The 57,671-nt window shown below is 71.2% G+C and carries 47 protein-coding genes and 2 tRNA genes (1 of these 49 running past the window's edge); 18 read left to right on the top strand and 31 right to left on the bottom strand.

Features of this window, described 5'->3' with window-relative positions; genetic code table 11:
• From ACFWV8_RS14790 to ACFWV8_RS14775, 4 genes are all read left to right on the top strand, one after another.
• On the top strand, positions 1-657 hold the 3' portion of the coding sequence (locus ACFWV8_RS14790; protein WP_384201060.1) for a M50 family metallopeptidase. Its footprint begins 81 nt before the window's first position; only the last 657 of its 738 coding nucleotides appear in the window; its start codon lies beyond the left edge, outside the window; it ends in the stop codon at positions 655-657.
• Positions 658-777: 120 nt separating this feature from the next.
• Positions 778-2,154 carry a 3-phosphoshikimate 1-carboxyvinyltransferase gene (gene aroA / locus ACFWV8_RS14785; RefSeq protein ID WP_384201058.1) on the top strand — a complete coding sequence of 459 codons (1,377 nt, stop codon included), beginning with the start codon at positions 778-780 and terminating at the stop codon, positions 2,152-2,154.
• Between the two features lie 4 nt (positions 2,155-2,158).
• Entirely contained in the window at positions 2,159-3,169 is a 1,011-nt protein-coding gene (gene rsgA / locus ACFWV8_RS14780) for a ribosome small subunit-dependent GTPase A (protein ID WP_384201056.1), read from the top strand.
• Positions 3,170-3,303: 134 nt separating this feature from the next.
• Entirely contained in the window at positions 3,304-3,630 is a 327-nt protein-coding gene (locus ACFWV8_RS14775) for a multidrug efflux SMR transporter (protein WP_189105567.1), read from the top strand.
• Here the strand turns inward: ACFWV8_RS14775 and ACFWV8_RS14770 are convergent.
• The gene (locus ACFWV8_RS14770; protein WP_384201054.1) at positions 3,593-4,417 is read right to left on the bottom strand and encodes a TetR/AcrR family transcriptional regulator; all 825 of its coding nucleotides are present in this window, start codon (positions 4,415-4,417) and stop codon (positions 3,593-3,595) included. The two genes, ACFWV8_RS14775 and ACFWV8_RS14770, sit on opposite strands and share 38 nt — an antisense overlap.
• Positions 4,418-4,550: 133 nt before the next feature.
• Between ACFWV8_RS14770 and hisN the strand changes: the two genes are divergently transcribed.
• Both hisN and ACFWV8_RS14760 read left to right on the top strand, forming a co-directional pair.
• Positions 4,551-5,351, top strand: a complete 801-nt coding sequence (gene hisN / locus ACFWV8_RS14765) for a histidinol-phosphatase (protein WP_329381866.1) — start codon at positions 4,551-4,553, stop codon at positions 5,349-5,351.
• A 272-nt stretch (positions 5,352-5,623) separates the two neighbouring features.
• Positions 5,624-6,025 (top strand): cyclic nucleotide-binding/CBS domain-containing protein, encoded by a 402-nt coding sequence (locus tag ACFWV8_RS14760; protein ID WP_384201051.1) that lies wholly within the window; start codon positions 5,624-5,626, stop codon positions 6,023-6,025.
• An 89-nt stretch (positions 6,026-6,114) separates the two neighbouring features.
• Here ACFWV8_RS14760 and ACFWV8_RS14755 read toward each other — a convergent pair whose 3' ends face one another.
• Positions 6,115-7,566: a catalase gene (locus tag ACFWV8_RS14755; protein ID WP_384201049.1), complete on the bottom strand. Its 1,452-nt coding sequence runs from the start codon at positions 7,564-7,566 to the stop codon at positions 6,115-6,117.
• 144 nt (positions 7,567-7,710) lie between these two features.
• Between ACFWV8_RS14755 and ACFWV8_RS14750 the strand changes: the two genes are divergently transcribed.
• The gene (locus ACFWV8_RS14750) at positions 7,711-8,127 is read left to right on the top strand and encodes a Fur family transcriptional regulator (protein WP_384201047.1); all 417 of its coding nucleotides are present in this window, start codon (positions 7,711-7,713) and stop codon (positions 8,125-8,127) included.
• A gap of 103 nt (positions 8,128-8,230) precedes the next feature.
• Here the strand turns inward: ACFWV8_RS14750 and ACFWV8_RS14745 are convergent.
• The 4 genes from ACFWV8_RS14745 to ACFWV8_RS14730 form a co-directional block, all read right to left on the bottom strand.
• Positions 8,231-8,304, bottom strand: a tRNA-Met gene (locus tag ACFWV8_RS14745).
• Positions 8,305-8,417: 113 nt separating this feature from the next.
• Positions 8,418-10,397, bottom strand: a complete 1,980-nt coding sequence (locus ACFWV8_RS14740; protein ID WP_384201045.1) for a tetratricopeptide repeat protein — start codon at positions 10,395-10,397, stop codon at positions 8,418-8,420.
• 238 nt (positions 10,398-10,635) lie between these two features.
• Positions 10,636-10,709 (bottom strand) — tRNA-Met (locus ACFWV8_RS14735).
• Positions 10,710-10,751: 42 nt separating this feature from the next.
• Complete coding sequence (locus tag ACFWV8_RS14730; protein WP_384201197.1) at positions 10,752-13,664, bottom strand: UPF0182 family protein; 2,913 nt, start codon at positions 13,662-13,664, stop codon at positions 10,752-10,754.
• Positions 13,665-13,822: 158 nt separating this feature from the next.
• Between ACFWV8_RS14730 and ACFWV8_RS14725 the strand changes: the two genes are divergently transcribed.
• Complete coding sequence (locus tag ACFWV8_RS14725) at positions 13,823-14,419, top strand: PPA1309 family protein (RefSeq protein WP_384201043.1); 597 nt, start codon at positions 13,823-13,825, stop codon at positions 14,417-14,419.
• Positions 14,420-14,526: 107 nt separating this feature from the next.
• Here ACFWV8_RS14725 and ACFWV8_RS14720 read toward each other — a convergent pair whose 3' ends face one another.
• From ACFWV8_RS14720 to ACFWV8_RS14705, 4 genes are all read right to left on the bottom strand, one after another.
• Entirely contained in the window at positions 14,527-15,618 is a 1,092-nt protein-coding gene (locus tag ACFWV8_RS14720; RefSeq protein ID WP_384201041.1) for a PDZ domain-containing protein, read from the bottom strand.
• A gap of 59 nt (positions 15,619-15,677) precedes the next feature.
• On the bottom strand, positions 15,678-15,851 hold the full coding sequence (locus ACFWV8_RS14715; RefSeq protein WP_384201039.1) for a hypothetical protein: 174 nt from the start codon (positions 15,849-15,851) through the stop codon (positions 15,678-15,680).
• Positions 15,852-16,041: 190 nt separating this feature from the next.
• Complete coding sequence (locus ACFWV8_RS14710; RefSeq protein WP_329381893.1) at positions 16,042-16,503, bottom strand: molybdenum cofactor biosynthesis protein MoaE; 462 nt, start codon at positions 16,501-16,503, stop codon at positions 16,042-16,044.
• Positions 16,504-16,630: 127 nt separating this feature from the next.
• The gene (locus tag ACFWV8_RS14705) at positions 16,631-17,743 is read right to left on the bottom strand and encodes an SDR family oxidoreductase (RefSeq protein ID WP_329381895.1); all 1,113 of its coding nucleotides are present in this window, start codon (positions 17,741-17,743) and stop codon (positions 16,631-16,633) included.
• 190 nt (positions 17,744-17,933) lie between these two features.
• Between ACFWV8_RS14705 and ACFWV8_RS14700 the strand changes: the two genes are divergently transcribed.
• Both ACFWV8_RS14700 and ACFWV8_RS14695 read left to right on the top strand, forming a co-directional pair.
• A complete protein-coding gene (locus tag ACFWV8_RS14700) occupies positions 17,934-19,427 on the top strand; it encodes a zinc-dependent metalloprotease (protein ID WP_384201037.1) in 1,494 nt (497 codons plus the stop codon).
• Positions 19,424-19,963 (top strand): NUDIX hydrolase, encoded by a 540-nt coding sequence (locus ACFWV8_RS14695; RefSeq protein ID WP_384201035.1) that lies wholly within the window; start codon positions 19,424-19,426, stop codon positions 19,961-19,963. Before ACFWV8_RS14700 ends, ACFWV8_RS14695 begins: the two co-directional genes overlap by 4 nt.
• A 58-nt stretch (positions 19,964-20,021) precedes the next feature.
• On the opposite strand, the gene ACFWV8_RS14690 is transcribed toward ACFWV8_RS14695, so the two are convergent.
• The 4 genes from ACFWV8_RS14690 to ACFWV8_RS14675 all read right to left on the bottom strand — a co-directional run bounded on the left by ACFWV8_RS14690 (position 20,022) and on the right by ACFWV8_RS14675 (position 23,870).
• Positions 20,022-20,786 (bottom strand): AIM24 family protein, encoded by a 765-nt coding sequence (locus ACFWV8_RS14690; protein WP_329381904.1) that lies wholly within the window; start codon positions 20,784-20,786, stop codon positions 20,022-20,024.
• Positions 20,787-20,801: 15 nt separating this feature from the next.
• Positions 20,802-21,482, bottom strand: a complete 681-nt coding sequence (locus ACFWV8_RS14685) for an AIM24 family protein (protein ID WP_329381907.1) — start codon at positions 21,480-21,482, stop codon at positions 20,802-20,804.
• Between the two features lie 13 nt (positions 21,483-21,495).
• Entirely contained in the window at positions 21,496-23,133 is a 1,638-nt protein-coding gene (locus ACFWV8_RS14680; RefSeq protein WP_384201033.1) for a TerD family protein, read from the bottom strand.
• Between the two features lie 113 nt (positions 23,134-23,246).
• Positions 23,247-23,870, bottom strand: coding sequence for a M48 family metallopeptidase (locus ACFWV8_RS14675; protein ID WP_384201031.1), 624 nt, complete (start codon positions 23,868-23,870; stop codon positions 23,247-23,249).
• 186 nt (positions 23,871-24,056) lie between these two features.
• Between ACFWV8_RS14675 and ACFWV8_RS14670 the strand changes: the two genes are divergently transcribed.
• Entirely contained in the window at positions 24,057-25,334 is a 1,278-nt protein-coding gene (locus tag ACFWV8_RS14670) for a TOMM precursor leader peptide-binding protein (RefSeq protein WP_384201029.1), read from the top strand.
• 41 nt (positions 25,335-25,375) lie between these two features.
• Positions 25,376-26,761, top strand: a complete 1,386-nt coding sequence (locus ACFWV8_RS14665; RefSeq protein WP_384201027.1) for an ABC1 kinase family protein — start codon at positions 25,376-25,378, stop codon at positions 26,759-26,761.
• Positions 26,762-26,882: 121 nt separating this feature from the next.
• On the opposite strand, the gene ACFWV8_RS14660 is transcribed toward ACFWV8_RS14665, so the two are convergent.
• The 4 genes from ACFWV8_RS14660 to ACFWV8_RS14645 form a co-directional block, all read right to left on the bottom strand.
• A complete protein-coding gene (locus ACFWV8_RS14660; protein ID WP_329381923.1) occupies positions 26,883-27,206 on the bottom strand; it encodes a hypothetical protein in 324 nt (107 codons plus the stop codon).
• On the bottom strand, positions 27,203-27,571 hold the full coding sequence (locus tag ACFWV8_RS14655) for a WhiB family transcriptional regulator (protein WP_384201025.1): 369 nt from the start codon (positions 27,569-27,571) through the stop codon (positions 27,203-27,205). Before ACFWV8_RS14655 ends, ACFWV8_RS14660 begins: the two co-directional genes overlap by 4 nt.
• Positions 27,572-27,743: 172 nt before the next feature.
• Positions 27,744-28,052 (bottom strand): hypothetical protein, encoded by a 309-nt coding sequence (locus tag ACFWV8_RS14650; RefSeq protein WP_384201194.1) that lies wholly within the window; start codon positions 28,050-28,052, stop codon positions 27,744-27,746.
• A 192-nt stretch (positions 28,053-28,244) separates the two neighbouring features.
• Positions 28,245-30,446: an ATP-dependent DNA helicase UvrD2 gene (locus ACFWV8_RS14645; protein WP_384201024.1), complete on the bottom strand. Its 2,202-nt coding sequence runs from the start codon at positions 30,444-30,446 to the stop codon at positions 28,245-28,247.
• A gap of 150 nt (positions 30,447-30,596) precedes the next feature.
• Between ACFWV8_RS14645 and ACFWV8_RS14640 the strand changes: the two genes are divergently transcribed.
• The gene (locus ACFWV8_RS14640; protein WP_023538817.1) at positions 30,597-30,839 is read left to right on the top strand and encodes a mycoredoxin; all 243 of its coding nucleotides are present in this window, start codon (positions 30,597-30,599) and stop codon (positions 30,837-30,839) included.
• A gap of 71 nt (positions 30,840-30,910) precedes the next feature.
• Here the strand turns inward: ACFWV8_RS14640 and nudC are convergent, their stop codons facing one another.
• The 6 genes from nudC to ACFWV8_RS14610 all read right to left on the bottom strand — a co-directional run bounded on the left by nudC (position 30,911) and on the right by ACFWV8_RS14610 (position 42,037).
• Complete coding sequence (nudC, locus tag ACFWV8_RS14635) at positions 30,911-31,861, bottom strand: NAD(+) diphosphatase (protein ID WP_384201022.1); 951 nt, start codon at positions 31,859-31,861, stop codon at positions 30,911-30,913.
• Between the two features lie 37 nt (positions 31,862-31,898).
• A complete protein-coding gene (locus ACFWV8_RS14630) occupies positions 31,899-33,305 on the bottom strand; it encodes a dipeptidase (RefSeq protein WP_384201020.1) in 1,407 nt (468 codons plus the stop codon).
• A gap of 9 nt (positions 33,306-33,314) precedes the next feature.
• On the bottom strand, positions 33,315-36,917 hold the full coding sequence (locus tag ACFWV8_RS14625; RefSeq protein WP_384201018.1) for a UvrD-helicase domain-containing protein: 3,603 nt from the start codon (positions 36,915-36,917) through the stop codon (positions 33,315-33,317).
• A gap of 76 nt (positions 36,918-36,993) precedes the next feature.
• The gene (locus tag ACFWV8_RS14620) at positions 36,994-37,869 is read right to left on the bottom strand and encodes a hypothetical protein (protein WP_384201016.1); all 876 of its coding nucleotides are present in this window, start codon (positions 37,867-37,869) and stop codon (positions 36,994-36,996) included.
• A gap of 122 nt (positions 37,870-37,991) precedes the next feature.
• Positions 37,992-41,405, bottom strand: coding sequence for an ATP-dependent helicase (locus ACFWV8_RS14615; RefSeq protein ID WP_384201014.1), 3,414 nt, complete (start codon positions 41,403-41,405; stop codon positions 37,992-37,994).
• Positions 41,406-41,626: 221 nt separating this feature from the next.
• Entirely contained in the window at positions 41,627-42,037 is a 411-nt protein-coding gene (locus tag ACFWV8_RS14610) for an MGMT family protein (RefSeq protein WP_384201012.1), read from the bottom strand.
• Between the two features lie 206 nt (positions 42,038-42,243).
• Here ACFWV8_RS14610 and ACFWV8_RS14605 point away from each other — a divergent pair, with 206 nt between their 5' ends.
• Positions 42,244-45,069 (top strand): lysylphosphatidylglycerol synthase domain-containing protein, encoded by a 2,826-nt coding sequence (locus tag ACFWV8_RS14605; protein ID WP_384201010.1) that lies wholly within the window; start codon positions 42,244-42,246, stop codon positions 45,067-45,069.
• Positions 45,070-45,188: 119 nt separating this feature from the next.
• Positions 45,189-46,847 carry an alpha/beta hydrolase gene (locus ACFWV8_RS14600; protein WP_384201192.1) on the top strand — a complete coding sequence of 553 codons (1,659 nt, stop codon included), beginning with the start codon at positions 45,189-45,191 and terminating at the stop codon, positions 46,845-46,847.
• A gap of 123 nt (positions 46,848-46,970) precedes the next feature.
• Here the strand turns inward: ACFWV8_RS14600 and moeZ are convergent, their stop codons facing one another.
• From moeZ to ACFWV8_RS14565, 7 genes are all read right to left on the bottom strand, one after another.
• A complete protein-coding gene (moeZ, locus tag ACFWV8_RS14595) occupies positions 46,971-48,149 on the bottom strand; it encodes an adenylyltransferase/sulfurtransferase MoeZ (protein WP_329381955.1) in 1,179 nt (392 codons plus the stop codon).
• A gap of 71 nt (positions 48,150-48,220) precedes the next feature.
• The gene (locus ACFWV8_RS14590) at positions 48,221-48,982 is read right to left on the bottom strand and encodes a spherulation-specific family 4 protein (protein WP_384201007.1); all 762 of its coding nucleotides are present in this window, start codon (positions 48,980-48,982) and stop codon (positions 48,221-48,223) included.
• Positions 48,970-49,950, bottom strand: coding sequence for an NAD-dependent epimerase/dehydratase family protein (locus tag ACFWV8_RS14585; RefSeq protein WP_384201005.1), 981 nt, complete (start codon positions 49,948-49,950; stop codon positions 48,970-48,972). The genes ACFWV8_RS14590 and ACFWV8_RS14585 overlap by 13 nt, the downstream gene beginning before the upstream one ends.
• A gap of 180 nt (positions 49,951-50,130) precedes the next feature.
• Entirely contained in the window at positions 50,131-51,306 is a 1,176-nt protein-coding gene (locus ACFWV8_RS14580) for a hypothetical protein (RefSeq protein WP_384201003.1), read from the bottom strand.
• Positions 51,299-53,161, bottom strand: coding sequence for a glycosyltransferase (locus tag ACFWV8_RS14575; protein WP_384201001.1), 1,863 nt, complete (start codon positions 53,159-53,161; stop codon positions 51,299-51,301). Before ACFWV8_RS14575 ends, ACFWV8_RS14580 begins: the two co-directional genes overlap by 8 nt.
• A gap of 262 nt (positions 53,162-53,423) precedes the next feature.
• Positions 53,424-54,806 (bottom strand): DUF3152 domain-containing protein, encoded by a 1,383-nt coding sequence (locus tag ACFWV8_RS14570; RefSeq protein ID WP_384200999.1) that lies wholly within the window; start codon positions 54,804-54,806, stop codon positions 53,424-53,426.
• 8 nt (positions 54,807-54,814) lie between these two features.
• Positions 54,815-55,891: an alpha/beta fold hydrolase gene (locus ACFWV8_RS14565; protein ID WP_384200997.1), complete on the bottom strand. Its 1,077-nt coding sequence runs from the start codon at positions 55,889-55,891 to the stop codon at positions 54,815-54,817.
• Between the two features lie 163 nt (positions 55,892-56,054).
• On the opposite strand from ACFWV8_RS14565, the gene ACFWV8_RS14560 reads away from it, so the two are divergent.
• From ACFWV8_RS14560 to ACFWV8_RS14550, 3 genes are all read left to right on the top strand, one after another.
• Positions 56,055-56,321 (top strand): hypothetical protein, encoded by a 267-nt coding sequence (locus ACFWV8_RS14560; RefSeq protein WP_384200995.1) that lies wholly within the window; start codon positions 56,055-56,057, stop codon positions 56,319-56,321.
• 200 nt (positions 56,322-56,521) lie between these two features.
• Complete coding sequence (locus ACFWV8_RS14555) at positions 56,522-57,172, top strand: TetR/AcrR family transcriptional regulator (RefSeq protein ID WP_189111548.1); 651 nt, start codon at positions 56,522-56,524, stop codon at positions 57,170-57,172.
• Between the two features lie 183 nt (positions 57,173-57,355).
• Entirely contained in the window at positions 57,356-57,583 is a 228-nt protein-coding gene (locus ACFWV8_RS14550; protein WP_329381979.1) for a DUF3107 domain-containing protein, read from the top strand.
• Positions 57,584-57,671 lie beyond the last annotated feature (88 nt).

The raw sequence follows: 57,671 nt of genomic DNA, 5'->3' as shown, positions 1-57,671 counted from the left end.
CCGGAGGACTGGCTGGTGATCGCGACCGCCGCCGTCGCGCTCATCGCCGTCGGCCCGCGGCCCCTCTGGCGCCTGTCCCGCAACGCCGTCACCATCGCCCACGAGGGCGGGCACGGCCTCGTCGCCCTCCTCACCGGCCGCAAGCTCGACGGCATCCGCCTGCACTCCGACACCTCGGGCCTCACCGTCAGCCGCGGCAAGCCCACCGGCATCGGCATGATCCTCACCGCGGCGGCCGGCTACACGGCGCCGTCCCTGCTGGGCCTCGGCGGCGCCTGGCTGCTCACCGCGCACCACATCACGCTGCTGCTCTGGCTGGCGACGGCCCTGCTGCTGGTGATGCTGGTCATGATCCGCAACGCGTACGGGGCGCTCACCGTCATCGTGACGGGTGCCGCCTTCCTGCTGATCTCCTGGTTGACGAGCCCCACCGTGCAGGCCGCGTTCGCGTACGCCGCCGTGTGGTTCCTGCTCCTCGGCGGCGTACGGCCGGCCTTCGAGCTCCAGTCCAAGCGGCGGCACGGCGGCGCCCCCGACTCCGACGCCGACCAGCTCGCACGGCTGACGCACGTGCCGCCGGTGATGTGGCTGCTCCTCTTCCACGCCGTCTCGCTGTGCTCACTGATCGGCGGAGGGACCTGGCTGCTGGGGTTGTAGGGCGGGCGCGTGAGGCGTCGCGAGCCGCCCGGAGGCTCCCATACCACCTTCGCATTACGCCCCGATTTCAACGTATTTGATCGGGATCGCGGCCGTTGTGCAGCCATTAAAGTAAAGACCATGACCGAAAGCGCCGTGCACCCTGCCCTCTGGCCCGCCCCTCACGCGAGCGGGGCCGTCGAAGCGACGGTCACCGTGCCCGGTTCGAAATCGGTCACGAACCGTGGCCTCGTCCTCGCCGCGCTCGCCGCCGAACCGGGCTGGCTGCGCCGGCCCCTTCGCTCCCGCGACACCCTCCTGATGGCGGACGCCCTGCGCGCGATGGGCGTCGGCATCGAGGAGACGGTCTCCTCCAGCTCGGTCGCCGCCGGCTCCATGACCCCCGTACGCGGCGCGGGCAGCCCCTCGTTCACCGGCGAGGCCTGGCGGATCTTCCCCAACGGTCTGCACGGCCCGGCCACGGTCGACGTCGGCAACGCCGGAACGGTCATGCGCTTCCTGCCGCCCGTCGCGACCCTCGCCGACGGTCCCATCCACTTCGACGGCGACCCCCGCTCCTACGTACGCCCGCTCCACGGCGTCATCGACGCCCTGCGCGCCCTCGGCGCCCGCATCGAGGACGAGGGACGCGGATCGCTCCCGCTGACCGTGCACGGCGGCGGCGCGCTCGACGGCGGCACCGTCGAGATCGACGCCTCCGCGTCGTCCCAGTTCGTCTCCGCGCTGCTGCTCTCCGCCCCGCGCTTCAACCAGGGCGTCGAGGTACGGCACGTGGGCGCCACCTTGCCGTCGCTGCCGCACATCCGCATGACCGTCGACATGCTGCGCGGCGTCGGCGCCCAGGTCGACGAGCCGGAGACGGGCGGTGAGCCGAACGTCTGGCGGGTCTCCCCCAGCGCGGTGCTCGGCCGGGACCTGACCGTCGAGCCGGACCTCTCCAACGCCCAGCCGTTCCTCGCCGCCGCCCTCGTGACCGGCGGCCGGGTGACCGTACGAGACTGGCCCACCCGCACCACCCAGCCCGGTGACGCACTGCGCCGGATCTTCACCGAAATGGGCGGTTCCTGCGAACTGACCCCGCAGGGGCTCCACTTCACCGGCTCCGGCCGGATCCACGGCATCGACATCGACCTGGGCGAGGTCGGCGAACTGACCCCCGGCATCGCCGCCGTCGCGGCGCTCGCCGACGGCCCGTCCACCCTGCGCGGCGTCGCCCATCTGCGGCTCCACGAGACGGACCGGCTGGCCGCCCTCACCAAGGAGATCAACGAGCTCGGCGGCGACGTCACCGAGACCGCCGACGGCCTCCACATCCGCCCGCGCCCCCTGCACAGCGGTGTCTTCCACACCTACGACGACCACCGCATGGCCACGGCCGGCTCGATCATCGGCCTCGTCGTCACCGGTGTGGAGATCGAGAACGTCGCGACGACCTCCAAGACCCTGCCCGATTTCCCGCGGATGTGGACCGAGATGCTCGCGGGAGCGGGAGCCTGACGCGATGCGGCGCTACGGCAAGAACCCCGACGAGGACGACATCCGCTCCCGCCCCAACCCCAAGGGCAACCGACCGCGCACCAACATCCGTCCCAAGCACGAGGACGCGGCCGAGGGAATGGTGCTGACCGTTGACCGGGGCCGGCTGACCTGTCTGGTGGGCGACACCGTCGTCCTGGCGATGAAGGCGCGGGAACTGGGCCGCAAGGCCGCCGTGGTCGGCGACCAGGTGTGGCTCGTCGGGGACCTCAGCGGCAAGAAGGACACGCTGGCGCGCATCGTACGGATCGAGAAGCGCCGCTCCGTACTGAGGCGCACGGCGGACGACGACGACCCGTACGAGCGCGTGATCGTCGCCAACGCCGACCAGCTCGCCGTGGTGACCGCCCTCGCCGACCCCGAGCCACGGCCCCGTCTGATCGACCGCTGTCTGGTCGCCGCCTTCGACGCGGGCCTCGAACCGCTGCTGATCCTGACGAAGTCGGACCTCGCGCCGGCGGACGAACTCCTGGAGACCTACCGGCCGTTGGGCATCCGATACGTCGTCACGCGACGGGACGAACTGGAAACGGGCGAGGCCGCCGACCGCGTACGCGAATACCTCTCGGGCCGTACGACCGCGTTCGTCGGGCACTCCGGCGTCGGCAAGACGACCCTGGTCAACGCGCTCGTCCCGGACGAGCGGCGCCGGACGACCGGCCAGGTCAACGCCGTCACCGGGCGCGGCAGACACACCACCACGTCCGCGCTGGCGCTGCCGCTGGAGAAGGCGGAGGGCTGGGTCATCGACACTCCCGGCATCCGTTCCTTCGGTCTGAACCACGTCGATCCCTCGCGCGTCATCCTGGCCTTCCCGGATCTCGTACCGGGGACGGAGAACTGCCCGCGCGCGTGCAGCCACGACGAGCCGGACTGCGCGCTCGACGCGTGGGTGGCCGAGGGGCACGCGGACCCGTCGAGGCTCGACTCGCTGCGCCGGCTGCTCTCGACCCGGGAGCGGCGCGAGGGCGACTGATCCCCCACCGGTCCCGCCATGTTTGCCCTCTGCAAGCCTTGATGAGTGCATAAACTCACCAAGTCTTGGCAAGGTCTAGCAAGGGTTTCCAAGGCGCGGGAACGACGCGGTCACCGATGCGGGAGGCACTAACGATGGCGTGGCTGCTGGTCGTGGTCGCAGGGCTGCTGGAGACGGGCTTCGCCGTCTGTCTCAAGCTCTCCCACGGATTCACCCGGCTCTGGCCGACGATCGCCTTCGCGGTTTTCGCACTCGCCAGCTTCGGTCTGCTGACCCTCTCCCTCAAGAAGCTCGACGTAGGACCGGCGTACGCGGTGTGGACGGGCATCGGCGCCGCCGGTACGGCGATCTACGGGATGGTCTTCCTCGACGACCTGGTCTCCACGCTGAAGATTGTCTCGATCTCGCTGGTCATCATCGGCGTCATCGGCCTCCAGCTCTCGGGCTCGTCCCAGCACTGACCCCCGTGACCGGGCCGGCCACGGCCGCGCGCACCAGATGTCCTACGGGCTCGCCGTCGGGCGCGACGACATGTGCGAGGGCGAGCCGTACGGCCAGTTCGCAGCGGAAGGCCAGCTCCGCGGACTCGGGCTGGTCGGGCCGCGCGCGCTCGGGTCTGCGGTGCTGGGGTGTACGCCCCCGCTCGGCCCGAGCCTGCTCGGCACGCGCCTGATCCGCCCGCGCCTGCTCGACGCGCGCCCGCTGCACCCGGCCCGCCTGCACCCGCAGAGGTTCGGTACGCGGCGGCCCACCCGCCTCCGTACGGCTCCGGCGGTCCGGCCGCGCCGGGTCCAGGGCGGCGACGGCCCGGTTCCGTACCGCCGCGACCAGGTCCGCGGGCGCGGGCGCCCCGGCGTCCGCGCGGCGCTGCGCGGGCGCGCCGCCCGGAGGGGCCGCGGGGCGTACGGGACGGGGTGCCGGATGGCGATCGGTCCAGCAGTCGGTGAGCAGGGCACGCAGCAGGGGTCTGGAGCGCGCCTCGGCCACCGTCCACTCGGCGACCGACACCAGCCGGTCCACCGGGTCGGCGGGCTCGGTCAGCAGTCGCTCGACGCCGTGCAGATAGAGGTCTGCCTCCCGCCGTACCAGGGCGCGGGCCAGACCGTCCTTGCTGCCGAACTCGTTGTAGAGGGTCTGCCGCGAGACCCCGGCGGCCGACGCGACATCGACCATCCTGACGGCGGACCAGGACTGGTCCGTGAGCGCCGAAAGAGCGGCATTGAGTAGGGCTTCACGCGCTGTAGGCATCGGTGCCTCCCGGGCCGTTCGGCTCCGCACTCAGAGTTGACGCAGCCTCGCGCGCTGTCAAGAGGACCCGGAGCCGGTCCGGCTGCCCATGGGCCGTAGCCCGATCTTGGGCGCTGTCGATACTGTGACGACCATGCCCGATTACCACGATGATCTGCGACTCGCCCATGTCCTCGCGGACGCCGCCGACGCCGCGACGATGGACCGGTTCAAGGCCCTCGACCTGAAGGTCGAGACCAAACCGGACATGACCCCGGTGAGTGAGGCCGACAAGTCGGCCGAGGAGCTGATCCGCGGCAATCTCCAGCGCGCCCGCCCCCGTGACGCCGTCCTGGGCGAGGAGTACGGGATCGAGGGCACGGGCCCGCGCCGCTGGGTGATCGACCCGATCGACGGCACCAAGAACTACGTACGCGGCGTGCCCGTCTGGGCGACGCTGATCTCTCTGATGGTGGCGGGCGAGGGCGGCTACGAGCCGGTGGTCGGCGTGGTGTCGGCGCCCGCGCTGGCGCGCCGCTGGTGGGCGGCGAAGGGCGGCGGCGCGTACTCGGGCCGGAGCCTCTCGTCGGCGACCCGGCTGCGGGTCTCGAAGGTCTCGCGGGTGGGGGACGCCTCGTTCGCCCACTCCTCACTGAAGGGCTGGGAGGAGCAGGGCCGCCTCGACGGGTTCCTGGATCTGACCCGGGCCTGCTGGCGTACGCGCGGGTACGGCGACTTCTGGCCGTACATGATGGTCGCCGAGGGTTCCGTGGACATGTGCGCGGAGCCGGAGCTCTCGCTGTGGGACATGGCGGCGCCGGCGATCATCGTGCAGGAGGCGGGCGGGCGGTTCACGGGCCTGGACGGGCGTTCCGGCCCGCACAGCGGGAACGCGGCGGCGTCGAACGGGGTGCTGCACGAGGAACTGCTCGGCTATCTGAACCAGCGCTACTGACGACGGCGCTGCTGACAGGTACCCCTCACCCGGGCGCCGCCGAGGGCGTCCGGGAAATTAATCCATGGGGCGATGGGCCATTCGGGGGACCTGGAGCCCCTGGGGCGCCCGGGGCGTACGGCTCTGATCGTCGCGCGCCGGGTGGACAGCTTCGCCCGCCCCCTTGTTGACGGACCGTGCCGGTGTCACTCTGAAAGTCCCCCCACTTGTGCGCTTGTGAATCCGTTCTCCAGCAGAGGGGCCGGTTCACCACCTAGGAGGTGGCTCCGTCCATGCTCGTCCGTGACGCCATGAGCACGGTGGTTCTTACCATCGGGCCCACCCATACACTCCGCCAGTCCGCGCAGCTGATGGCGGCACGCCGGGTCGGCGCCGCAGTGGTGCTGGACACCGAAACCAGCGGGCTCGGGATCATCACCGAGCGTGACATCCTGATCTCGATCGGCGCCGGGCAGGATCCCGAGGTCGAACTCGCCGGCACACACACGACCACGGAGGTCGTGTACGCCTCTCCGGTCTGGACCCTGGAGGAGGCGGCCGAGGCGATGACCCACGGCGGCTTCCGTCATCTGATCGTCTGCGACGACAGGGAACCGGTCGGCATCGTGTCCGTACGCGACATCATCCGCTGCTGGGCACCGGCCAGGCGCCGCCCTACGGCGCTGACCGGCTGACGGGCTGAGCCGGAGAGGGATCCCGGAGCAACGGTGGAGGCCGGGTCCGTCCCGGAACCCGGCCTCCACCCCTTCATCGGCGAGGGCCGTCAGCCGCGCAGGGCCTGGACCGCGGTGTCGAGCCGCTTGCCGAAGTCTCCGTCCGCCTGACGGAAGTTGTTGATCGCGCGCTCGGCGATGTCGTCGCGCGACACCTTCGAGATGAACCCGGCGAGGTTGTCGATCAGCCGCGCCTTCTCGTCCTCCGACATCAGCCGGTAGAGGTTCCCGGCCTGCACGAAGTCGTTGTCCTCGGCGTGGCTGGGGGCCTCGGTGCTGCCGGTGGCGCCGGTGACCTGGGTGGGCTGCCAGAGCGGCCGGTCCGTCTGGAAGGGGCCGCCGAAGCTGTTCGGCTCGTAGTTCTTGGCGCCCTTGTGCCGGCCGTCGTACAGGAAGCCGTCACGGCTGTTCGTACGCGCCTCGGTGGCGTGCGGACGGTTCACCGGCAGGTGGTCGGCGTTGATGCCGACGCGGTAGCGGTGGGCGTCGCCGTACGCGAAGAGACGCCCCTGGAGCATCTTGTCGGGCGAGGGGCCGATACCGGGCACGAAGTGCGCCGGGCTGAAGATCGACTGCTCGACCTCCGCGAAGATGTTCTCCGGGTTGCGGTTGAGCTCCAGCTTGCCGATCTCGACCGGCGGGTAGTCCTCGTGCGGCCAGACCTTGGTCAGGTCGAAGGGGTTGAAGCGGTAGTTGGCCGCCTCCGCCGCCGGCATGACCTGGATCTGCACGGTCCAGGACGGGAACTCACCGCGCTCGATGGACTCGCGCAGATCGCGCTGGTGGCTGTCCGGGTCCGTGCCGGCCAGCACGTTCGCCTCGTCGGCGGTGAGGTTCTTGATGCCCTGGTCGGTCTTGAAGTGGTACTTGACCCAGAAGACCTCGCCGGCCTCGTTGTTCCACTGGTACGTGTGCGAGCCGTACCCGTTCATGTGGCGCAGCGTGGCGGGGATGCCGCGGTCGCCGAACAGCCAGGTCACCTGGTGCGTCGACTCGGGGCTCAGACCCCAGAAGTCCCATACGTTGTCAGCCTCCTGGCTGCCCGTGTACGGGTCGCGCTTCTGGGTGTGGATGAAGTCGGGGAACTTGATGGCGTCCTTGATGAAGAACACCGGGGTGTTGTTGCCGACGAGGTCGTAATTGCCCTCCTCGGTATAGAACTTGAGGGCGAAGCCGCGCGGGTCGCGTACGGCGTCGGCCGAGCCGAGGTTGCCGGCGACGGTGGAGAAGCGCAGGAACGTCTCGGTCTGCTTGCCGACCTCGGAGAGGAACTTCGCGCGCGTCCACCGCGAGACGTCGCGGGTGAGCGTGAACGTGCCGTACGCGCCGGCGCCGCGCGCGTGGACGATCCGCTCCGGGATGCGCTCGCGGTTGAAGTGGGCGAGCTTCTCCAGAAGAGCCTGGTCCTGGACCAGAACGGGACCGCCGGAGCCCGCCGTCTCGCTGTTCTGGTTGTCGGCCACCGGCGCGCCGGCCTCCGTGGTGAGCGGTCCCTGCGTCACGTGCGCCTCCTGCGTCGTACGAGCCGAACCTGTCGCTCGGCGATTGCCTGTAGCGATCCTACGATGGACATTGTCTAAGTCAAGTAGGGGTCCAACTTCACACTCGTTCAGGATCTGGGCGCCGTCACTGTTAAGCTGATCCTCATGAGTGACCTGTTGGAACGACTTCGCGAACGCGGCTGGCGGATGACCGCCCAGCGACGCGTGGTGGCCGAGGTCCTCGACGGGGACCACGTACACCTCACGGCGGACGAGGTGCACGCACGCGCCGTCGCCAGGCTCCCCGAGATCTCCAGGGCCACCGTGTACAACACGCTGGGCGAGATGGTGACGCTCGGCGAGGTCCTGGAGGTATCAACGGACCGCCGCGCGAAAAGATACGACCCGAACGCCCACCGGCCGCACCACCACCTGGTCTGCGCGCACTGCGGCACGATCCGCGACGTCCACCCGACGGGCGATCTGCTGGCCGACCTGCCGGCGACGGAGCGCTTCGGTTTCGCGATCTCGGACGTGGAAGTGACCTACCGGGGCACCTGTCCGAACTGCGCCCAGGCCTGAGCCCTCCGACGAGCGACCGCACCCACGGGGCCCGGCGCCCGGTGAACAGTGAACATGACGAAGGCCCGGATCCTGATCGGATCCGGGCCTTCGTCCTACTGAGTAGCGGGGACAGGATTTGAACCTGCGACCTCTGGGTTATGAGCCCAGCGAGCTACCGAGCTGCTCCACCCCGCGTCGGTGAACTCGACATTACGTCACCCCGTCGACCAGCGCAAATCCCTGTTTCGGCGCCGGACCGCCGGTAGGACGGTCGGCAGCGCCATGGCCGCCTCTGCCGCGACCACGGCTCACGCCGTCAGCTCCTGGTGCAGCGCCTCGCGCAGCCGCGCCGCCCGCTCGGTGACCTCGGACGGTCCCAGCTCCACCGCGCGGGCGCACCAGTGCTGCCCCTCGGCCAGCTCCCCGCGCCGGGCCGCGAGCAGCGCGAGCCGCAGCGCCGCGCGCCCGTGTCCGGCCTGCGCGGCACGCGACCACCAGAGCGCCGCCTCCCGCTCGCTGCCCTCGCGAGCCAGCAGCAGCCCCAGGTTGAAGGCGCCGTTACGGCTGCCCGCCTCGGCCGCCTCCCGGTACCAGCGCGCCGCGTCCGTCATGTCGCCGCGGCCCGCGGCGAGCATCCCGACCCGCACCTGGGCACGCCGGTGACCGTGCTCGGCCGCGCGCTCGTACCACTGCTCGCACTCGGTCTTCTCCGGCTGCGCCTCGCCGAGCGCCGGCGCGCGCGGTGGCGGCTGCCGTGCGTCCAGCAGCGTCGCCAGCCGGAAGGCCGCCTCCGTGCTGCCGCCACCCGCGGCGCACCGCAGATGCCGCTCCGCCGCCTGCTCGTCACCATCCCTGAGGCACGCGATGCCCACCTGGAGGGCCGCTTCCGTGTGCCCGGCAGCCGCGGCCCGCTCGTACCAGACGAGGGCCGCACGGTCATCGTCACGGCCCGCGTACAGGATGCCCAGGTTGAACGCGGCGTCGACGCTGCCCGCCTCGGCCGCCTTGGAGAACCACGGCTCGGCGCCCGTCGGGTCCCCGGCCTGGAGGAGCAGTACGGCGAGGGCGTTGGCCGCCTCGCGGTGGCCCGCGTACGCGGCGCGCCGGTACCACTGCTCGGCCTGGGTCGTACGGTCCTGAGCGGTGCAGAGCAGCCCGAGGTTGTAGGCGCCGTTGACGTCGCCGGCGTCCATCGCGGCCCGGTACCAGCGCTCGGCGGTCTGCTGCTCGCCGCGCGCGGCATGGAGCGCGCCGAGCGCGTTGGCGGCGTTGCCGTCGCCCTCCTGCGCGGCGCGCAGCCACCAGACGGCGGCGCTCTCCTCGTCACCGGCGTCGCGCAGCAGGAAGCCGAGGGCGCAGGCGGCCCGCGCCTCGCCGTCCTGGGCGGCCGTCAGATACCAGCGCCCGGCCTCCTTCAGCTCACCGCGGCCCTCCAGGATCGCGCCGAGGTGCAGCGCGGCACGGCGGTGCCCGCGCGTGGCCGCCTGCCGGTACCACTGGGCGGCCTCGGTCAGGAGGGACTGCCCGGCGTCGGTGTCGAGGACGCCGGGGCCCGTACCGGGGCCGATGCCGACGGCGCCGACGGCGGCCTTGCGCACACCGGAGTCCGTACGGTCGCGCTCGCCCCTGCCGGTGATGAGGGCGCGGACGCTGCTGCCGGTACGGGCCGCCTGGCGCGCCTGCCGCTCCAGCGCACGCGCGAGGCGGTACGAGGCCTCCCGGTGCCCCTGTTCGGCGGCTGCCCGCAGCCACCGTTCCGAACCGACGTCGCTGCGGTGCTCCAGCAGGTCGGCGAGCGCGTAGGCGCCCAGCGCGTGCCCCTGCTCGGCGGACTGACGCAGCCAGTACTCGGCGGCGGGCTCGTCGCCCTGCTCGCGGTAGTGCCTGCCGAGCGCGTGCGCGGCGGCGGCCGAACCGGCGACGGCGGCGACCCGCCACCAGCCCGACGCCTCTTCGGTGTAACCGCGCTGATGGAGAAGGACACCCAGGTTGTTGGCGGCGGCACGGTCGCCCTCGGCGGTCGCGGCACGCAGGTAGTTCTCGGCGGCGTCGAGGTCACCGCGGCGCAGCAGCAGCGCGCCGAGCACGCTCATCGACGCGACGTCGCCGCCTTCGGCGGCACGCCGGTGGCGCGCCTCCGTCTCGGCGTCGGCGCTCTCCGTGGGGCCGCCGGCCGGTGTGACACCGGCCGCGCCCGCGGAATTATCGGTCTCGGCGGAGCTTTCTACCTGTCGCTGTACAAACCGCCCTGTCTCCAACAGAGTTGCCCTGTCCCCCATAAAATCCATCGTTGCACCACCTGTTACCCGCGTACACCTGGTATATCGCGGCCACCAAGGTCACTTCAGCGTTTTGTCGACATGCCCACAGAGAGACAACTCAAACACCTCTGCGGCCAACTCCCCGTCATCGCCACGCACTTCACCGGACAGGCTGTCACGGACCGGGCACGAACAGGCACGGCGGCGCCACAACACAGAGCGAAGGCCCGGATCCTGATCGGATCCGGGCCTTCGTCCTACTGAGTAGCGGGGACAGGATTTGAACCTGCGACCTCTGGGTTATGAGCCCAGCGAGCTACCGAGCTGCTCCACCCCGCGTCGTTGTGTCCCAACCGTACCACGACGCGGGGTAGTTACTGATCAGCTACTGTCGCCGCTCCCGCCCGCCGGGGGCTTGGCCGGAGTGTCCGTGGACGTCTCCGCCTCCGCCGCGCGCGCCAGGGCGTCCTGGAGGGCCTCCTGGGCCTTCCCGTACGCCACCCAGTCCTGCTTCGCCAGGGCGGCCTCACCGTCGGTGTACGCCTTCTGGGCGTCGGCGATGGCCTTCTTGAGCGCGGCATCACCGGTGGCCGGCGGTGTCGTCGTGTCGCCCGGTGGCTGCGTCTCCGGTGGCGGCTCGGCCCCGTCGACACCGAACACCGCGTTCAGCGCCTCGGACAGACTGTCCTTGAAGACCGGCTTGCCTCCGTAGGAGACGGCGATCTTCTTCAGCAGCGGATAGTTGGCGCTGCCACCCCGGGCGTACACCGGCTCGATGTAGAGGAACCCTCCGCCGAGCGGCACCGTCAGCAGGTTGCCGTACTCGATGTCCGAGTCGGTGCCTCTCAGGTTCCTTACGAACTCGGCGACTTCGGGCACGCCGTTCAACTCACTCTGCACCTGTTGTGGTCCTTGGACCGTGGAGGTCACTCTCAGGACTCTGATGGTGCCGTAGTCCTTGCTGGTGGCATCGGCGTCGACCGCCATGAACGCCCCCAGGTTCGGGCGTCCGTTGGGTGTGAACGTCGTCGTCAGCGAGAACTTCTGTGACGGCTGCCCCGGCATCTTCAGACTCAGGTAGTACGGCGGGACCGCACTGCTGTCCTTGTTCGTCGGGTCGTCCGGCACCTGCCACGCGTCGGAGCCGCTGTAGAACTGGGCGGCGTCGGTGACGTGGTAGCGGGTGAGCAGCTCACGCTGGACCTTGAACATGTCCTGCGGGTAGCGCAGGTGGGCCAGCAGGTCCGCGTCGATGTCCGTCTTCGGCTTCACCGTGTTCGGGAAGGCCTTCATCCAGGTCTTGAGGACCGGGTCCTCGGTGTCCCACTGGTACAGGTTGACCGAGCCGTCGTACGCGTCGACGGTGGCCTTCACCGAGTTGCGGATGTAGTTGACCTGGTTCTGCTGCGCGACGACCGCACGCTGGTTGTTGGTCAGCGAGTCGGCCGTGGTGTCGCCCAGCGTCGTACGGGAGGCGTACGGGTAGCCGTTCGTCGTGGTGTAGGCGTCGACGATCCACTTGATCTTGCCGTCGACCACGGCCGGGTAGGCGTCGCCGTCGATGGTCAGCCAGGGCGCGACCGCCTCGACGCGCTCCTTCGGCGTGCGGTTGTAGAGGATCCGCGAACCCTCGCCGATGGCGCCCGAGTAGAGCATCTGCGGCTCGCTGAACGCCACGGCGTACGCCGCGCGGTTCACCGGGTTGGAGAGATCGACCCCGCTCTTGCCCTTGTAGCTGGTGGTCTTCTCACCGTTCTTCTCGTAGTCGAGCTCCTTCTGCGGGCCGCCCACGATCGAGTACTGCTGTGTCTTCTCGCCGTAGTAGATCCGCTGCTCGTACGTGCCGAGCTGGCCGGTGGTCGGCAGCCCGGACTCCGTGAAGTCGGGCGCGCCGACGGTGCCGTCGTTCTCGTCGGTGACCGTGCCGGTGCCCTTGGACGCGATCGCTCCGTACCCATGGGTGTAGGTGAAGTGGTCGTTGATCCAGTTGCGCTTGGGGATACCCGTGATGTTCAGCTCGCGCAGACCGATGACCGTGTCCTGCGGCTTCTTGTCCGGGCCGAGGTAGCGGTCGACGTCCAGCGTGTCCGGGAACTGGTAGTACTTGCGTTCCTGCTGGAGCTGCTGGAAGGCGGGCGAGACGACGTTGGGGTCGACCAGCCGGTAACTGGCGGCCGAGTCGGCCGCCTCACGCTGCTGCGACTTCTTGTCGGGGTCACCCTTGCCGGAATAGTCCGTCACATCCGCTTTGTCGATGCCGTACGCGGCGCGTGTGGCATCGATGTTCTTCTCGATGTACGGGGCTTCCTTGGCCTGCTCGTTCGGCTGGACCTGGAACTTCTGCACGATCGCCGGGTAGAGGCCGCCGATGAGGATGGCGGACAGGACCATCAGGCCGAAGCCGATCACCGGCAGCTGCCAGGTGCGGCGCCAGAGCGTCGCGAAGAAGAGCACGGCGCAGATGGCGGCGATGCAGAACAGGATCGTCTTCGCCGGCAGATAGGCGTTGGCGTCGACGTACCGCAGGCCCGTCCAGTTGCCGGTCGCCTTGAAGTCACTCGCCTTGACCGCGAGCCCGTACCGGTCGAGCCAGTACGCCACGGCCTTGAGCGAGACGAACACACCGAGCAGCACCGACAGATGGCCGGTGGCCGCTCCCGTCGCGCGCGCGCCGGGGCTGGTGACGCGCAGCCCTCCGTACAGATAGTGGGTCAGCGCGGCGGCGATCAACGCCAGTACGACGGCGGCGAAACCGAAGCCGAGCATGAAGCGGTACCAGGGCAGATCGAACGCGTAGAACTTCACGTCCATGTTGAACTGCGGGTCCTTCTGCCCGAAGGGCACCCCGTTGACCCACATCAGCCACGTACGCCACTGTCCGGAGGCGGACGCTCCGGCGATCAGCCCGACGAGGGCGGTGATCCCGAGCAGCACCCACTTCTTGTACGGGGCGATGCCCATCCGGTACCGGTCGAGGCTCTGTTGCTCCAGCGACATCGCGCTCAGCGGCGGGCGCAACCGGTGCGCCAGCCAGATGTTGACGCCGACGGCCGCCGACATCAGCAGACCGAAGACCGCGAACAGGCCGATCTTGGTCCAGAGGGTGGTGGTGAAAACGGACGAGTATTTCACCGAGCGATACCAGAGCCAGTCGGTCCAGAACCCCGCGAACATGACGAACACCATGGCCAGAACGGCCAGAATGCCCAGTGTCATGAGCAGGGTCCGGGCACGTCTGGACGGCCGGCCCACTCTGATCCGTGGCCCGGTCGGGCCTCCGCCGCGGTCCGGCATCTGGAAAGCCAACGTGCGCACCTCGAAGTTCGCGGTCGTGTGAAGCAGCTGAATCTCGTCTGTAAGCGGGCCCAAGCGATCGTAGGGCCCACTCATGCAACTTACTGAGGCTTTACCTAGTTCCCGCACGGGGGTCGGAAGGAGGCAGGATGTTGGTCATGTCCAACCTTTCCTCCAACTCTTCCTCCGCGTCCTCGTCCGACGAGCCGCCTTCGGCGTCGGGCCCGGTCGCATCGACACCCATCACCCGTGCGGTGCTGGAGATCGACGAATACGCCTCCGGCCTGGGCTGGGACCAGCCGGCGAGGCTCTTCGCGCTCGTCGACACGGCCCGGCTGCGGGCCGACGAACCGGAGCTGGCCACCCAGCTCGGTCTCGACGAAGGCTCGACACCCGCCCCGCTCACGCCCGTCGAGCAGGACGAGATCCCCGCGGGCACGCCCCTCGACGAGTTCCTCGCCACGATCGCCTGGCCCGGCGCGGTGGCGGGCTGCGCGATCACGGTGGAGCGTCTGATGCTGCCGCCGTCCGCCGAGGCGTCGGTGCCCGAAGGGCTCGACGAGTCGGCGCTCGTGGAGTGGGTCGCCGCGCACCCGGACCGCCAGGAGGTACGGATGACGGTCGCCGTACTGCGTGACGGGACGCGCGACTCGGCTCTGCGGCTGCGCGAGAAGGACTCACCGACCCAGGTGCTGACGGGCGCGGGCCTGGTCCCGGGCCTCGCCGAGGCCCTGGCCGCGACCTTCGAGGCGTAACCCCGGCCGCCCCCGATCGCCGGACGGGGCCGCGCCCGCGGCCCCGTCCGGGGAATGCCTTTCCCGGCCCGCCCCGGATCTTTCGACAACGTTCGTGATCAATACACCTAGCTCGTCGAGCAGCTCGGCAGAGTGTCCGTCGCACCGCTCTTGATCTTCTCCAGGGACGCCGTCGCGTCCTTGATGTTCTTCACGCGCACCAGCGTGAGGCCCTTGGGGATGTCGGAGGCCGCCGCCGAACAGTTCTCGTCCGGCGTGAGGAAGTACCGCGCCCCCGCGTCCCGCGCGCCGACGAGCTTCATCCCGATCCCGCCGATCGGGCCGACCTTGCCGTTGTCGTCGATCGTGCCGGTGCCCGCGACGAACTTGCCGCCCGTGAGATCGCCGGGCGTGATCTTGTCCACGATCCCGAGCGCGAACATGAGACCCGCGCTCGGCCCGCCGACGTCCGCCAGCTTGATGTCGATCTCGAACGGGAACGTGTGGTCCGTCCCCGCCTGGATGCCGACGATGGCGCGGTCGTCGGCATCGTCCGACTTCACCGTCCTGATCGTCACCTTCTCGGCGCCCTCGGGCTCCTTGCCGGCCTTCTCGGCCACCTGCGCGACCTTGGCCGGGATGATGGTGAACTCGACGTCCTCACCCGGCTGGTGCTTGGTGACGAGCTCGGCGACGTCCGGCGGCGCCTCGACGGTCTTGCCGTCCACCGCCTTGATGACGTCGCCGGCGTGCAGCGTGCCGTCGGAGGGGCTGTCCTTGACGACCGCGGAGACGACGACCCGCGACGTGACGGGGATGTTCTCCTCCTTCAGGGCGGCGACCTTCGCGCTCTCCTGGGACTGGCTGAACTCCTCGGCGTTCTCCTGCGTGGACTGCTCTTCCGTCTTGCCGTCCGGATAGAGCGTGTTGTGCGGCACCACGATGTTGTCGTGCGACAGCCAGCCGTAGACCGCCTCGACCACATTCATCTTGTAATCCGCGCCGGTGACCCTGACGGTCGTCATATTGAGATGGCCCGACGTGGGATAGGTCTTGCGGCCGGCAATGTGGAGCACCGGCTCGCCATTCGCGTCGCCGAGTGTGTTCACGGTGGGCCCCGGACTCATCTCGGCGTACGGAACGCGGATGAACACTCCCGCACAGAGCAGCGCGATGAGGACGAGAGTGGAAGCGAGCATCGTCGCGGTGCGGCGTGGCATGGAACGACAGTACGGGAAGGGTCTGTCAGTGCACCCTCGGGGCCGCCCTCGGGGCCGGTCTAGGTGACGTCCGTCGTGGCCGGATGAGACTTCGCCATCGCGTCACGGAAGCGTGCGTAGCCGGCGAGTTCGGCCACGTCTTCGGTGGATCGGTTTCTTGAAACCCAGCTTCCCCATATCGCCGCGCCGACGGCGGCGAAGAGCGGAATCAGCAACCAGGCGAGCGCGGCCATCCCGACCTCCTTACCGATGTGATGATTGCGAACCGAGTGATCAGCAGATTAGCCATCTGCTGCTTCAACGCTGCTGGCAGGGGGGCGGTTACGCAAATCGGGCCACATGGGAACAGAGGGCGACACGGCGGCGCGGAAGCGATCCGGAAACGGTCCGGAATCGGCGTGAGGACCTCGCGGGAAGGCGCCGTCAGCAGGCCCCGACCCATTCCTCCGTGCCGTCGGAGAACGTCTGGTGCTTCCAGATCGGCACCTCGTGCTTGAGGTCGTCGATCAGCTTGCGGCAGGCCTCGAACGCCTCCGCGCGGTGCGGGCAGGAGACGGCGACGACGACCGCCAGATCTCCGACCACGAGGTCACCCACACGGTGGACGGCCGCCAGTGCGCGGACGGGGTGGTCGGCGACGACCTTCTCGGCCACCCGGCGCAGCTCGGCCTCGGCCGACGGGTGACAGGAGTATCCGAGTGCGTCGACATCGGCTCCCCCGTCGTGGTTCCGGACCGTGCCCACGAACAGGGCGGTGCCTCCCGCCGCGTCGTCGCCGACGGCCTGGAAGATCTCGTCGACGGACAGCGGGCTCTCGCGGATCGCCAGCAGCCGGATGGGGTCCTGTGCCGCCTGTTCGCCCGGGTGCGCCTCGTTGCTTGCCATGCGGCCCATCGTGCCGTACGGCACGGGCATCACGTAATGGCGCGTTCGAACGGCCACCGGCCGGCACGCTCGGAACCTCCTTCTGAGGAGGGCGCCGACGGGGCTGCCGGAGGGGGCGCCGACCGGCTCAGAGGCGCCGGCGCGCCTTGCGGGCGCGGCGTACCACCGCTGCCGCGCCGAGCAGGGCGACCGTCGCACCGGCCGCACCGGCGGCCGTGGCGTCCTTGCGGCCGAGGCGCCGGCCCGCGACGGTGTGGCGGCCCTCGACCTCTTCGAGAAGCGCGCCGAGGACTTCCTCGTTGGTCCAGCGGGGCCGCCAGCCGGCGTCGTGGAGACGGCCGACGCTGACCACCCAGGGATGCATCGTGTAGGCGAGATCGCCGGCCGGGGACGGTGTGAGGCCGATCCGGTGCAGCCGGGCCGCGGCCCCGAGGGCGACGGCGGACGGCAGCTCCATACGGCGGATGCCGCTCAGCTCCTCGATCTCCTCCTGTTCGAGCCAGCCGTCGCAGCCGACCGCGAACTCGCCGTCGACCTTCTCCAGCGCGGCGTACTCCAGGGCGCTGACCAGGTCGTCCACATGGCAGAACTGCCAGGTGGGCCGGGAGCCGGCGACGACCAGCAGCCGGGGCGACTCGAAGTAGCGGGTCAGGGCGGTGTCCGTGCCGCCGACGAGGACGGCGGGGCGCACGACCGTGACGTTCAGACCGGGGTGCGCGCGGGGCGCGCGGCGGCCGAGCCGTTCGATCTCCAGCAGGTCGCCGACGCCCGTGGCCTCCGCCGTCGCGCGCAGCTCCGCGTCCTCCGACAGCGGGATGTCGTTGTCGGGCAGGGCGCCGTAGACCATGGCCGAGGTGCACAGGACGACCCGGTGCACCCCCGCGGCCGCCGCGGCGGTGAGCACGGTCTGGGTGCCGCGGACGTTGTAGGCCGTACGGGCCGCCGCGTCCCGCTCCAGGTCCAGATCGAGCGCCAGGTGCACCACGACGTCCGCGCCGCGCAGTTTCTCGGCGATGGCCGGGTCCCGTACGTCGAGGACGTGCCACTGCGCCTCGGTCACCTCGCCGCGGCGCTCGTCGATCGCCACGACCTGCTTGATCTCCTCCGACGCGGCGAGGCGCCGGACGAGCAGGTCACCGACCCCGGAGGCGGCTCCGGTGACCGCGACGACGGGGCCGCGTGGCGGGGTCGGGGTTGAGCGGTTTCGCGCTGCGCGAACCTGCGGATCTGGGGAACTCACCGGGCGTCTCCAGCGGTTGTCTTCAGTACGGACGTGTACAACACGTACGTACCAGGTGGCGTCCATCCTGCCGCAGGCCAAGCATTGGCGGAGCACCGAGCCCGGATGCGGCCTCGGATGTCTACGCTTGGTGGTGTCGGGCAGTCGCTGTCGGCGGAAAAGCCGGCGGCCCAACGAGCCGAGGAAACCCGTGAGTGACACCCCATTCGGATTCGGCCTTCCGCCGGAGGAGCCAGAGGACGGCGACGGCAAGAAGAACGACCCCGCCGGAGGTGGTCAGGGTGGTGGCGGCCAAGGCGGCGGGGGCAACCCCTTCTCGGGGTTCGGCCTGCCCGGCGGCTCGGGCGGCCAGGGCGGGGAGAACCCGTTCGCGGCGATGTTCGGGTCGATGAACCCCAACGATCTGGGCGCCGCGTTCCAACAGCTCGGTCAGATGCTCAGCTACGAGGGCGGTCCCGTGAACTGGGACATGGCCAAGCAGATCGCCCGCCAGACGGTCTCGCAGGGCACGCCCGACGGTACGAAGGACGCCAGCGTGGGCCCCGCCGAGCGGAGCGCCGTCGAGGAGGCCGTGCGCCTGGCGGACATCTGGCTGGACGCCGTGACGTCGCTGCCGTCCGGCGCGGGATCGACCGTGGCGTGGAGCCGCGCGGAGTGGGTCGAGGCGACCCTGCCCGCGTGGCAGCAGCTCGTCGACCCGGTGGCCGAGCGCGTGGGCGCCGCCATGGGTGATGTGCTGCCCGAGGAGATGCAGGCCATGGCCGGGCCGCTGATCGGCATGATGCGCTCCATGGGAGGCGCCATGTTCGGCCAGCAGATCGGGCAGGCCGTGGGCGTCCTGGCGGGCGAGGTGGTCGGCTCCACCGATATCGGGCTGCCGCTGGGCCCGGCGGGCAAGGCCGCGCTGCTCCCGCTGAACATCGAGGCCTTCGGTAAGGACCTCGGCATCCCGCAGGACGAGGTGCGGCTGTATCTGGCCCTGCGCGAGGCGGCCCACCAGCGGCTCTTCGCCCATGTGCCGTGGCTGCGGGGGCATCTGTTCGGCGCCGTCGAGGGGTACGCGCGCGGCATCAAGGTCGACGCCTCCAAGCTGGAGGACGCGGTCAGCCAGCTCGACCCGTCGAACCCCGAGCAGCTTCAGGAAGCACTTCAGCAGGGCATGTTCCAGCCCGAGGACACGGTCGAGCAGAAGGCCGCCCTCGCGCGTCTGGAGACGGCGCTCGCGCTGGTCGAGGGCTGGGTGGACGCGGTCGTGCACGAGGCGGCCAGGACCAGGCTGACGTCGGCGGACGCGCTGCGCGAGACGCTGCGCAGGCGCCGCGCGTCCGGCGGGCCTGCCGAGCAGACCTTCGCCACCCTCATCGGCCTTCAGCTGCGCCCCAGGCGCCTGCGGGACGCCTCCCGGCTCTGGGCCTCGCTCACGGACGCGCGGGGCGTGGACGGGCGCGACGGGCTCTGGCAGCACCCGGACATGCTGCCGACGGCCTCCGACCTGGACGACCCGGACGGCTTCGTGCACCACGAGCACGCGGACTTCTCCGAGCTGGACAAGCTGCTCGGCGAGGCGGCGGGCGGCAAGCCGAAGCTGGAGAAGGACCCGGAGACGCGTTCCGGGAAGGACAGTGACCGGCCCGACGACGAGGGCAAGGACGGCGACGAGGGCAAGGGCGACAGCGGCAAGTGAGTCTGCACGACGACACCGTCCGTGTACTGGAGACGTACGACGGTCAGGAAGAGCTGCGCCGGATCTATCTGGACCATCTGGCGGCCCGTCCTGACGGGATGTGGAAATCCTGTGACGCCGGGCATGTCACGGCGAGCGCGCTGGTGATCGACCCGGCGGAGGGCCGCGTCCTGCTGACCCTCCACAAGAAGCTCGGTCTGTGGCTCCAGATGGGCGGCCACTGCGAGCCCGGGGACGTCTCGCTCGCGGCGGCGGCGCTACGCGAGGCCACGGAGGAGTCCGGGATCGGAGGGCTGACGCTGCTGCCCGGCGGGCCCGTACAGCTCGACCGGCATGCGATCCCGGCGCCCTGCCACTGGCATCTGGATGTCCAGTACGCGGCTCTGGCGCCGGTAGGCGCGGTCGAGGAGATCAGCGAGGAGTCGCTGGATCTGCGCTGGTTCGCGTACGCCGAGGTGGCGACGGTCGCCGACGGGTCGGTCGTACGGCTGCTGGAGCGCACGCGCGACGCGCTCTCCGAGCAGGTTCACGGCTGACGCCGGGGACGAGCAGGGGCGGCCTCCGTGGAGACCGCCCCTGAGCGGCCGGCTGGACTCAGCCCTGGTTGTTCCAGACGTTGTTCTGGTTCTGCCCGTGGGCGCCCTGCTGGCCCGCGCCGAACTGCGCACGCAAGCCCTGCCCGATCTCCGCGTTCTGCGGCGGCATCACCTCACTGGGCTGCACGAGCGCGAAGCCCTGGCCGAGGAAGCTGAGCTCCCAGCCCTCGCCCGTGTTGCCGCGCCGGCGCCGTACGCCCGAGGAGTGCGTCTGCGCCTGCATCTGCACCCGCAGCCCGGAGGACCACGCCACGATCGCGTCGGCGTCGGCGTTCACGTACTTGTCGGGCGTCACGAGCATCATCAGCGGCTGCCCGGACGTCATCAGAGCGACCTTGCCGCGGCCCGAGATGTTGAGCTGGTACTTGCCGGAGCCTGAGATGCCGTACTGGCTGTCCACCGCGATGACCTCGGTGTGCAGTGTGGAGTCGAGCGCCAGGACATAGGCGCTGTCGACGGTCATGCCCTCCTGGTCGACATCCACGACATGCACGTACTGCGCGAGGTTCGCGAAGTAGACCGTCCCCTGACCCGAGCAGCGCATCAGGTCCAGGCCCTCGCCGGTGTTCCGCCTGGCACGGCGCTGGCCCTGGGACTGGTACTCACCGTCGAAGTCGATGAGCCCCTGGTAGGCGACCATCGCGCCCTTGCGGGCGAGGACATCGTCGTGGCCGGTGAGCGCGACCCGCAGAAGCTGCGGGTTCTGTACGACGTAGCGGTCCTGGGACTGCGTTTCCGCGAGTCCGAAAAGCGGGCTCTGCATGATGTTTCCTCCCCCTCAGCCCCGGACCCGCAGGCGGTCGGTGCTGTCCTCGCTCGGTTGTACGACGACGAGGCCCTGGCCCGAGAAGGCCATCTGGTAGGCCTCCCCGCTGCCCCGTCCGATCAGGGACGACGCCTTGAAGCTCCGCTTGCCCTTCACCTTGAGCCCGGGTGACCAGGCCACGAGGGCGTCGGGGTCGACGTACGTCTCGTCGTCGCCACGGCCGCAGTCGACGACGATCGGCGTACCGCGCGAGGTCAGCGCGACCCAGCCGGTCCCGCCGACCGTGACGTTCCACAGACCCTGTCCGGCGAACTTCGCCAGCCCCTTGACCTTCTCGACGCCCCACTGGAGGTGGGCGTCGAAGGCCAGCAGGTTGGTGCCGTTGACCGAGATCGAGTCGTTGTTGAGGTTGATGACGACGACGTCGGCGCCGTAGTCGGCCAGATAGAGCAGGCCGTCACCGGCGCACTTCATGATCGGTGTGCCTTCGCCGGTCACCCACTGGCCGGCGATCTGACGGACGGCGGGCGGGTTGGGCTCGTACTGCACGAACCCCTCGTACGCGACCATCGAGCCGGTGCGCGCGTAGAGGTCCTGCCCGCTGGTCATGGCGACCTTGAGCATGGCGCGGCCGTGGTTCTCCATCCGCGCCGAGACGGGGGCCGGGGCGAAGCCCGCGAGTTGCTGGTTCATGTGCCGGACTCCCTCAGACCTCGTACGGCTGAACGACGATGAAGTTGCCGGGGGCTCCCCGGAACTGCAGATTCACGGTCTCTCCGCTGTGTCCCGGATACGCGTTGCGGCGCAGCCGGACCTGGCTGGAGAGGATCACCTGTGACGCGGCCGACCAGGCGACGACGGCGTTGCAGTCGGCGAAGGTCGTGGGCGTGACCGGCAGGACGACCGGGACACCGTGGGTCTTCACGACGATGGTGCCGGTGCCCTGGAACTGCATCGTGAACAGGGCTCCACCGGGGATGCCGTGGCCCTCGATACGCCGGACCTCGTACTGAAGGGACTCGTCGAAGGCGAGCACGTTCTCCGCGGAGACGCAGATGGCGTCGCCCTGGAGCTCGATCGGGTGCAGATGCGAGGCTTCCTCGGCGAGGAAGACCTGGCCGCGGCCGGAGCAGCGCATGAGCTGCATCTCCTGGCCGGTCGCGTTGCCGACGATACGGCCCGCGAAGCCGGCGCCCTTGTAGCCGAAGTCGACCTTGCCCTGGTACATGACCATGCTGCCCTGGCGGGCCAGGACGGGGGCGCCGCCCATGGCGAGGTCGACCCGCATCAGCTGCTGGTTCTGCGGTGTCCAGCGCTGGCCGGTGGCGGCCTCCTTGTACGGCTGGAGCGCCGCCGCGAGACCCGCGCCGGCCTGCTGGCCCGCTTGCGGCATGCCCGGGGGCGGTGCGCCCTGGGGCTGGCCTCCGTACGGAGGCGGTGTCGGCTGCCCGTACGGCGCGGGCGCGCCGGGCGGCTGGCCCTGACCGGGGAACTGACCCGGGGGCTGGCCGGGGATCTGGCCGAACTGCGGCTGCTGCGGTGCCTGCGGCAGGCCGGGCGGCTGCGCGTACGGCGACGGTGCGGGCGCGGGCGCCGGAGGCATCGGGGCGGCGACGGTCGGCGCGCCGTGCATCGGGTGGGGCGCGGGTGCCGGGGCCTGCGGGGGCGCGCCGAACGACGGCGGGGGCTGCGCGGCCCGCGGCGCGGGCGGGGCCGGCGGGGCTCCGAAGGCCGGAGGGGGCGCGGCGCCGCCGGGCGGCGGGGCGAACGACGGTGCTGCTCCCTGGGCGGGCGGCTGGGCCGCGGCCGGCTCCTCCTCGGCGACTTCGCCGCCGAAGTTCTTGAGGAGCGCGTCGAGACCACCGTCGAAGCCCTGGCCGACGGCGGCGAACCGCCAGACGTCCTTGAGGTAGAAGTCGCCGAGCATCACCGCGCGTTCGGTGCTGAACTCGGAGCCGGTGAAGGCGTATCGGACGACTTCTTCGCCGCCGGCGACTATCCGGATGTATCCGGGGCCCACCTGGGACATCTGCCCGGCGCCGTCGATGGTGGCGGTGAAGGACAGTCGCTGGATGTTCGCCGGAATACGGTCGAGCGTGACCCGGAACGATTCGGTGTCGCCGGACTGCGCGCCCAGCAACTGGATTGATTCCTCGGGGGACTTCGGCTGATTGAAGAAGATGAAATACCGGTCGTCCGAGAGCTGTTCATTGGCGTCGAGGCCGAAACAGCTGATGTCGAACGTCAAGCCGGGCGCCGCGATCTGCACACCTACGTACAGATCCGTCCCCTGCGTGAGGTCACTGATCTTGGCCTTGTGGCCGCGTTGGAATTCCCTCGCCATGCGTAACGACCGTCCCCCATCCCGAGCTGAACACGTCGCGTCAGGCTAACCGTTGCGTCCGGCATTGAACCAAGCCGGTACAGATTCGGTACACGATCGGCGAGGGGACGCCGTCACTCTCCGGGGGCGGCGGGGAGCTGCGGCAGTCGCTCGGCGGCGACGACACCTTCGAGATAGCCACGGGCCCGCTCGGTGCGCGGATATGCCTCCAGCAACTCCCAGAAGCGCGGGCCGTGCCCCGGCACGAGCAGATGGGCCAGCTCGTGCACGAGCACGTAGTCGACGACGTACTCGGGCATGCCCTGCAGCCGGTGCGAGAGACGGATACTGCCCTCGGTGGGGGTGCAGGAGCCCCAGCGGGTGTTCTGGTTGGTGACCCAGCGGACGGACGCGGGACGCGCCCTGCCGTCGAAATACTGCTCGGACAGCCGCTTGGCGCGCTCGGTCAGATCGTTGTCGCCGAGGACGCGCTTGCTCTCCTGGGCCGCGAGTTTGTCGAGCATCACGTCCACCCAGCGCCGCTCCTCGGCCTCCGACATCCGGGCCGGGATGAGCACGATGGTGCGGTCGCCCTCGCGGTATGCCGAGACCGTCCTGCTGCGCCGGGCGCTGCGGCGGACCTCGACGGCGCTTGTCGCCGGTCCGCGCTGCGGGCGGCCGGTCACGCTGCGCTCTTCGCTTCCGGCGCTGTGCGGTGGGGATTCCCCCGCAACGCGAGGAGAAGGGTCGGCGGACACGCTTCGACGTTACCCGCTGTCAGTGGGGAACGTCCCGTCGCGGGGGCTTTTCGATCTTGGTCCACTCCATACACCCATCATTTGAACGTCTAATTCCCCACGCCTGTGGATAACTCTTCGCACCTCTCACCAGTTCCTTGCATTCTGGAATCCGATCGCGGGACAGGCATCACGGGGGAGACGAATATGCATCCAATGGTGAAGCCCGCTCTGCGCCGGGCCTGGCGGGAGCGGCAGACGGTTCAGTTCGGAATCACACCCGCGCACGCGGTGGTGGTGGGACCTGTCGATACGGCCACGGGCAGCTTTCTCGACCTGCTGGACGGCACGCGGGGGCTGCCGCTGCTGCGGGACGAGGCGCGGAGTCTGGGGCTGCCGGACGGCAAGGCGGAAGCGCTCGTGGACCGGCTCTCGGCGGCCGGACTGCTGGACGACAGCACGGCGGGCGGGCGCCCAGCCGAAGCGTTACGGAATCGAAAGGTGCTCGACCTGCTGCGGGCGGATCTGGCGTCACTGTCGATCACGCACCGCGCGCCGGGTGCGGCGATGGAGCGGCTGGCGGCGCGGCGCACCATGCGCGTCCAGGTGCGCGGGGCCGGCCGGGTCGGTGCGGCCGTCGCCTCGGCGCTGTCGGCCTCCGGGGTGGGCCGGGTGGATGTACTGGACAGCGGGAGGACCGAGCCATGGGACGTGGCTCCGGGCGGTCTTCCTGCGGAATCGGTCGGTGAGCGCAGGGATGTGGCGGCCCGGCTGCTGGTGCGGCGCTCGGCCCCGGGCAGATCCGTCAGAGCGGCGGCGTCCGGCGCGCGGTCGGCGTCGGACGGGCCGGCGGCCGGCGGGCCGGGGTCCGATGTGGACGGGGCGGAGGCGGGAGCGCTCGACGAGGTGCCGGGCGGCTGGGCGGGTGAGCGGCCCGAGCGCGCCGACGAACGGGCGGCCACGGTGAGCGGTGGCGCGGCGGGGCTGTCGCTGGTGATCGTCGCCCCACGGGACGGGCTCACGGCCTATGTCCCGGATCCGGCGTCCGCCGAGCGCTGGATCGCCACCGGGACTCCTCATCTCTACGCGGGAGTTGTCGAGGCCACGGGGGTGGTGGGCCCGCTGGTGCTGCCGGGCGGCACGGCCTGCGCGGGCTGTCTGACCGAGGAGCGGACCGCCCGGGAGCCGGGGTGGCCGCTCATGCTGGCGCAGTGGCGGTCAGGACGGCGGGCGTCGGTCACACCGGCCTGCGACCTGGGGCTCGCCACCACCGTGGCCGGTCTCACCACGGCTCACGCGCTGTCCTTCCTGGACGGTGAGCTGCCGGCGAGCACGGGGGCGCGCTGGGAGATCACGCTGCCGCTGCTCGACTGGCGTTCGGAGCGGATCGCGCCGCATCCCGCCTGCCCCTGCGGGGCCGCCGGAGAACAGGAGGGAGAGGGCATGGCTGTGCCCGGGGCGCCGCACGACACAATGGTGCGGTAACCGCCGTACGCGGCTCGGCTGTCAGGGATTTGGAGGGGCGTATGTCTGATCTTCCCCGTAAGGCCGTCACCCGAACTGCCAAGCTGGCCGCGCTGCCACTGGGCTTCGCCGGCCGTGCCACCTGGGGTCTGGGCAAGCGGATCGGCGGCAAGTCCGCGGAGATGGTGGGCCGCGAGCTCCAGCAGCGCACGGCGGACCAGCTCTTCAAGGTGCTCGGCGAGCTCAAGGGCGGGGCCATGAAGTTCGGGCAGGCCCTGTCCGTCTTCGAGTCCGCGCTGCCCGAGGAGGTGGCGGGCCCCTATCGGGCGGCGCTCACCAAGCTCCAGGAGGCGGCCCCTCCGATGCCGACCAGCACGGTGCACAAGGTGCTGGCGGAGCGGCTCGGTGAGGAGTGGCGTGAGCTCTTCCTGGAATTCGAGGAGAAGCCGTCGGCCGCCGCCTCGATCGGCCAGGTGCACCGGGCGGTGTGGCACGACGGGCGGAATGTGGCGGTCAAGGTGCAGTACCCGGGGGCAGGGGAGGCGCTGCTCTCGGACCTGTCGCAGCTGAGCCGGTTCGCCCGGCTGCTGGGGCCGCTGATCCCGGGCATGGACGTCAAGCCCCTGATCACCGAGTTGCGGGACCGGGTGTCGGAGGAGCTGGACTACGAACTGGAGGCGGCGGCCCAGCGGGAGCACGCGGCGGAGTTCGCGGACGATCCCGACGTGGTCGTGCCCGACGTGGTGCACCAGTGCGACCAGGTGCTGGTCACGGAGTGGATCGACGGCATCCCGATGGCCGACGTGATCGCGGAGGGCACCGAAGAACAGCGCGACCGCGCGGGGCAGTTGCTGGCGCGCTTCCTCTTCTCGGGTCCCGCCCGTACGGGGCTGCTGCACGCGGACCCGCACCCGGGCAACTTCCGGCTGCTGCCGCCGGCCGGGGACGAGGGCGAATCGCGCCTCGGTGTACTGGACTTCGGCACGGTCGACCGGCTGCCGGGCGGGCTGCCCGAGACGATAGGCGAGTCGCTGCGGCTGACACTGGAGGGCGACGCCGAGACGGTGTACGAACTCCTGCGCACCGAGGGGTTCGTCAAGGAGTCGATCGATCTCGACCCGGACGCGGTGCTGGAGTATCTGCTGCCGATCATCGAACCGGCCGAGGCGGAGGAGTTCACCTTCACCCGGAGCTGGATGCGCACCCAGGCGGCGCGGATCGCCGATCCGCGGTCTCCGGCGCACCAGTTGGGGAAGCAGTTGAATCTGCCGCCCTCCTATCTGCTGATACATCGCGTCACGCTGAGCACCATCGGGGTGCTGTGCCAGCTGAACGCGACGGTCCGGCTCCGCGAGGAGCTGGAGGAATGGCTGCCGGGCTTCCTGCCGGAGGAATTCGCCCACGAAGAGGAGCCCGAAGCGGAGGCGGGAGCGGGCGCGGGCGCGTAGGACGTAGGGCGTGTTCGGAGACAAGAAAGCGGGGGCCGGTCCGTGAGGACCGGCCCCCGCGTCAGAGGCACTCAGGGCGTGTCTTTGGGTCTGCGACGTTCTCGCGCCCGGCCGCCGGCGGTCAGTTCATGACCGCCATGGCCAGCGCACGGCGGGCGCGCATCGATACGCGCTCGGCCCGGCGCTGCATCCGCCGAGCGGCGACCAGGCGCACGGCCTGGCGTTCCGCGTCGGCTTCACGCAGGCGCTCGGTCATATGCGCGCGTGCCAGGGCTTCTGGGATGAGTTGCATCTCGCGGTTCCTGTTCTGACGCGATTCGCTCGCGCCGGTGGTACTGACAGCTGAAGTGGCGGAGCCGGACGGCTCTCGCAGGGAAGAGGTCATCGGGGCCTGCTTCTTGGGATCGTGCGTGACGGGGCGATCGACGGTGCCGGTGGCGTTCATGCCGCGACCGGGTTCTTGCGCGGGCGGCCACGGGGCCGCTTGCGAGCGACGACCACACCCTGGATGAAGAGCTCGCCGCCCCAGACACCCCACGGCTCACGCCGCTCCTTGGCACCGGCGAGGCAGGCCTCGACCAGCGGGCAGGTGCGGCAGAGGGACTTGGCGTACTCGACGTCGGCCGGGGACTCCGCGAAGAAGACCTCCGGGTCGTAGGCACGGCAGGGAACGGGTACGCCGAGGTTCTCGATGGCGTCGTCGAGCGCGGTGAGCGCGGTCAGCGGGGTCAAGGTGGAGTCCTCCGTGATGCAGGGCTGGGTGATCGTTCCGGAAGGCGGTACGGACGGGGCGTGCGCTTCGAGTTGCACGGTGGTGTCTTCCTCGTCTGGTCGGTCCGGCCTGTTGGCCGGGTGTCGGCTGGTACCGGGTGGTACTTCTCCCGAGGCCCCTTCACTCCGCCCGTCCCGTTCGGGACAAACAGAAGGGCCGCGGATCCCGGGTGGGGTTCCGCGGCCCTGAAGGCGCCGGCCTGATCTTGAATCAGGCTGGATCACTCCAGGGTTCAGGCCCACGGATGGCCCACATCGTGTGGTGCTGCTTCGTCTGCTTCGTCAATTCGGCACCGGCTGCCGCGAACGCATAGGCCTTTGCCTCTGCCGCTGCTACTTCTGCCGCCAGTGCCTTGCTCGGTCGCTCATTGCCGCCCGTGACAGGAAGAGCCACGGGGTTGGTCCGGCCGGCGCCGAAGCCCGACAGACCTGTGGCGGCGAACGAAGATCCATCACTGGCCAGCAGTCCAGGACGCAGAACGTCGAGAGAGCATGCGGAGACGACCGAGAGATCGGTCATTTTGGCGGTGCTGACGAAGTCGCTGTTGATGCTGATCACTGGAATCGCCTCCTCTCGGCGTATCGAAATCCGGATACCACTTCGGACAAGTAGAGCACGGGGACGGGGCTTCGGAGAAGCCCGCCGTTCCGTGGTTAAGAACCTATGGTGATTCGCGGGGCGCGCGCAAACTATTTTCTCGACGAGTTTGTATCAGCTCTCCTCGTCCTCCCCGACAGGCTCGTCACCTGCGCAGATGGCCAGGACATCGGCCCCGAACCGCTCCAGCTTGCGGCCTCCGACACCGGAGATCCGGGACAGCTCGCCGTCGTCGCCCGGCACGGCCTCGGCGATGGCCATCAGCGTCTTGTCGGTGAACACGCAGTACGCGGGCTGGCCCAGCTGCTTCGCCTGGTCGGAGCGCCACTCGCGCAGCCGCTCGTACAGCCCCTCGTCCATGTCCGAGGGGCAGCCCTCACAGCGCATCAGCTTCATCTCGCCCGCGTCCGTCAGCGTCGTGCCGCAGACGCGGCACAGCACCGGGCCGCGCCGCTTGCGCCGGCCGCCTCGGTCGGCCGCGCCGCCCGCCGCCGCTCCGGCGCCCCGCACCCCCGGGGCCGACGAGCCCGGCCGCAGGCCGCTCAGGAAGCGGGTGGGACGCCGGGACGCCCTGCCGCCCGGGGCCCTGGAGAGCGCCCACGACAGGGAGATGTGCAGGCGGGCACGGGTGACTCCGACGTAGAGGAGCCTGCGCTCCTCCTCGACCTGTTCGTCGGTCTTGGCGTACGTGATCGGCATCATGCCCTCGGTCAGCCCGACCAGGAACACCGCGTCCCACTCAAGGCCCTTGGCCGAGTGGAGGGAGGCGAGGGTCACTCCCTGGACGGTCGGGGCGTGCTGGGCGGCGGCGCGCTCGTCCAGCTCGGCCACCAGATCGCCGAGGGTCGACTCCGGCCTGGCCCGTGCGAAGTCCTCGGCGAGACGCACGAGGGCGGCCAGCGACTCCCAGCGGTCACGGACGGCGCCCGAGCCCGTGGGAGGTTCGGTGGTCCAGCCCTTGGTGGAGAGCACCGCCCGCACCTGGGACGGCAGATCGACGATGTCGTCCAGCAGGGAGTCGTTGCCCCCGAATCGGGCCGCGCCGCGCAGGGCCGCCCCTGCCTCCCGTACCTCCTGGCGCTCGAAGAACCGCTCGGCGCCCCGGAGTTGGTAGGGCACCCCGGCGTCGGCGAGCGCCTGTTCGTAGACCTCCGACTGGGCGTTGATCCGGTACAGCACGGCGATCTCGCCGGCCGGGACGCCCGCCGCGATCAGGTCGCGGACCCGGCGGGCGGTGCCCTCGGCCTCGGCGGGCTCGTCCGCGTACTCCGTGTAGAGGGGCTCGGGGCCCGCGTCGCGCTGCGAGATCAGTTCGAGCCGGTGCTCGGCGGCGCGGCCCCTGGCTTGATTCAGCAGGCCGTTGGCCAGGTGCACGACCTGGGGGGTGGAGCGGTAGTCACGGACCAGCTTCACCATCGTCGCGTTGGGGTGGCGTGTGCGGAAGTTCAGCAGATGGTCCGGGGTCGCGCCGGTGAAGGAGTAGATCGTCTGGCTGGCGTCGCCGACGACGCAGAGACTCTCCCGGTCGCCCATCCACAGGTCGAGGAGGCGCTGCTGGAGCGGGCTCACGTCCTGGTACTCGTCCACCACGAAGTGCTGGTACTGACCGCGGATCTGGTCGGCGATGTCGTGCCGGTCCTGGAGGATGCCCACCGTGAGCAGCAGGACGTCCTCGAAGTCGATGACCGACCTGTCTCGTTTCAGCTGCTCGTACATCGCGTAGATCTGGCCGATTTCCGCCGGATCGCGCGGGGCGTCGCGGTGGGACTTGGCGACGGCGGCCGGATAGTCGGCGGGCACGGTCTGGGTGACCTTGGCCCACTCGATCTCACCGGTGACATCCCTCAGCTCGTTCCGGTCCAGCCTGACCCGGCAGCGGGCCGCCGACTCCGCGACCAGCTGGACCTTGCGCTCCAGCAGCCGGGGCAGCTCGCCGCCGACCACCTTGGGCCAGAAGTACTGGAGCTGGCGCAGCGCCGCCGAGTGGAACGTACGCGCCTGGACACCGCCCGCGCCCAGCTGGCGCAGGCGCCCGCGCATCTCCCCCGCGGCCCGGTTGGTGAAGGTCACGGCCAGGACGCTGGCGGGCTGGAGGATCCCGGCCCGCACGCCGTACGCGATCCGGTGGGTGATCGCGCGCGTCTTGCCCGTGCCGGCACCGGCCAGCACACAGACCGGTCCGTGCAGTGCCGTCGCGACCTCGCGCTGCTCGGGGTCGAGCCCTTCGAGCACCGCGTCGGCGTCGCGAGGCGGGGCCACGAACTGGCTGCCGTCGGAGTCCTGCGGGAAGAGTGAGGAGTGCGTTGCTGCTGTCACCCCGCCATGCTGCCAGGTCCCGTGAGGCTGGTGCTGCACTTGTCCACAGGGGAGTCACGTTGGTCGTACAAGTGCGGGAATGGTGACCAGGTCACGTACGTTCATCTGTCTGCAAAGACATTTGAGCCTGCCAGAGGAGCGCGAGAAGACATGCCGGGGACTGTGACGATGTACAGCACCACATGGTGCGGATACTGCCGTCGGCTCAAGGGCCAGATGGACCGCGAAGGCATCGCGTACACCGAGATCAACATCGAGCAGGACCCGGATTCGGCCGCGTTCGTCGAAAAGGCGAACGGCGGCAATCAGACGGTCCCGACCTTGCTCTTCGACGACGGTTCGACGCTGACGAACCCGTCCCTCGCGCAGGTCAAGCAGAAGGTCGGCGCCTGAGCCCACGGGCCGGGCACGACCGGCACGCGCAGGAGCCCCCGCCGGCCGGCGGGGGCTCCTGTGCGTGCCGGTCAGTTCAGCGGCTTCGGCAGCGGCTTTCCGTACCAGAGTTCCGTCAGCCGTGCCGCGATCGAGATGCCCGACGGCGGGAGGACGTCGCCCGACTCGATCGCGATCCGCAGGTCGTCGCGGGAGAACCAGCGCGCCTCCTGGATCTCGTCGCCGTCCACGGTGATCTCCGAGGACGTGGCACGGGCCATGAAGCCCAGCATCAGGCTGGAGGGGAACGGCCAGGGCTGGCTCGCGACATACTCGACCTCGCCGACCGTGACGCCCGCCTCCTCGAACACCTCGCGCGCCACGGACTGTTCGATCGACTCACCGGGCTCCACGAAGCCCGCGAGCGTCGAGAACCGGCCCTCCGGCCAGTGCACCTGACGGCCGAGGAGCGCGCGGTCCTGTTCGTCGGTGACGAGCATGATCACGGCGGGGTCGGTACGGGGGTAGTGCTCGGCGCCGCACGCCGGACAGCGGCGGATGTGGCCCGCCGCCGCGATCACCGTGCGCTCGCCGCAGCGTGAGCAGAAGCGGTGCAGCCGCTGCCAGTTCTCCAGCGCCACCGCGTGGACCATCAGGCCCGCGTCGCGCGGGGACAGCAGCAGCCCGGCCTCGCGCAGTCCCGCCGCGCGCGCCGACTGGTCCATGCGGCCCGGCAGCGTGTCCTTCTGGAGAGCGAAGTAGCTGACTCCGTCCTCGTCGGTACCGAGGAAGTAGCGGTGGGTCTCGGTGAGGGGCGCCTCGAAGGAGGGCGTCATGACGAGTTCGGTGCGGCCGTCCGGGGTGTCGTCTATCAGCACCTGGCCGCCGGAGACGACGAAGACCCGCGTGGTGGGGTGGCTCCAGGCCGCGGCCAGCCACGCCTCGTCGAGGCGGTGGTGGGCGGCACGGTCGATGCCGCTGTCGGAGGCGAGGACGATCGGCCGGTCTGCGGCGGTTTCTCCGCCGCTGGTGGTGGTGCGCACTGGTACTTCCAACTCCCCCGGATGGATGGGTGTCTGTTCAGCGGAGAGCGGCGGCGAGATCGCTCCAGAGGTAGGCGGTCGTCTCCACGCCCTTCAGTAGAAGGTCGATCTCGACCTTCTCGTCGGGCGCGTGCCAGCCGTCGGACGGTACGGAGATGCCGAGGAACAGGACGGGAGCGCCGAGCACGTCCCGCAGGTCGGCGGCGGGTCCCGAGCCGCCCTCGCGGGTGAAGCGGATCTTCTGGTCGAAGGCACGGCCCATGGCCCGTACGACCGACCGGAGCGCGGGATGGTCGAGCGGGGTCAGACAGGGGCGGGTGGCCGCGCCGAAGGTGGTCTTGTGGCGGATTCCGGCCGGGATCCTGGCGTCGATCCATTCGGTGACGGCGCGCTCGACGCGGTCCGGATCCTGGCCGGCGACCAGCCGGAACGAGAGCTTCAGCCGGGCCGACGACGGGATGATCGTCTTCCCGCCCGGCCCCTGGTAGCCGCCGCCCATGCCGTTGACCTCGGCGGTGGGGCGGACCCAGACGCGCTCCAGGGTGGAGTGGCCGGCCTCGCCAAGCGTGGCGTGCGACTTGGCCGTACGCAGCCACTCGGCCTCGTCGAAGGGCAGCTCGGCGATGAGGGCGCGCTCGGCGTCGGTGAGCGGCGTGATGCCGTCGTAGAAGCCGGGCACGGTCACCCGCTCGTCCTCGTCGTGCAGCGCGGCCACGAGGCGGGCGGCGACGGTGACCGGGTTGGGTACGGCGCCTCCGAAGGAGCCGGAGTGGATGTCCTGGTCGGGGCCGTACAGCTCGATCTCGCACTCGGCGAGTCCGCGCATCCCGGTGCAGACCGTGGGGGTGTCCTCGGACCACATGCCGGTGTCGGAGACGATCACGACGTCGGCGGCGAGGCGGTCCGCGCGCTGCTCCACGAGCGCGCGGAAGTGCGGCGAACCGGACTCCTCCTCGCCCTCGACGAGCAGTTTCAGACGCACGGCGGGGGTGGTGCGCCCGGTGGCCGCGAGATGGGCGCGGACGCCGAGTGTGTGGAAGAACACCTGCCCCTTGTCGTCGGCGGCGCCGCGCCCGTACAGCCGGCCGTCCTGGACGACCGGCTCGAAGGGGTCGGTGCGCCAGCCGTCCTCACGGGCCGCGGGCTGTACGTCGTGGTGGCCGTAGACGAGCACGACCGGGGCGTCCGGGTCGTCGGACGGCCACTCGGCGAAGACCGCGGGGGCGCCGGGGGTCTCCCAGACCTCCGCGACCGGGAAGCCGGTCGCGCCGAGTTTCGCCGCGAGCCAGTCGGCGCTGCGCCGTACGTCCGCGTCGTGGTCCGGCTGCGCCGAGACGGACGGGATACGCAGCCACTCGGCGAGGTCGTCGAGGAAGGCCGCCCGGTGGGACCGGATGTAGTCACGGGTGTGCGTACGGACGGCGCTGTCCGGGGTCTCGCTCATACGTCGAGCCTATCCGGCTCCCGGGGTGGTCTCGTCTGCCGTTCGCTGTTCGGGACGCGCCCGCGGCGGGTGGTCGTCGCCGTGAAGGAGGAGACGTTCCAGTCCGGTCCGGCCGGGCAGTCCCTCAGGTCGTACCGCCTCGCCGCTTCGCACGTACAGGAAGGTGGCCGTGACCGCGTCGGGTGGCAGGCCGTGCTGCTCGGCCCAGGCCAGGCGGTAGATCGCGAGCTGGAGCGGGTCGGCCGTGCGGCCCCGGCCGGTCTTCCAGTCGACGACCTCGTACGTGACGGTGTCCGCCAGCGGGTCGACGTCCCGGTACACGGCGTCGATACGGCCCCGGATGACGCGGCCGGCGAGGGTGAGCTGGAACGGCACCTCGACGCGGTACGGCGTGCGCCGGGCGTACGGGGTGCGGTCGAAGGCCTCCTTGAGGGCGGCCAGGTCGCGTTCGTCGGCGATCTCCGGCTCGTCGTCGGCGCCGCCGGGCAGCTCGTCGGGGCCGAGCATCGGGAGCGGCAGTTCGTCGAAGCGCGACTCCACCCAGGCGTGGAACCGGGTGCCCCGGCGCGCGGCGCGGTGCGGCGGGCGGGGCATGGGACGGGCCAGTTCCTGGGCGAAGCCGTCGGGGTCGGCGGCCAGGCGCAGGAGTTGGGAGGCGGAGAGCGACGGCGGTACGGGGACGTCGCGGACGCGGGCGCGGGCGCGCAGCAACTCGCCGGAGAGGGCGTCGAGGTCGCGGTCCCAGGAGGCGAGGGTGCGGGTCTCCTCGGGAGTGAGGCGCTCCTGGGGGCCGTCGGCCGGGGGGCGCGGGGCGGGCAGGTGCGCCGGGCGCGCGTCATCAGCCGGACGCTCCGGAGGCTCCAAGTGGTCCGGGTGGTCTGAGTGGTTCGGGTCCTGCGGACGGTCGCGTCCCGGCTCCCAGGTGTCCCAGTCCGCGAGATCGTCGTGCTCCCGCTCGTCTTCCCACTCGTCGGGGCCGTCGAGTGCGTCCAGGCCGTCGTGCGCGTCGTCGTACGCGTCCTCCGGCGGCGGCGCGTCCTCCTCCGGAGGAGGTGGCGCGTCATCGGAAAGCACCGGCTCGTCGTACGGCGTCCCGCCCGCCCAGGGCGTCGCCGCCGACGCGTCCATGTGCGCCAGGACCGTGTCAGCGGCCGTACGGCGCCGGGCCAGGGAGTCCGGGTCCAGCGGGAGCGGCCAGGCCGTCGCCTTGTCCGCCGCGAGGAGCGCGGGGTTCTCCTCGGTCTCAGGCGGCTCGTCGGCCCACACCTCGATCTCGCCGAAGCCCGCCGCGCAGTGGTCGTGCAGGGCCCGCAGGAAGTCCGAGGGACCCCGGGCGCGCTTCTGGGTCGGCCCCCACCAGTGGCCCGAGCCCAGCAGCAGGGAGCGGGGGCGGGTGAACGTCACGTAGCCGAGGCGCAGTTCCTCCGTGTGCTGGTGCGCGCGCATCTCGTCCTTGAACGCCTTCAGGCCCCTGGCGTCCCACTCCGGCACGTCCGGGAGCGTCGGGGCGTCACCGCGCAGGGCATGCGGCAGGACCTTCGACTGGGACGTCCATGCCTCGCGCGCCCTGCTGTTGGGGAACTGTCCGGCGACAAGGCCGGGGACGGCCACGACGTCCCACTCAAGTCCTTTGGACTTGTGCGCGGTGAGGACCTTCACCGTGTTCTCGCCGCCCGGCAGGGCGTTGTCGAGACCCTTCTCGTACTGCGCCGCCGTCCGCAGGAAGGCGAGGAAGGCGAGGAGCGTGGCATCCCCGTCGAGCGCGGCGAAGGAGGCCGCCGTGTCGAGGAAGTTGCTGAGGGTCTCGCGCCGTCGCGCGGCCAGGGCGTGCGGCGACGCCGCGAGTTCGACCTCCAGCCCTGTGGTGGCGAGGACCCGGTGCAGGACGTCCATCAGCGGGTCGGCCAGCGAGCGCCGCAGATCGCGCAGTTCGGCCGCGAGCCGGGCGAAACGCACGCGCGCGGCGGCGGAGAAGGGAAGGCCGTCGTCCTTGCCGCCGGCCGACTCCAGGAAGGTGTCGAGCGCGTCGGCGAGCGATATCACCTCGGCGGGGTCGGTGCCCTCGACCGCAGCGGCGAGCCGTTCGTCGGCGTCCTCATCGGCGGACGAGCCGTCGGCGCGGTGCACCAGCAGCCGGGCGCGGCGGCCGAGGAGCGCCAGATCGCGGGGGCCGATACGCCAGCGCGGCCCGGTGAGCAGCCGTACCAAGGAGGCGTTGGCGCCCGGGTCCTGAAGGACCTCGCACATCGCCACGAGGTCGGCGACCTCGGGGAGATGGAGCAGCCCGGAGAGGCCGACGACCTCGACCGGCACATCGCGGGCGACGAGCGCGCTCTGGATCTGGGCGAAGTCACCTGCGGTGCGGCACAGTACGGCGATCTCGGCGGGCTCCTTGCCCGTGCGCACCAGATGGGCGATGGAGTCGGCGACCCAGTCCAGCTCCTCGGCATGGGTAGGGAGGAGGGCGCAGCGCACGATGCCGTCGCGTTCGGCGCCGGGTGCGGGCCGCAGCGCCTCCACGCCCTCGTGCATGGCGCGCAGCGGCGCCGCGAGTCCGTTGGCGAGGTCGAGCAGGCGGCCACCGCTGCGGCGGTTCTCGCTGAGCGAGAAGCGGGCGGCCGGGGTGCCGTCGGCGTCCGGGAAGTGGGAGGGGAAGTCGTCCAGGTTGGCGACGGAGGCACCGCGCCAGCCGTAGATCGCCTGGCAGGGGTCGCCGACGGCCGTCACGGCGTGGCCGGTGCCGGAGCCGAAGAGGCCCGAAAGGAGGAGGCGTTGGGCGACCGATGTGTCCTGGTACTCGTCGAGCAGCACCACGCGGAACTCGTCGCGCAGGATGCGGCCGACCTCGGGCCGGGTGAGGGCCAGTTGGGCCGAGAGCGCGATCTGATCGCCGAAGTCAAGCAGATCGCGGGCGCTCTTGGCCGCGCGGTAGCGCCCCACCAGATCGAGCAGTTCGCGGCGGGCGGAGACGGTCTCGGGCACCTTGCGCAGGTCGGCGTTGCTGAGCCGGACACCTTCGAGGGTGCGCAGCAGTTCGCCGTCGTACGAGGCGAGTTCGCCGATCGGGACGAGATGCTCCGCCAACTCGGCGTCGAGCGCCAGCAGATCGCCGACCAGGGCGGGGAACGATCGTGTCAGGGAGGGATACGGGCCGGGGGCCTCCTTGAGCACCCGCGCGGCGAGCTGGAAGCGCGTGGCGTCGGCCAGCAGCCGGGCAGTCGGCTCAAGCCCTATCCGCAGGCCGTGGTCGGTGAGGAGCTGTCCGGCGAACGCGTGGTACGTGGAGATGCGCGGCTCGCCCGGAGGGTTGTCCGGGTCGAGCAGGTCGGGGTCGGTCACCCCGGCCCGTACGAGCGCCTTGCGGACCCGCTCGGCCAGCTCGCCCGCCGCCTTGTTGGTGAACGTGAGGCCCAGGACCTGCTCGGGGGCGACCTGGCCGCTGCCCACCAGCCACACCACGCGCGCCGCCATCACCGTCGTCTTGCCCGAGCCCGCCCCGGCGACGATCACCTGCGGTGCGGGCGGGGCGATGATGCACGCCGTCTGCTCCGGGGTGAACGGGATGCCGAGGAGTTCGTTGAGTTGCGCGGGGTCGGTGATACGTGCGGACACTTCAGAGAGGCTATCGGGGACCACTGACAGGCGGACGCCGGACGGATCGGTCCGGGTGCCGGTGGTCCCCGCGGCCTCAGGCGGTGGGCGGGTTCGCCGCTCCCCGGATGTCCCCCAGGTCCACGGTGTCGCCGGCCGGCGGCACCGTGGCCTTGACGGGCACGCCGAAGTCGCCGAAGAGGACCGTGCCCGGGGCCTGGCCGCCCTCGCTGACGGCCTTCAGCAGATACGGCGCTCCCTCGGCCGCCACGAAGGTCGTCTGCGTCCTGCCGCCCTCCCGCTTCACCAGCGTCACCGCCTTCCGGCCGTCGACCTCGGCGGCGGCGCCTCTGGTCAGGCCCTTGGTGTCGGCGGTGTTCAGGGTGCCGAGCATCGCGTCCAGATCGCACGCGCCGCCCAGCGCCCGCGCGGGGGAGTTCCCGCTCGCCGGAATCTTGAGCCACTTGCCACTGAGCAGCTGGACCAGTTCGTCGGCGCGGCCGGGGTCGGGGCTCTCCGGGTTCGGATCGTTCCCGCCGGAGGCGAGTGACCGCCAGAACTCGTCGTCGCCCTTGACGTACGTGACGCCGTTCACCACGGCGAACTCCGCCTCGCTGTCGTCCCGGCGCAGACCCCCCGCGCAGGTGCCCTTGTTGTCCAGGGAGAAGTCGACCTTGAGGCGCTTGCCGTTCTCCGTGCCCTCCGCCGTCAGCCGCAGGGACTTCGCGCCCTTGGTCGCCGTCACCGCCTTACGGGCGATCTGCGCGGCGCTCATCCCCGCGAAGGGGTCGCCCGTCGTCGCTTCCGTCGACGGAGCGGCCACCTGCTTCGCGGCCCCCGCCTCCTTCTCGGCCGCGCCCTCCGCGCCCTTGGTGGCACCGCCGGTGGAACAGCCCACCACACCTGCCACCGTGATCGCGCTCAGCAGCGCCGGCATCAGGAACTTCCGCTTGATCGCGTCGATCGCGGTCATCTGTCGTCTCCTCGCACATCTGGCACGTCTGGCACTCCGTGCCTGGGTGCCGTTCCCTTTCCGGCCGCGCGAGGAGTCGCGAAGGGTGCATGTGCACGAGGGGATTCATCCGGGAGGGGCACTCACTCCACGATCTGCTGCCCCTCCGGCCGCGCACTGCACGACGCGCGGAAGGAACAGTGCTCGCAGTGCCGGCCGGTGCTCGGTGTGAACCGTTCGTCCAGTACGCGCCCGGCCGCCGTGGCGAGCAGATCGCCGACCCACTCCCCCGCGAGCGGCTCCTGCGCCTGGATCTTGGGCAGCGCCTCACCGCCCTCCTTCCTGGCCGCCGCCTGCCGCAGTTGTACGAGTTCGGCGCCGCCCGGCTCCGGCCGGTGTCCGTCGAAGACGTCGTCCACCGCGCCCTCCCCCACCGCGAGCTGGTACACCGCGAGCTGAGGGTGGTGCGCGACCTCCTCCTTGGTAGGAGCCGCTTTGCCGGTCTTGAAGTCGACGACGTAGGCGCGCCCTTGGGCGTCCTGCTCCACACGGTCCATGGAGCCCCGGATCCGTACCTCGTAGGCGCCCGCCTCAAGGGTGACGTCGAAGGCGTGCTCGGTGGCCGCGGGTGTGCGCCCGGCGCGGTCCATCACATGCCAGCGCAGGAAACGCTCCAGCGCCACGCGCGCGTGCTTCTTCTCCTGCTGGGACTTCCAGGGCGCGTCGAAGGCGAGCGCGTCCCAGACGGAGTCGAGGCGCTCCATGAGGACGGCGAGGTCGGCGGGGGTACGGCCGGAGGCCACCTCGTCGGCCAGGACATGGACGACGTTGCCGAAGCCCTGGGCCGCGGTGGGCAGTTCGTCCGCCTTGACCTCGCGCCCCAGGAACCACTGGAGCGAACAGGTGTTGGCGAGCTGGTCCAGCGCGCTGCCGGAGAGCGCGACGGGCTGGTCCCGGTCGCGCAGGGGGACGGCGCTGTGCGTCGGCTCGTACAGGCCCCACCAGCGGTGCGGATGGGCGGCGGGCACGAGCGGCTGGCCCTCCTCGTCGGTGAGCGCGGCGAGCCGGGCGAGCCGGCGGGCCGCCGCGTCGCGCAGTGCGGGCGTCGCGTGAGGGTCGACGGTCGTGGCACGCAGTTCGGCGACGAGCGCGGCGACGGCGAGGGGACGGCGGGGGCGGCCGGTGACGTCCCTGGGCTCGACTCCCAGTTCGGTGAGGAAACGGGACGGCTGGTCGCCGTCGTCGGCGGGCGCCTTGACCGCCGTGACGACGAGCCGTTCGCGGGCGCGGGTCGCCGCCACGTAGAAGAGGCGTCGCTCCTCTGTAAGGAGGGCGCCGGGAGTGAGGGGCTCGGCCAGCCCGTCGCGGCCGATCCTGTCCGCCTCCAGAAGAGAGCCGCGCCGCCGGAGGTCGGGCCACAGTCCCTCCTGCACTCCGGCTACGACGACGAGCCGCCACTCCAGTCCCTTGGAACGGTGCGCGGTCATGAGACGGACGGCGTCCGGCCGTACGGCTCGGCCGCTGAGCGTGTCGGCGGCGATGTCCTGCGCCTCGATCTCCTCAAGGAAGTTGAGGGCGCCGCGCCCGCCGGTGCGTTCCTCGGCCCGTGCCGCGGCGTCGAACAGGGCGCATACGGCGTCGAGGTCCCGGTCGGCGTTACGGCCGGCGGCCCCGCCGCGCTGGGCCGACCGCTCAAGCCTGCCGGGCCAGGGCGTGCCGTCCCACAGCTCCCACAGCGCCTCCTCGGCCGTGCCGCCGCCCGCCAGCAGGTCACGCGCCTTGGAGAGCAGCGCGCCGAGGCGCTGGGCGCCGCGCGCGTGGGCGGGGTCGTGCGTGACGAGCCGCTGCGGTTCGGCGAGGGCGCGGGCCAGGAGGGTGTCGGAGGGGGGCGGTACGCGGTTGCCGGCGGCCCGTTCCTCGTCGCGCAGGGCCCGGCCGAGACGGCGGAGGTCGGCGGCGTCCATGCCGCCGAGGGGCGAGGTGAGCAGCGCGAGCGCGGTCTCGGCATCGAGCCAGTCGCTCTTGGCCGCAGTCCCGACCGCGGTCCCGACCGCGGTGTCGGCCCCTGTGTCGGTCTCGGTCTCGGTGCCGGCACGCTCCTCCGCGGTCCCGACAGCCGGCTCCGCCCCGGTCTCCGTTCCGATCTCTCCGTACGCCGACCGGATCGCCGCCGTCGCGACCACGCGCAGCGCCGTCAGCAGCGGGGCCACCGCCGGTTCGTGACGCAGCGGCATATCGTCGCCGTCGATCTCCAGCGGTACGCCGGCCGAGGTCAGGGCCCTCCGTACGGAGGGGATGGTCCGGCCCCCGGCCCGTACCAGCACCGCCATCTCGCGCCATGGCACGCCCTCTTCAAGATGCGCGCGGCGCAGGATGTCCGCGACGTTCTCCAGCTCGGTGGAGGCCGTCGGATAGGTGTACGTCTCGACCCGGCCGCCCTCGCGGACCGCCGCCGGCTCGCGGTGTGCCTGTACCTTCCCGGCCGGCAGCCTGTTCAGCGGCATCCGGCGGGTCAGCAGCCGGGTCGCGGCCAGCAGCCCCGCGCCCGAGCGCCGGGAGGTCGTCAGGACCCGCACCGGGGCCGGGCTGCCGTCGGCGCGCGGGAAGGTGTCCGGGAAGTCGAGGATGCCGTTCACGTCGGCGCCCCGGAACGCGTAGATCGACTGGTCCGGGTCGCCGAACGCGACGAGCGTGCGGCCGTTCCCGGCGAGCGCTCTGAGCAGTCTCACCTGCGCCGGGTCGGTGTCCTGGTACTCGTCGACGAACACCGCGTCGTACTGCTCGGCCAGCCGCCCTGCGACCTCAGGACGCTCCGTGAGCAGGACGGCCCTGTGGACCAGTTCGGCGTAGTCGAGCACCCCTCGCATGTCCAGGACATCGAGGTATTCGGCGAGGAAGGAGGCGGCGGCCGTCCAGTCGGGCCGGCCCCCGCGCCGCGCGAAGACGCCCAGGGAGTCCGGGCCGAGCCCCAGCTCACGGCTGCGGGCGAGCACCGCGCGCACCTCGTCGGCGAAGCCGCGCGTGGTGAGGCAGGCCCGCAGTTCGTCGGGCCAGCGGATGTGCGCCCGCCCCTCGCGCTCCAGATCGAGCTGGCCGGTGAGCAGTTCCCGTACGGCGACGTCCTGCTCGGGTCCCGAGAGCAGTCGTAGCGGTTCGGTGAAGAGGTCGGCCTCCTGGTGGGCGCGGATCAGCGCGTAACAGAATGAGTGGAACGTGGTCGCTTGCGGCCCCTGCGCGCCGCCGAGTCTGACCGCCGTACGGTCGCGCAGTTCGACCGCCGCCTTGCGGCTGAAGGTGAGGACGAGCATCCGTTCCGGATCGACGCCCCGCGCGACCCGCGCGGCGACGCTCTCGACGAGCGTGGTCGTCTTCCCCGTGCCCGGACCTGCGAGAACGAGCAGCGGTCCACGGCCGTGGTCAACCACAGGGCGCTGTGCTGCGTCCAGCACAGGAGGATCCACCGGGACCGGCGGTGTACGCACCAGTCGGTACGCGGCGGAGGTCCGCTGCCGTACCCGACGGTGCGGGATACGCCCGGTGGAGGAGAAGGAGCTCACGTGGATCGCCGGTCCTGGAGGGGGTGCTGGTGGTGACGGGGCTTTCTGGGGTGTGTGTGCCGCGAGCTGACGAGGCTACGCCGAGGGGCGGCGCGGATGCGGCGGGTCCGCCCGATGATCTAGGGCCTGTCGGGAGCGGCGCGGTGGCCGCGCCCCGTCATCCGTACGGTCCTCAGCAGATACGCGGGATCTCTCGCCGCGAGGCGAAATGTCAGAAGCTGTCAGATGTGAGCAGCATCGCCCGTATCAGTGTCCGTTTCCGGTGGCCGGCCGTCCCATCGCGCCCGTTTCATATCGAGGCGCGGCAGATGACCTTCGGCGGCGCGCGAGGCCTCCCGCAGCGGAGTGCCCTCCTCGCGGTAGTGGGCCAGCGCCCGCAGCTCATGACCGGCCAGCAGCACACCGTCCGATCGGACCACGCGCCACCAGGGCACGGCCCCTCCGTACAGCGCCATCGCGCGGCCGACCTGCCGGGGACCGCCCTCGCCCAGCCACTCGGCGACGTCGCCGTACGCCATCACCCGGCCCGGCGGGATCAGGTCGGCGACGTCGAGCACCCGCTCCGCGTACTCGGGCAGCTCTCCGGGGACCTCGTCGGGTTCGCCCGGCTTGTCGGGCTCGTCGCTCCTCATCCGCCCCATCCTGCCCCACGGCACCGACAGTCCGCCCGGTGCGCGGCCCCGCCCCGGCGGTATGCGCGCGGGCCGTGGGAGGGCCGACGCGGTGTTCCCCAATGCACCCTGATACCCCCCTCTGTCACCCTGGCGTGCCACCATCGTCCAGGCGGTGACTGGTGATACGAGATCAAGAAGACACGGATTCGACGAAGGAGCAGGGCGTGCAGCCTCCGACGGTGGCAGGCACCCCTGACGCCGAACCGCGCCCCGAGGCCCGCCAGGAACAGGCCCCCGACGGCGGTACGGAGACCAAGGCCGACAGCCACGCCCGTAACGGAAGCGTCGGCACCAGCGACGGCCACGACAGCAGCCACGACAGAGGCGACGGCAAGAACACCGGCACCGGCGACGGCAAGGGTGACGACGGGAAGGACGTCCCGCCCGGCAGCCACGCCGACCCGCTCTCCGGGGACGAACCGCTGCTCGCCGCCCGCGTGCACCGCCCTTCCGACCTGCTGCGACTGCTCATCGGCATCCTCGCCATCGCCGTCGTCATCGCCCTCTCCGCCTTCGCCCACGGCACCACGTCCGGTCTCGAACAGGACATCAGCAAGGGCACCGGCCAGGCCCCCGACCTGCTCGTCAAGGTCGCCGGACTGATCTCCAGCATCGCCGTGCTGCTCGTCCCGGTCGCCTTCGCGATCGAACGGCTGATCAAACGCGACGGCCTGCGGATCGCGGACGGTGTACTCGCCGCCGTCCTCGCCCACGGCGTCACGCTCGCCACCGATCTCTGGGTGGCCCGCGCGGCTCCCGGATCCATCCAGGACGCGCTCACGCGCGCGCAGCCAGGCGAAGGGCTCACCGACCCCGTACACGGCTATCTCGCGCCCGTCATCGCCTACATGACCGCCGTGGGGATGGCCCGCAGACCCCGCTGGCGCGTCGTGCTGTGGGTGGTGCTGCTGCTCGACGCCTTCGCGATGCTGGTCGCGGGCTACACCACACCGTTCTCGATCATCCTCACCGTGCTGATCGGCTGGACCGTCGCGTACGGCACGCTCTACACGGTCGGCTCGCCCAACGTACGGCCCACGGGCCAGACGCTGATGGCGGGTCTTCGCCATGTGGGTTTCCGTCCCGTCAGCGCGATGCGCGCCGAGCCGGACGACACCGGCGAGACGGCCGAGCAGGGGGAACGGGGCCGCCGCTATCTGGTGACCCTCGACGAGGGCCCACCGCTGGACGTCACGGTCGTCGACCGCGAACAGCAGGCACAGGGTTTCTTCTACCGGGTCTGGCGCCAGCTCACCCTGCGCTCCATCACCACCCGCCGCTCGATCCCCTCCCTGCGCCAGGCGCTGGAACAGGAAGCGCTCCTCGCGTACGCCGCCATCGCCGCCGGCGCCAACGCCCCCAAGCTGATCGCCACCTCCGAACTCGGTCCCGACGCCGTCATCCTCGTGTACGAGCACATGGGCGGCCGTTCCCTGGACTCGCTGTCGGACGACGAGATCACCGACGACCTGGTCCGCGGCGCCTGGGAACAGGTCAGGGCGCTCCAGTCGCGCCGGATCGCCCACCGCAGGCTCACCGGCGACGCGCTGCTGGTCGACGAGGACGGCAAGGTGATCGTCACGGATCTGCGCGGCGGTGAGATCGCCGCGGGCGACGTGGTGCTGCGGATGGACATCGCGCAGCTCCTCACCACCGTCTCCCTGCGGATCGGCGCCGAACGCGCGGTGGCGACCGCGGTGGACGTCCTCGGCCCCGACACCGTCGCCGACTGTCTGCCGCTGCTCCAGCCGATCGCGCTCAGCCGGTCCACGCGCACCACACTGCGCCGGCTCGCCCGTGAGCGGTCCCAGCGCGAGCGCGACGCGGTGCTGCGCGCCTCGGAGGCAGCCAGGCACGCCCGTACGACGGACGTGCCGGAGGCGAGCACCGACGCCGAGCGCAAGGCCGCCAGGCGGTCGCTGCGCGCGGAGAAACAGGCCGAGAAGAAGGCCATGGACGACGCGCTCGACGAGGTGCGCGAGGAGGATCTGCTCTCCCAGATCCGCGGACAGGTCCTGCTGATCAGACCGCAGGCACCGGTCGAGCCGGTCCGTCTGGAGCGCATCAGACCGCGCACGCTCGTCAGCATCATCGCCGGTGCGATCGCCGCGTACTTCCTGCTCTCGCAGCTCGCCGGCATCGACTTCGGCAATGTCTTCGGCCGCACGCACTGGGGCTGGGTGGCCGCCGCGGTCCTGTTCTCCAGCCTCAGCTATCTCGCCGCCGCGATGAGTCTGCTGGGCTTCGTACCGGAGCGCGTGAGCTTCCTCAAGACGGTCGTCGCGCAGGTCGCCGGGTCCTTCGTCAAGATCGTCGCCCCGGCGGCGGTCGGCGGGGTGGCCCTCAACACCCGCTTCCTGCAACGCTCGGGTGTACGCCCGGGGCTCGCCGTGGCCAGCGTCGGCGCCTCACAGCTGTTCGGACTCGGCGCGCACATCCTGCTGCTGCTCGCGTTCGGCTATCTCACCGGTACGGAGAAGACGACCTCGCTCACGCCGTCGAGAACGGTCATCGCCGGGCTGCTGACCGTCGCCGTGCTGGTGCTGGTCGTCACCGCCATCCCGTTCCTCAGGAAGTTCGTGGTGACCCGGCTGCGCTCGCTGTTCGCGGGCGTGGTGCCGCGCATGCTGGACGTGCTCCAGCGACCGATGAAGCTCGTCACCGGCATCGGCGGGATGCTGCTGCTGACCGGTCTGTTCGTGATGTGTCTGGACGCGTCGATCCGGGCCTTCGACGACGGTCATCAGCAGTTGAGTTACGCGAGTCTCGCCGTGGTGTTCCTCGCCGGCAACGCGCTGGGGTCGGCGGCGCCGACGCCGGGTGGTGTGGGCGCCGTCGAGGGCGCGCTGACGATCGGTCTGATCGCGACGGGCGTTCCCAAGGAGGTCGCGGCGCCGGCGGTGCTGCTGTACCGGATGATGACCCTGTGGCTGCCGGTGCTGCCCGGGTGGATCTGCTTCAACCATCTGACGCGCAAGGGAGCTCTCTGACGCCGTTCCGGGAGCCCTCTCGGCCTCCTCCGAGGGGGCTCCCGGAGCGGCGGTCACCACCCGGCTGGCCCCCGAGCCGCGCGCCGCTCCCCGGCACGAAGCACCATGGGGGGATGCCGATGCCCTCCTTCTCCGCTTCCCCCGCTCCGGCCCGGCGCCGCCGCCGGGCGCTGACCGCCGCCACGGCCGTCACCGTCGCCACGCTGCTGGCCGCCGCCGGATGCTCCGACTCCGGCGGTGGCGGCAGCGGCCAGGCCGGGCAGAACAGCCAGAACGACCAGGCCGGTCAGAGCAGGACCGGCAAAGGCGACAAGACCGCCCCGCCCGCGGACCTGACGTCCCAGAAACTGGACTGGAAGGGCTGCCCGACCCCGTCGGCGGCCGAGGGCGGCGGTACGGCTCCGTCGCCGCTGCCCGGCGGCACCAAGTGGGAGTGCGCCACCATGGCCGCGCCGCTCAACTACGCGAAGCCCAAGGGCGCCACCATCGATCTGGCCCTGATCCGGGCGAAGTCCAGCGACCCCGGCAAGCGCATCGGCTCCCTCGTCTTCAACTTCGGCGGGCCCGGCGGCTCCGGCGTGACCGGACTGCCCTCCTTCGGCAAGGACTACGAGAAGCTGCGCACCCGCTACGACCTGGTCAGCTTCGACCCGCGCGGGGTCGGCCGCAGCGAGCCCGTCGAGTGCAAGAACGACAAGCAGCTCGACGCGTACTACGCGGGGGACATGACCCCGGACGACAGCGCAGAGGAGAAGTCGTACGTCGCCGGCCTCAAGTGGTACGCGGGTGGCTGCGAACGGAACTCCGGCAAGGAACTCCCGTACGTCGGCACCGTCAACGCCGCACGCGACATGGACCTGATGCGCCAGGTGCTCGGGGACGACAAGCTCAACTACTTCGGCATCTCGTACGGCACCGAGCTGGGCGGCGTCTACGCCCATCTGTTCCCGAAGTCCGTGGGCCACGCCGTCTTCGACGCCGTCGTGGACCCGACCGAGGGCGCCGAACAGGGCTCGCTCGGCCAGGCCGAGGGCTTCCAGCTCGCCCTCACCAACTTCGCGAAGGACTGTGTGAGCCGGGGCGACGCGTGCCAGCTGCCGGGCAGCACCCCGAAGGAGATCGAGAACTTCATCGTGGAGCTTCAGGACCGGCTCGACAAGAAGCCGATCAACGGCCTGGGGAGCCGGCGGCTCACCGAGACCCAGGCCACCAACGGCATTGCCCAGGCGCTCTATTCGAAGGAGTTCTGGCCGCTGCTGGAACAGGGTCTGGCCGAGGCCGACGGCGGCAGCGGCGCGCTGCTGCTCGTCCTGTCGGACGCGATGAACGGCCGCAACGAGAAGGGCCAGTACAGCAACATCCAGGCGGCCAACGCCGCGGTCAACTGCGTGGACTCCAAGGAGCGCTTCACGCTCGCGCAGACGAAGGCGAAGATCCCCGAATTCCGTCAGGCGTCGCCGGTCTTCGGCGAGTTCCTCGGCTGGGGTCTGCTGGGCTGTTCCGAGTGGCCGGTGCCCGGCGCGTCGGACAAGACCGATGTCAGCGCGCCGGGTTCGGCCCCGATCCTCGTGATCGGCAACACCGGTGACCCGGCCACGCCGTTCGCGGGCGCGCAGGCGATGGCGAAGGCGCTCGGCAAGGGCGTCGGGGTCGAGCTGGTGTTCGAGGGTCAGGGGCACGGCTCGTACAACAGCGGCAGCAAGTGCGTGCAGAACGCCGTCAACGGCTATCTGCTCGACAACAAGGTGCCGAAGAACGGGACGGTCTGCCGGCAGTGACAGCGCGGGCTCAGAAGCTCGCCCGCACAGGTCCCGCAGACGTCAGTCCCGCATACGTAAGGAAGCCGGTCCACGAGATACGTGGACCGGCCTCCCGGTGGATATGTCACGCCGCGGATCAACTCAGTAGATCGGCTTCTCCGGCTCGATCTGGTTGACCCAGCCCACCACTCCGCCGCCGACGTGCACGGCGTCGGCGAAGCCCGCGGACTTCAACACCGCCAGCACTTCCGCACTGCGGACACCCGTCTTGCAGTTCAAGACGATCTTCTTGTCCTGCGGCAGATCCTGGAGCGCGTTCCCCATCAGGAACTCGTTCTTGGGGACCAGCCTGGCGCCCGGGATGGAGACGATCTCGAACTCGTTCGGCTCCCGCACATCGATGAGCTCGATGTTCTCGCCGTCGTCGATCCACTCCTTGAGCTGCTTCGGAGTGATCGTCGAACCGGCCGCCGCCACCTGCGCCTCCTCGGACACGACGCCGCAGAAGGCCTCGTAGTCGATGAGCTCGGTGACGGTCGGGTTCTCACCGCAGACCGCGCAGTCCGGGTCCTTGCGGACCTTGACCTGGCGGTACTGCATCTCCAGCGCGTCGTAGATCATCAGCCGGCCGACCAGCGGCTCTCCGATGCCCGCGAGGAGCTTGATCGCCTCGTTGACCTGGATGGACCCGATCGACGCGCACAGCACGCCGAGGACGCCGCCCTCGGCGCAGCTCGGCACCATGCCGGGCGGCGGCGGCTCCGGGTAGAGGCAGCGGTAGCAGGGACCGTGCTCGGACCAGAAGACGCTCGCCTGACCGTCGAAGCGGTAGATCGAGCCCCATACGTACGGCTTGCCCAGCAGCACACACGCGTCGTTGACCAGATAGCGGGTGGCGAAGTTGTCCGTGCCGTCCACGATCAGGTCGTACTGGGAGAAGATCTCCATGACGTTCTCGGACTCCAGCCGCTCCTCGTGAAGGACGACCTTCACCAGAGGGTTGATGCCGAGGACGGAGTCACGTGCGGACGCGGCCTTCGAGCGGCCGATGTCCGCCTGGCTGTGGATGATCTGCCGCTGGAGATTCGACTCGTCGACCTCGTCGAACTCCACGATGCCGAGCGTTCCGACACCGGCCGCGGCCAGATACATGAGCGCGGGCGAGCCGAGCCCGCCGGCGCCCACGACGAGCACCTTCGCGTTCTTCAGCCGCTTCTGCCCGTCCATCCCGACGTCCGGGATGATCAGATGACGGGAGTACCTGCGGACCTCGTCGACGGTGAGCTCGGCAGCGGGCTCGACCAGGGGTGGCAGCGACACAGGGACCTCAACAGGGGATTGGTCGGTTGGTCAGTACGTTTGCTCCTCCAGTAACACTGCCACGCGCCTTCTCATTCCGAGACACCCGGTCCGATCTGCGAGACGATTTCGTCCCAGTAGCCGGGCAGAGCCGCGAATGGGCTGATCTGTCCGGTTCGCTCGTCGTGATCGCCGCGGTCGGTGAAGAAGATCGTCCCCGCGCCCTGCCAGCGCGCGATCCGCATCGCCTCGTCCAGATGGCTGCGGGGCACCCCGTACACGAGATGCGCGAAGCGCTCGGGCGGATGGTCCGCCGTCCACTCGGGAACCTGTGACCAGCGGTAGTCCGTCCACGGTCCGCGGAAGGTGACCAACTGGTCGGCGATGTCGGCGTATCCGTCGTACGGATGCGTCCCGTGGCCGAGGACCAGATGCCCGCCGGGCGCGACCGTGTCCAGCGTCGCTGCCGTGAGCCTGACGTCGGGGAGGTACGAGGCTTCCGCCGGACACCGGTCCAGATAGAAGCCGTCGACGCGGTACCAGTCGTGGAAGTCGTGCGCCTCGGTGATGAGTTCGCCGAAGCTCCGGGCGCCGTACGCGAGATCGAGATGCCCGAGCACGCGCACGCCCGCGTTCCTGAGCCGGCCCGCGGCCTCCAGACAGTGCGGGTCCGGCATACTCCCGGGCCCCTCCGCGACGTTGAGCACGGCCCAGTGCAACGGCGTTCCCGGGCGGGTCAGTTCGGCCCACTCGACCTGGGCGAGCAGCGGATGCGCGTAACCGGGGACGCCGAAGCCGAGTCCGGCGGCGCCGGTGGCCGACCGGCTGCTGCCGGCGGTCGTCAGATGCGACATGCCGCCTCCATCCAGATGTCGGCGAGCGACTCCTCCAGGTTGATCCGGGGCCGCCAGCCGAGCCGGTCGCGCGCGGTGCGGACGTCGGCCTGCTGCCAGCCGCCGCAGCCGTCGGGGTACGGGAACGGGCCGGCGCCCAGTTGCTCCGACGGGTGCTCGCCGCGCTGCGGGCCGAGGGTGGCGTGCCCGAGCGCGGGGCGCTGCGGGCCGGTGGGAGCGTCCAGCTCGTGCAGGGCACCGCCGTATCCGGCGACCCTCGCGAGAATGGCCGCGGCGTCCCTGAGCCGGACCGCGCGACCCGTACCGATGTTGACGATGCCCTGGGCGGCGGAGAGCGAGGCGGCGTGCACGGCGCGGGCCACGTCGCGTACGTCGACGAAGTCGCGCTGCACGCCGAGTCCGCCGAGCTTCAGCTCGCCGTCGCCGGACTGCATGGCGCGGCGCATCGCCTCGGCGAGCCGGCCGAGGGGGGAGCCCGCGGGCGTGCCCGGCCCGACGGGTGAGAAGACCCGGAGCACGACGGCGTCGAGCCCGGCGCCGAGCACCAGTTCGCTGGCGGCCAGCTTGCTCACCCCGTACGGACCGCCGGGCCGGGGCACCGCGTCCTCGGCGGTGGACGAGCCCGGCTGGGAGGGCCCGTACTCGGACGAGCAGCCGAGCTGGACGAGCCGGGCGCCGCAGCCGCTGCGGCGCAGGGCCTCGCAGACGGTCGCGACGGCGACGGTGTTGTGCCGGGTGAGATCACGGGCGCCGCCCCGGGTGGCGCCGGCGCAGTTGATGACGACTCCGGGGTGGACGGCGTCGAGGAAGCGGGTGAGGGCCCCGGGACTCCCCCCGGCGAGGTCGAACCGTACGTCGGCGTCGTCGCCGCGGCCGAGTGCGGTCAGATGCACGGCCGGGTCGGCGAGCAGCCGGTCGGCGACGAACCGCCCGAGGAATCCGTTGGCACCGAGCAGCAGGACCCTCATCGCGCCGCCCCTTGCTTCCGACGCGCCGGTGCTGGGGGTTGAGGGGTCATGTTCTGTCGTCTCCTTAGAGGTGTTGCCGTGTGCTTCGGGTTACGCCCGCGGCGTCGGCTCCGCGGGAGGTCTGTGGGTCCGGATGTGCGGCCCGGACGGGGGCGTGCGCCGGAGGCCGGTGGCCGCCGGTCAGGTGTGGGCCGAGGCCCGGGACAGTGCGACGGCGGCGTGGATCAGCAGTCCGAGCGCGGCGGCGCCGCAGGCGATGGCCGGTACGGCGCCGGTCCCCCACGCCTCGACGAGGGCCCGGACGGGGGCGGAGACGGGTTCGAAGCCGGGCACGCGGCCCAGCGTCGCGAGGAGGAGGGCCGGTGCCTCGACGGCGCAGGCGGCGGCGAGGCCGGTCGCCGCCGCCCTGGGGAAGCCGTGGACGGCGAGGAGCCGGGCGAGCAGCAGCAGACAGCCGAGGGCGACGGTCGCGGCGGGGTGGCCGGTGCCGGCGTCCCGGCCGCCGCCGAGTACGAGTTCGGCGAGGACGGCGAGAGCGGTCAGCGCGAGGGCGTACAGCGCGAGCAGACCGAGCAGCGCCGGCCGGGTCCGGGCGGCGAACTCGGCCAGCCCGCGGCTGTCGGCGAGCCTGCGGCGCGCCTGTACGGCCAGCAGATGGGCGCACCAGGCGGCGGGGGCCACGGCGAACGCCAGGGCGACGAGCGGCGCCGCCGCGTGGGCCAGGGGGTCCGTCAGGTGCGGCCCGCCGCCGGCCGCCGCGTGGGTCAGCCCGTCGCCGTACAGCACATACGCCAGCAGCCAGCACACCCACAGGCGCGAGACACGCGCCGTGTGGCCCTCGACGCGCAGCGGGCCGCGCCGGAGGGCGACGGTGAGCGCGATGGCGAGGGCGACGGCCCCCGCCACGCCTATCGCGAGCCGGAGCCCCCCGGTGGCGCTGTCGGCGTACCGCAAGGTGACGACCGCGGCGGCGCACACGGCGCCCGGTAGCAGGGTGCGCAGCGCCCATCCGGCGCGCGCGTCGGTGGAGCGTGCCGGGTGCGGCACGGTCGTGTCGGCGGTGTCCCCGCCGCTGTCGGCGGCGCGCGGCACGCGCGCGTAGAGCTCCTCGGCGAGCGAGAAGACATCGCGGTGCCGGAAGCGCGCGGCGGCCCGGTCGGTGACGCCGTGCGCCTCCAGACCGGCCGCGATCTCCAGCGGGTCGACGGCGCGCTCGCACAGCTCGCGGTGGCTGTGCATCAGCGTCTTGACGGGGTCGGCGGGGCCGGGACGGCGCGCGAGTCTCGTCGTGAGCCCGGGGGCGGCGGCTCCGTCGGGGGTGGTGGCTCTCCCGGGGGTGGTGCCCGCGTCAGACATCTCTCTCCCCCAGCGCTTGTCCGGCGCCCACGCCGACCGCTTCCGTAGGACGCGACGCCCGCGCGACGTCGGGTAAGGAGACGGGGAGGGACGGCAGGGCCATCGGAACCGGGGGCGTCAACGGCCGCGGCGCCGGCATCGGTACGGTCGTGGCCTGTCCGGCGGTCCAGTGACCGGGTACGTACGCCTCCGCCGGGTTGGCGAACGGCAGCGGCTCGCCGTGCGCGTCCACCGTCTCGGCCGGGCGCCGGACCGGGACGTGCGAGATCAGCTCCAGGTAGATGCCGCGGAACGCCGCCAGGTTCTGCTCGACGGTGAAGAGTTCCAGCGCGCGGGCCCGCGCGGCGGCGCCCAGCCGTTCGCGCCGCTCCGGGTCGCGCAACAGCGCGACACAGGCGTCGGCGAGCGCCCGCGGATTGCGCGGGGGCACGACGAGACCCGTGCCACCGATGACTTCGACGACCGCGCCGACGTCGGTGGAGACCGTCGCCCGCCCGCAGAACATCGCCTCGACCAGGCTGACCGGGAAGCCCTCGACGATGCTGGACAGGACGACCACCCCGCCCGCCGCGTAGGCGTCGACCAGCTCCGGGGCGCCGGGCCCGCCGACCTCCTCGAAGGAGACGCAGTTGTCGCCCACGGCGTGCGCGTCGGCCGCCTCGTCGGGGAACAACTGGGCCGCCAGCGCGCGGCAGTGGGCGAGATACGCCGTCGCCTCCGCGCCCTGCGCGGCGGCGCCGATGATCCGCAGCCGCGCCTCGGGCTCCTCCTTACGGATGTCGGCGAAGGCGTGCAGCAGGGAGATGAGGTCCTTGGCGGGCTCGATCCGCCCGACCCAGACGACGGTGTTCGGATCGCCGCCGTGACCGCCGCTTCCGGTACCGCCGCCGTGGCCGCGTTCGCTGTCTTCGCCCAGCGCCGAGAAGCGCTCCGTCTCCATGCCGGGGTAGACGGTGCGCAGTTTGGCGCGGTCGGCGCCGCAGCGCTCCTGCCAGCGTCTGGCGTGGGTGTTGCCGGGGGTGATGACGGTGGCCTGCCGGTAGACCTCGGCGGCGAGCCGGCCCTGGAAGGCCGCGAGCAGGGCGCGCACCGGCGCGCGCAGGGGCGCGCGCAGGGGCGCGTCACCCCCGGCTCCGGCGGCCAGGTAGTGCGCGCGGAGCTGGACGCCGTACTCGGTGACCAGCAGCGGCGCGCCGAAGAAGCGTTTGCCCAGAAGTCCGGGCAGGGCGGCGGATCCACCGGTCGTCGCGTGACAGAGATCGACGGCACCGAGGCCGTCATCGTCGTACCAGTCGAGCGAGAGCGGGCGCAGCGCGCGCTCCAACTGGTCGGCGAAGACCAGGTAGTCGGGGACGGTGGCACCGCGCACGCTCCGGCGTGCGCGGGGGGCGTGGCAGGCGGATTCCAGGATCCGTACGGCGGCCTCCGAACGCAGCGCCGTGGGCAGACCGCCGTGGTCGCGGGCCAGTTCGGCGAGCCCGTACAGTCCCTCGGCGAAGGCGACCGTGTCGCGCGCGCTGTCGCCGCGACCGCTCCCGACCGCGCTCTGGGGCGCGCCGTCGTCCGGGGCGCAGACGGCGTTGATCAGATCCCCGAAGTGCCCCACGAAGCGCCGTCGTTCACGCCGTCCGTAGGCCCTCCCGTCACCTTCGGCCGACCAGAGGGACGCGGTGCGCACCCTCAGTACGGAGGGCGGGAGCTGGATCCAGCCGTTGCCCTCCTGGTGGGCGCTGCGGCTGAGCGCGTAGATGTCGAACTCGTGCTGCGCGAGCCCGCGTACGAGCCGGTCGCACCAGAGCCTGGACTCACCCGTCGCGTACGGGTAGCCACCGTCCGTGAGTAGTCCGATCCGCACGAGCACACCCCCGATCTCCCTTGTGGGAAGCCGCCGTTGGATCGGCGACTCACAGCGGGACGACCGTAAGCGGACATGACGGTGCGACGACGGACGGTTGTCCGTCGCACCACCGGAAGGGGTGAATGCACGTAACTTTCCCACCGCGATAGCGTTCCGTCGCGGTAAGGACTCGGACGGTCACAGCGCGTCAAGCCAGGGCCGACGCCCGGCCTACGCTTCGGCCTTGGCCGACGCCTTGGCCGATGCCCCGCCCGGCGCCTCAATTGCCGGGGAACGCCCAGGGGTTGGGCTTGCACTTCACGCCGTCGAGATCGAGCGTCTTCGTCTGCTGCTGCATCACCGGCGCGAGCGTGCCCGGTGTCTGGCAGCTCACATGGCCGTACCCGAGCCGGTGCCCGACCTCATGGTTGATGAGCATCTGCCGGTAGGTCAGCATCGCCTTGGAGCCGTACGTCTTGGCCCCCCGCGCCCAGCGGTACGCGTTGATCATCACGCGGTCGGTCGATGCGGAGTCGCAGGACACGTTGTCGACGGTGGTGTCCAGTCCCGACTTGGCGCACCACTCGGCCGTGGTCCCCGGGCTGGCCAGCGTGATCACGAACCTGGGCGAGCCACTGGAGATCCGCTCGAAGGTCATGGCTCCGTTGTGGGCCCAACTCCGGTCGTCGTTCAGGGTTTTCTGTACGGCGTCGGCGAACAGCTTCTCGTCGAGCCCGAGGCCCTTCTCGACATCGATCCGGTAGCTGACCTTGGGGCCGTCGCCGGGCGCCTTCGCCAGTCCCGGCACCGCCCCGAACTCGCCCGAGCCCTTCAGATCGGCGGCCAGCGGGAACTGCTTGGCCATCAGCTGGGTGTAGGTGAGCGCCGGCGCCGGCGCCTTGGCCGCGGGCTCCTTCGGCGGGATCGTCCTGCCGTCCGAGCGCGACGCGGGTCCCTCTCCGTCGCGGGCGAGCCCGCCGGAGGGCAGCGCGTCGGCGCGGGGACCGCCGCCGTCGGTGACCTGGGCGGCCACCACGACGGCGAGCACCGTGGTCACCGCCGCCGCGGCGATCCCGGTGAGGGTGCGCCCCAGATTGCCCTTCTCGGGCCGCTCGTCGCCGCCGACGGCGTCGGGGAGGCCGTCGGGGTCGTCCCGGTCCGGGCCACGTCCGGAGTCGGCGGCGGATGCCGTACGGGGGCGGCTGCTCTCGTCGTCCCAGTCGGCGACGGAGCCGTACGGATCGGGCCGCCACCGCGCGGAGTCGGCGTCGAGGCCCACAGCGGCGCCGCTGCCTCCGTAAGGAGAGGGAGGCGCGTCGAAGGCGTCGACGAACTCACGGCGTGGTCCCGGCACTTGGACGGGGGCCTGGCGCTGCCCGGTCGGCGCCGGACGCTGAGGCCGCTGCTGCCCGCCGCCACGGCCGCCCGGCCAGTCCCCGTACCGCTGTTGACCGCCCCAGCCGCCGCCCGGTTCACGGTGCTCGGGGTGCCCGCCGCGTACCTGCGGCACGCCGTGCGCGGGGGTGCCGTACACCGGTGCCGCCGGTGATGCCTGCGGTGCCGGCCGTTCCCGCTCGGCGGGCGGCGGGCCGCTCACGGCGGGAGCGCGCTTCTTGCTGTCGGACGCCTTGGGCGCGGGGCCTTTACGGCTGTGTCGTCCCACGCCCCGGATCAGCTCCCGCCACTGTCGTTGTCGCCGTCGTAGTCACCTCTGTGGCGGCTCGCGCCGCCGCCGCTGAGGACGCCGCCGCCCCCACCGTCATTACGGCCGGGACGCCCGTTCGTCTCATCCGCCGCCCGGTCCGACTCCTCGATCAGGCCCCGCACGGCGTCCGCGACCACTTCCGGGTACTCCATCATGGCAACATGCCCGGCGTCCGGAAGCGTCAGGAGCCGCGAATCCCGGAAAGCGGCGGACGCCTTTCGTGCCATTCGGTACGAAACAAGCTGATCCCGCCCTCCGTACACCAGCAGTGTCGGCGCGAGGACCCGTTCCGCCTGCCGCCACAGCCCTTGCTGTCCGCCGAGAGTGTAGGCGTCGACGATGCCCCGCGCGGAACGGGTCATCGCCTCCCAGAAGTACGGAAGACGCTGCCGCCGCTCCATCTCCTCCACCGCGTGCCGCATCGCCTCCTCCGAGACCCGGCCCGGGTCGCCGTAACAGAGGGCCATCACGCCGCGCGTGCGCTGCTCGGCCGACCACTCGCGGGTCATCCGCCCGAACAGGGCGCTGACACCGGGCAGGGCCAGCAGGGCGGTCGGCACGGCGTTGCGCTGCACGCGGATCTCGGGCAGCGCGGGTGAGACCAGGGTGAGGGTGCGCACCAGGTCGGGACGGGAGGCGGCGACCCGGGTCGCGACGGCGCCTCCCATGGAGTTGCCGAGGAGATGCACCGCGCCGTGGCCGCCCGCGTCGAGCAGCCGGACCACGGCCCGCGCGTGCCCGGTGATCGAGTAGTTGCGGTCCTCCGGCGGCGGGGAGTCCCCGAAGCCGGGCAGGTCGACCGCCTCGCCGTCGACCACGTCGGCCAGCAGCGGCATCAGGTCGGACCAGTTCTGCGAGGAGCCGCCGAGACCGTGCACGTACAGCGCGCGCGGCAGTCCTGGGCGCGTGGGGGGCCGTGAGCGCACGTTGAGCGTCAGCCCCGGCAGCGCGACCGCACGCAGCCGCTCACCGTCGGCGACCCTGACAGCACTCACGCGCGGAACGGCGGCGGCGAGTGTTTCCGGCAGCTCGGTCGAAGACATGCGGCAATGTTACGAGACGATCACACGCGGGTCCTCCCGTTCGCGGTCACCGGACACATAGCGTCGCGGGTACGGACCTCCTACCCTCGTAAGTACGCGCGTAGGTATTCGCCTCATATCGCGAATGGCATACGGAAGACGACCGGAGAAGAAAGGGCGCCCCATGCCGGCGGACCTGAGCGACCCGGACACATTCCCGAACGACTACGAGAACGGCACCGACAAGGAAGAGCGGGAGGCCGGAGCGGATTCCGGCGAACTCGAAGAACTCGACGAGGAGACTCCGGAGGCCGACGCCGCCGAGCAGCACAGGGACGTGCGCCCTTCGGGCGACGATCCGCCGGCCCCCATCGGTACGGAGGAGGCCGACGAGGCCGACGCCGCTGAGCAGGCGCGTATCGTCTCTCTCGACGAGGACGACTACCGCTGAGTATCCGCTCGGGACCGGGTTCGCCTTTTGTCAGCATTGGATACTTTTCTCCGTCGCCGCACTCGCGGCCTGGCGGATATCCGGCTCCCGTGAGTGTCCGGTCCGTGAAATTCTCAGACCTGACCACGCACAGCCGGGTTACCCAAAAGTACGATGGCAAGGCGGCGCACAGCGCGCACGGCACGATTCTGGGAGGCGGCGTGACAGCCATAGAGCAGACCGAGGCGGCGCGCCCGCGAGGCACGCGCCTGCCCCGCCGCGCTCGACGCAATCAGCTTCTGGGCGCGGCTCAGGAAGTCTTCGTCGCACAGGGTTACCACGCCGCGGCGATGGACGACATCGCGGAGCGGGCCGGTGTCAGCAAGCCCGTCCTGTACCAGCACTTCCCGGGGAAGCTGGATCTCTACCTGGCGCTTCTCGACCAGCACTGCGAAGCACTGCTGCAGGCCGTACGTACGGCCCTGGCCTCGACGACCGACAACAAGCTCCGGGTCGCGGCCACGATGGACGCGTACTTCGCCTACGTCGAGGACGAGGGCGGCGCGTTCCGGCTGGTCTTCGAGTCCGACCTGACGAACGAGCCCGCGGTGCGCGAGCGCGTCGACCGGGTGGCGCTCCAGTGCGCCGAGGCGATCTCCGACGTGATCGCGTCGGACACGGGCCTCTCCAAGGAGGAGTCCATGATGCTGGCCGTCGGGCTCGGCGGCGTCTCCCAGGTGGTGGCCCGCTACTGGCTCTCCAGCGAGTCGGTCATCCCGCGCGACAAGGCCGTGGAACTTCTCACCTCGCTGGCCTGGCGCGGCATCGCCGGGTTCCCGCTGCACGGCAGCGAGCAGCACCCCGGCGCCTGACCGGGCGCGCGGCGCCCGGCGCCGGGCCCGACGCGGTCCACCGGCGGCCGGCCGGCCCGCGCGGTCCGTGTTCGCTGCGGGCGTGTCCCGCCACTGTCCTGAGCTCCTTCTCCCCGGGCTAATGTGTGCTGGGTACCGCGCGGTTGACCGCGCAACGCACCGACCGTTCGGAGGGACATAGCGGTGGAGGTCAAGATCGGCGTGCAGCACACGCCCCGCGAGATCGTTCTGGAGAGCTCGCAGTCCGCCGAGGACGTCGAGAGCGCCGTCGGCGACGCACTCGCCGGCAAGGCGAAGCTGCTCAGCCTCACGGACGAGAAGGGGCGGAAGGTGCTCGTACCGGCCGAACGGATCGCGTACGTGGAGATCGGCGAGCCGACGACGCGACGGGTGGGCTTCGGTCCGCTCTAGGCGAAATCGGCGGCACGGCACCACAGCGACGAAGGAGTGGCCCGGCGGGGATTCCCGCCGGGCCACACCGTCGTCGTACGCACCCCCG

The organism is Streptomyces sp. NPDC058665 (assembly GCF_042714995.1).
In the GTDB taxonomy this organism is placed as follows: domain Bacteria; phylum Actinomycetota; class Actinomycetes; order Streptomycetales; family Streptomycetaceae; genus Streptomyces.
Note: the sequence above shows the minus strand (reverse complement) of the source record. Positions and strands in the feature narration are given on the sequence as shown.

Coding starts and splice junctions, on each gene's coding strand:
- aroA (WP_384201058.1), top strand. CDS start 778: ATGACCGAAAGCGCCGTGCACCCTGCCCTCTGGCCCGCCCCTCACGCG.
- rsgA (WP_384201056.1), top strand. CDS start 2,159: ATGCGGCGCTACGGCAAGAACCCCGACGAGGACGACATCCGCTCCCGC.
- ACFWV8_RS14775 (WP_189105567.1), top strand. CDS start 3,304: ATGGCGTGGCTGCTGGTCGTGGTCGCAGGGCTGCTGGAGACGGGCTTC.
- ACFWV8_RS14770 (WP_384201054.1), bottom strand. CDS start 4,417: ATGCCTACAGCGCGTGAAGCCCTACTCAATGCCGCTCTTTCGGCGCTC.
- hisN (WP_329381866.1), top strand. CDS start 4,551: ATGCCCGATTACCACGATGATCTGCGACTCGCCCATGTCCTCGCGGAC.
- ACFWV8_RS14760 (WP_384201051.1), top strand. CDS start 5,624: ATGCTCGTCCGTGACGCCATGAGCACGGTGGTTCTTACCATCGGGCCC.
- ACFWV8_RS14750 (WP_384201047.1), top strand. CDS start 7,711: ATGAGTGACCTGTTGGAACGACTTCGCGAACGCGGCTGGCGGATGACC.
- ACFWV8_RS14740 (WP_384201045.1), bottom strand. CDS start 10,397: ATGGATTTTATGGGGGACAGGGCAACTCTGTTGGAGACAGGGCGGTTT.
- ACFWV8_RS14730 (WP_384201197.1), bottom strand. CDS start 13,664: ATGCCGGACCGCGGCGGAGGCCCGACCGGGCCACGGATCAGAGTGGGC.
- ACFWV8_RS14725 (WP_384201043.1), top strand. CDS start 13,823: ATGTCCAACCTTTCCTCCAACTCTTCCTCCGCGTCCTCGTCCGACGAG.
- ACFWV8_RS14720 (WP_384201041.1), bottom strand. CDS start 15,618: ATGCCACGCCGCACCGCGACGATGCTCGCTTCCACTCTCGTCCTCATC.
- ACFWV8_RS14715 (WP_384201039.1), bottom strand. CDS start 15,851: ATGGCCGCGCTCGCCTGGTTGCTGATTCCGCTCTTCGCCGCCGTCGGC.
- ACFWV8_RS14710 (WP_329381893.1), bottom strand. CDS start 16,503: ATGGCAAGCAACGAGGCGCACCCGGGCGAACAGGCGGCACAGGACCCC.
- ACFWV8_RS14690 (WP_329381904.1), bottom strand. CDS start 20,786: ATGCAGAGCCCGCTTTTCGGACTCGCGGAAACGCAGTCCCAGGACCGC.
- ACFWV8_RS14685 (WP_329381907.1), bottom strand. CDS start 21,482: ATGAACCAGCAACTCGCGGGCTTCGCCCCGGCCCCCGTCTCGGCGCGG.
- ACFWV8_RS14680 (WP_384201033.1), bottom strand. CDS start 23,133: ATGGCGAGGGAATTCCAACGCGGCCACAAGGCCAAGATCAGTGACCTC.
- ACFWV8_RS14670 (WP_384201029.1), top strand. CDS start 24,057: ATGCATCCAATGGTGAAGCCCGCTCTGCGCCGGGCCTGGCGGGAGCGG.
- ACFWV8_RS14665 (WP_384201027.1), top strand. CDS start 25,376: ATGTCTGATCTTCCCCGTAAGGCCGTCACCCGAACTGCCAAGCTGGCC.
- ACFWV8_RS14660 (WP_329381923.1), bottom strand. CDS start 27,206: ATGAACGCCACCGGCACCGTCGATCGCCCCGTCACGCACGATCCCAAG.
- ACFWV8_RS14650 (WP_384201194.1), bottom strand. CDS start 28,052: ATGACCGATCTCTCGGTCGTCTCCGCATGCTCTCTCGACGTTCTGCGT.
- ACFWV8_RS14640 (WP_023538817.1), top strand. CDS start 30,597: ATGCCGGGGACTGTGACGATGTACAGCACCACATGGTGCGGATACTGC.
- ACFWV8_RS14630 (WP_384201020.1), bottom strand. CDS start 33,305: ATGAGCGAGACCCCGGACAGCGCCGTCCGTACGCACACCCGTGACTAC.
- ACFWV8_RS14620 (WP_384201016.1), bottom strand. CDS start 37,869: ATGACCGCGATCGACGCGATCAAGCGGAAGTTCCTGATGCCGGCGCTG.
- ACFWV8_RS14610 (WP_384201012.1), bottom strand. CDS start 42,037: ATGAGGAGCGACGAGCCCGACAAGCCGGGCGAACCCGACGAGGTCCCC.
- ACFWV8_RS14600 (WP_384201192.1), top strand. CDS start 45,189: ATGCCCTCCTTCTCCGCTTCCCCCGCTCCGGCCCGGCGCCGCCGCCGG.
- ACFWV8_RS14590 (WP_384201007.1), bottom strand. CDS start 48,982: ATGTCGCATCTGACGACCGCCGGCAGCAGCCGGTCGGCCACCGGCGCC.
- ACFWV8_RS14585 (WP_384201005.1), bottom strand. CDS start 49,950: ATGAGGGTCCTGCTGCTCGGTGCCAACGGATTCCTCGGGCGGTTCGTC.
- ACFWV8_RS14580 (WP_384201003.1), bottom strand. CDS start 51,306: ATGTCTGACGCGGGCACCACCCCCGGGAGAGCCACCACCCCCGACGGA.
- ACFWV8_RS14565 (WP_384200997.1), bottom strand. CDS start 55,891: ATGTCTTCGACCGAGCTGCCGGAAACACTCGCCGCCGCCGTTCCGCGC.
- ACFWV8_RS14560 (WP_384200995.1), top strand. CDS start 56,055: ATGCCGGCGGACCTGAGCGACCCGGACACATTCCCGAACGACTACGAG.